The 56,998-nt window shown below is 34.0% G+C and carries 73 protein-coding genes (2 of these 73 only partly in view); 17 read left to right on the top strand and 56 right to left on the bottom strand.

Annotated features, from left to right (window positions below):
• The 26 genes from rpsM to rpsJ all read right to left on the bottom strand — a co-directional run.
• Positions 1-215: the 5' portion of a 30S ribosomal protein S13 gene (gene rpsM / locus KA909_RS08965; protein ID WP_011275142.1), read on the bottom strand. 151 nt of this gene lie to the left of the window's left edge; only the first 215 of its 366 coding nucleotides appear in the window; the start codon lies at positions 213-215; its stop codon lies beyond the left edge, outside the window.
• A 22-nt stretch (positions 216-237) separates the two neighbouring features.
• Positions 238-351 (bottom strand): 50S ribosomal protein L36, encoded by a 114-nt coding sequence (gene rpmJ / locus KA909_RS08960; RefSeq protein WP_001829709.1) that lies wholly within the window; start codon positions 349-351, stop codon positions 238-240.
• 31 nt (positions 352-382) lie between these two features.
• Entirely contained in the window at positions 383-601 is a 219-nt protein-coding gene (gene infA, locus KA909_RS08955) for a translation initiation factor IF-1 (RefSeq protein WP_001829792.1), read from the bottom strand.
• 197 nt (positions 602-798) lie between these two features.
• Complete coding sequence (locus tag KA909_RS08950; RefSeq protein ID WP_053028550.1) at positions 799-1,449, bottom strand: adenylate kinase; 651 nt, start codon at positions 1,447-1,449, stop codon at positions 799-801.
• Positions 1,450-1,467: 18 nt separating this feature from the next.
• Positions 1,468-2,760, bottom strand: a complete 1,293-nt coding sequence (gene secY / locus KA909_RS08945; protein ID WP_053028551.1) for a preprotein translocase subunit SecY — start codon at positions 2,758-2,760, stop codon at positions 1,468-1,470.
• Entirely contained in the window at positions 2,760-3,200 is a 441-nt protein-coding gene (gene rplO, locus KA909_RS08940) for a 50S ribosomal protein L15 (protein ID WP_053028552.1), read from the bottom strand. Before rplO ends, secY begins: the two co-directional genes overlap by 1 nt.
• Before the next feature lie 19 nt (positions 3,201-3,219).
• The gene (rpmD, locus tag KA909_RS08935) at positions 3,220-3,399 is read right to left on the bottom strand and encodes a 50S ribosomal protein L30 (RefSeq protein WP_011275138.1); all 180 of its coding nucleotides are present in this window, start codon (positions 3,397-3,399) and stop codon (positions 3,220-3,222) included.
• A gap of 16 nt (positions 3,400-3,415) precedes the next feature.
• Complete coding sequence (gene rpsE, locus KA909_RS08930; protein ID WP_011275137.1) at positions 3,416-3,916, bottom strand: 30S ribosomal protein S5; 501 nt, start codon at positions 3,914-3,916, stop codon at positions 3,416-3,418.
• 20 nt (positions 3,917-3,936) lie between these two features.
• Positions 3,937-4,299: a 50S ribosomal protein L18 gene (gene rplR / locus KA909_RS08925; protein ID WP_053028553.1), complete on the bottom strand. Its 363-nt coding sequence runs from the start codon at positions 4,297-4,299 to the stop codon at positions 3,937-3,939.
• A 31-nt stretch (positions 4,300-4,330) separates the two neighbouring features.
• Entirely contained in the window at positions 4,331-4,867 is a 537-nt protein-coding gene (rplF, locus tag KA909_RS08920) for a 50S ribosomal protein L6 (protein WP_011275135.1), read from the bottom strand.
• A gap of 24 nt (positions 4,868-4,891) precedes the next feature.
• Entirely contained in the window at positions 4,892-5,290 is a 399-nt protein-coding gene (gene rpsH, locus KA909_RS08915) for a 30S ribosomal protein S8 (protein ID WP_011275134.1), read from the bottom strand.
• Between the two features lie 31 nt (positions 5,291-5,321).
• Positions 5,322-5,507, bottom strand: coding sequence for a type Z 30S ribosomal protein S14 (locus KA909_RS08910; protein WP_001140799.1), 186 nt, complete (start codon positions 5,505-5,507; stop codon positions 5,322-5,324).
• Between the two features lie 23 nt (positions 5,508-5,530).
• Positions 5,531-6,070, bottom strand: coding sequence for a 50S ribosomal protein L5 (gene rplE, locus KA909_RS08905; protein ID WP_011275133.1), 540 nt, complete (start codon positions 6,068-6,070; stop codon positions 5,531-5,533).
• A gap of 25 nt (positions 6,071-6,095) precedes the next feature.
• Positions 6,096-6,413 (bottom strand): 50S ribosomal protein L24, encoded by a 318-nt coding sequence (gene rplX, locus KA909_RS08900; protein ID WP_002448459.1) that lies wholly within the window; start codon positions 6,411-6,413, stop codon positions 6,096-6,098.
• A 35-nt stretch (positions 6,414-6,448) separates the two neighbouring features.
• Positions 6,449-6,817, bottom strand: a complete 369-nt coding sequence (rplN, locus tag KA909_RS08895; RefSeq protein ID WP_002466492.1) for a 50S ribosomal protein L14 — start codon at positions 6,815-6,817, stop codon at positions 6,449-6,451.
• Between the two features lie 31 nt (positions 6,818-6,848).
• Positions 6,849-7,112: a 30S ribosomal protein S17 gene (rpsQ, locus tag KA909_RS08890; protein WP_011275131.1), complete on the bottom strand. Its 264-nt coding sequence runs from the start codon at positions 7,110-7,112 to the stop codon at positions 6,849-6,851.
• Positions 7,113-7,138: 26 nt separating this feature from the next.
• Entirely contained in the window at positions 7,139-7,348 is a 210-nt protein-coding gene (gene rpmC, locus KA909_RS08885) for a 50S ribosomal protein L29 (protein ID WP_011275130.1), read from the bottom strand.
• Positions 7,338-7,772: a 50S ribosomal protein L16 gene (gene rplP / locus KA909_RS08880; protein WP_002432945.1), complete on the bottom strand. Its 435-nt coding sequence runs from the start codon at positions 7,770-7,772 to the stop codon at positions 7,338-7,340. The genes rpmC and rplP overlap by 11 nt, the downstream gene beginning before the upstream one ends.
• Before the next feature lie 2 nt (positions 7,773-7,774).
• Positions 7,775-8,428, bottom strand: coding sequence for a 30S ribosomal protein S3 (rpsC, locus tag KA909_RS08875; RefSeq protein WP_011275129.1), 654 nt, complete (start codon positions 8,426-8,428; stop codon positions 7,775-7,777).
• 23 nt (positions 8,429-8,451) lie between these two features.
• On the bottom strand, positions 8,452-8,805 hold the full coding sequence (rplV, locus tag KA909_RS08870; RefSeq protein ID WP_001829734.1) for a 50S ribosomal protein L22: 354 nt from the start codon (positions 8,803-8,805) through the stop codon (positions 8,452-8,454).
• A gap of 27 nt (positions 8,806-8,832) precedes the next feature.
• Positions 8,833-9,111 (bottom strand): 30S ribosomal protein S19, encoded by a 279-nt coding sequence (rpsS, locus tag KA909_RS08865; protein WP_001829710.1) that lies wholly within the window; start codon positions 9,109-9,111, stop codon positions 8,833-8,835.
• 64 nt (positions 9,112-9,175) lie between these two features.
• Positions 9,176-10,009 (bottom strand): 50S ribosomal protein L2, encoded by an 834-nt coding sequence (gene rplB, locus KA909_RS08860; protein WP_107614134.1) that lies wholly within the window; start codon positions 10,007-10,009, stop codon positions 9,176-9,178.
• Positions 10,010-10,048: 39 nt separating this feature from the next.
• Positions 10,049-10,324, bottom strand: coding sequence for a 50S ribosomal protein L23 (gene rplW / locus KA909_RS08855; protein ID WP_011275127.1), 276 nt, complete (start codon positions 10,322-10,324; stop codon positions 10,049-10,051).
• Positions 10,324-10,947 (bottom strand): 50S ribosomal protein L4, encoded by a 624-nt coding sequence (gene rplD, locus KA909_RS08850; protein ID WP_011275126.1) that lies wholly within the window; start codon positions 10,945-10,947, stop codon positions 10,324-10,326. The genes rplW and rplD overlap by 1 nt, the downstream gene beginning before the upstream one ends.
• 26 nt (positions 10,948-10,973) lie before the next feature.
• On the bottom strand, positions 10,974-11,636 hold the full coding sequence (gene rplC / locus KA909_RS08845; protein ID WP_053028556.1) for a 50S ribosomal protein L3: 663 nt from the start codon (positions 11,634-11,636) through the stop codon (positions 10,974-10,976).
• 27 nt (positions 11,637-11,663) lie between these two features.
• Entirely contained in the window at positions 11,664-11,972 is a 309-nt protein-coding gene (gene rpsJ / locus KA909_RS08840; RefSeq protein WP_210130106.1) for a 30S ribosomal protein S10, read from the bottom strand.
• A 376-nt stretch (positions 11,973-12,348) separates the two neighbouring features.
• On the opposite strand from rpsJ, the gene KA909_RS08835 reads away from it, so the two are divergent.
• Positions 12,349-12,744, top strand: a complete 396-nt coding sequence (locus tag KA909_RS08835; protein ID WP_053028557.1) for a hypothetical protein — start codon at positions 12,349-12,351, stop codon at positions 12,742-12,744.
• Positions 12,745-13,424: 680 nt separating this feature from the next.
• Here KA909_RS08835 and KA909_RS08825 read toward each other — a convergent pair.
• Together KA909_RS08825 and KA909_RS08820 are read right to left on the bottom strand one after the other, a co-directional pair.
• Entirely contained in the window at positions 13,425-14,759 is a 1,335-nt protein-coding gene (locus tag KA909_RS08825; protein WP_193839066.1) for an NCS2 family permease, read from the bottom strand.
• 113 nt (positions 14,760-14,872) lie between these two features.
• Entirely contained in the window at positions 14,873-17,008 is a 2,136-nt protein-coding gene (locus tag KA909_RS08820; RefSeq protein WP_210130105.1) for a DNA topoisomerase III, read from the bottom strand.
• 148 nt (positions 17,009-17,156) lie between these two features.
• Between KA909_RS08820 and KA909_RS08815 the strand changes: the two genes are divergently transcribed.
• The 3 genes from KA909_RS08815 (at position 17,157) to KA909_RS08805 (ending at position 19,903) form a co-directional block, all read left to right on the top strand.
• Positions 17,157-18,029, top strand: coding sequence for a GNAT family N-acetyltransferase (locus KA909_RS08815; RefSeq protein WP_075108006.1), 873 nt, complete (start codon positions 17,157-17,159; stop codon positions 18,027-18,029).
• Between the two features lie 191 nt (positions 18,030-18,220).
• Positions 18,221-19,084, top strand: a complete 864-nt coding sequence (locus KA909_RS08810; protein ID WP_053028561.1) for a GRP family sugar transporter — start codon at positions 18,221-18,223, stop codon at positions 19,082-19,084.
• A 27-nt stretch (positions 19,085-19,111) separates the two neighbouring features.
• Entirely contained in the window at positions 19,112-19,903 is a 792-nt protein-coding gene (locus KA909_RS08805) for a glucose 1-dehydrogenase (RefSeq protein WP_053028562.1), read from the top strand.
• Positions 19,904-19,979: 76 nt separating this feature from the next.
• Here KA909_RS08805 and KA909_RS08800 read toward each other — a convergent pair whose 3' ends face one another.
• Complete coding sequence (locus KA909_RS08800) at positions 19,980-20,888, bottom strand: AEC family transporter (protein ID WP_193839064.1); 909 nt, start codon at positions 20,886-20,888, stop codon at positions 19,980-19,982.
• Between the two features lie 139 nt (positions 20,889-21,027).
• On the opposite strand from KA909_RS08800, the gene KA909_RS08795 reads away from it, so the two are divergent.
• Both KA909_RS08795 and mspA read left to right on the top strand, forming a co-directional pair.
• Positions 21,028-21,195 carry an SE1832 family protein gene (locus KA909_RS08795; protein WP_178377470.1) on the top strand — a complete coding sequence of 56 codons (168 nt, stop codon included), beginning with the start codon at positions 21,028-21,030 and terminating at the stop codon, positions 21,193-21,195.
• A 188-nt stretch (positions 21,196-21,383) separates the two neighbouring features.
• Positions 21,384-21,701 carry a membrane stabilizing protein MspA gene (gene mspA / locus KA909_RS08790; RefSeq protein ID WP_053028564.1) on the top strand — a complete coding sequence of 106 codons (318 nt, stop codon included), beginning with the start codon at positions 21,384-21,386 and terminating at the stop codon, positions 21,699-21,701.
• Between the two features lie 89 nt (positions 21,702-21,790).
• Here mspA and KA909_RS08785 read toward each other — a convergent pair whose 3' ends face one another.
• Entirely contained in the window at positions 21,791-24,973 is a 3,183-nt protein-coding gene (locus KA909_RS08785; protein WP_193839063.1) for an efflux RND transporter permease subunit, read from the bottom strand.
• 129 nt (positions 24,974-25,102) lie between these two features.
• Positions 25,103-26,362 (bottom strand): lipid II:glycine glycyltransferase FemX, encoded by a 1,260-nt coding sequence (locus KA909_RS08780; protein ID WP_193839062.1) that lies wholly within the window; start codon positions 26,360-26,362, stop codon positions 25,103-25,105.
• Positions 26,363-26,524: 162 nt separating this feature from the next.
• Here KA909_RS08780 and KA909_RS13515 point away from each other — a divergent pair, with 162 nt between their 5' ends.
• Positions 26,525-26,776 (top strand): hypothetical protein, encoded by a 252-nt coding sequence (locus KA909_RS13515; RefSeq protein WP_228480664.1) that lies wholly within the window; start codon positions 26,525-26,527, stop codon positions 26,774-26,776.
• Here the strand turns inward: KA909_RS13515 and KA909_RS08775 are convergent.
• Positions 26,773-27,534 carry a VOC family protein gene (locus KA909_RS08775; RefSeq protein ID WP_210130104.1) on the bottom strand — a complete coding sequence of 254 codons (762 nt, stop codon included), beginning with the start codon at positions 27,532-27,534 and terminating at the stop codon, positions 26,773-26,775. The two genes, KA909_RS13515 and KA909_RS08775, sit on opposite strands and share 4 nt — an antisense overlap.
• A 177-nt stretch (positions 27,535-27,711) precedes the next feature.
• Here KA909_RS08775 and KA909_RS08770 point away from each other — a divergent pair, with 177 nt between their 5' ends.
• Together KA909_RS08770 and KA909_RS08765 are read left to right on the top strand one after the other, a co-directional pair.
• Positions 27,712-28,149, top strand: a complete 438-nt coding sequence (locus KA909_RS08770) for a MarR family winged helix-turn-helix transcriptional regulator (RefSeq protein WP_193839060.1) — start codon at positions 27,712-27,714, stop codon at positions 28,147-28,149.
• Positions 28,146-29,351: an MFS transporter gene (locus KA909_RS08765; RefSeq protein WP_193839059.1), complete on the top strand. Its 1,206-nt coding sequence runs from the start codon at positions 28,146-28,148 to the stop codon at positions 29,349-29,351. The genes KA909_RS08770 and KA909_RS08765 overlap by 4 nt, the downstream gene beginning before the upstream one ends.
• A gap of 53 nt (positions 29,352-29,404) precedes the next feature.
• On the opposite strand, the gene KA909_RS08760 is transcribed toward KA909_RS08765, so the two are convergent.
• The 7 genes from KA909_RS08760 to KA909_RS08730 form a co-directional block, all read right to left on the bottom strand.
• A complete protein-coding gene (locus KA909_RS08760; protein ID WP_053028570.1) occupies positions 29,405-29,758 on the bottom strand; it encodes a SarA family transcriptional regulator in 354 nt (117 codons plus the stop codon).
• 309 nt (positions 29,759-30,067) lie between these two features.
• Positions 30,068-31,090, bottom strand: coding sequence for a GTP 3',8-cyclase MoaA (gene moaA, locus KA909_RS08755; protein WP_210130103.1), 1,023 nt, complete (start codon positions 31,088-31,090; stop codon positions 30,068-30,070).
• Positions 31,091-31,103: 13 nt separating this feature from the next.
• Positions 31,104-31,709 (bottom strand): molybdenum cofactor guanylyltransferase MobA, encoded by a 606-nt coding sequence (gene mobA, locus KA909_RS08750; RefSeq protein WP_053028572.1) that lies wholly within the window; start codon positions 31,707-31,709, stop codon positions 31,104-31,106.
• A 6-nt stretch (positions 31,710-31,715) separates the two neighbouring features.
• Positions 31,716-31,949 (bottom strand): molybdopterin converting factor subunit 1, encoded by a 234-nt coding sequence (gene moaD / locus KA909_RS08745; RefSeq protein WP_075108014.1) that lies wholly within the window; start codon positions 31,947-31,949, stop codon positions 31,716-31,718.
• Position 31,950: 1 nt separating this feature from the next.
• Positions 31,951-32,400, bottom strand: coding sequence for a molybdenum cofactor biosynthesis protein MoaE (locus KA909_RS08740; protein WP_053028574.1), 450 nt, complete (start codon positions 32,398-32,400; stop codon positions 31,951-31,953).
• A 6-nt stretch (positions 32,401-32,406) separates the two neighbouring features.
• Positions 32,407-32,877 (bottom strand): molybdopterin-guanine dinucleotide biosynthesis protein B, encoded by a 471-nt coding sequence (mobB, locus tag KA909_RS08735; protein ID WP_070855285.1) that lies wholly within the window; start codon positions 32,875-32,877, stop codon positions 32,407-32,409.
• Entirely contained in the window at positions 32,874-34,133 is a 1,260-nt protein-coding gene (locus KA909_RS08730) for a molybdopterin molybdotransferase MoeA (protein WP_193839058.1), read from the bottom strand. The genes mobB and KA909_RS08730 overlap by 4 nt, the downstream gene beginning before the upstream one ends.
• 62 nt (positions 34,134-34,195) lie before the next feature.
• Between KA909_RS08730 and moaC the strand changes: the two genes are divergently transcribed.
• The gene (gene moaC / locus KA909_RS08725; RefSeq protein ID WP_075108016.1) at positions 34,196-34,678 is read left to right on the top strand and encodes a cyclic pyranopterin monophosphate synthase MoaC; all 483 of its coding nucleotides are present in this window, start codon (positions 34,196-34,198) and stop codon (positions 34,676-34,678) included.
• A gap of 107 nt (positions 34,679-34,785) precedes the next feature.
• Here the strand turns inward: moaC and KA909_RS08720 are convergent, their stop codons facing one another.
• The 5 genes from KA909_RS08720 to modA all read right to left on the bottom strand — a co-directional run bounded on the left by KA909_RS08720 (position 34,786) and on the right by modA (position 38,471).
• The gene (locus tag KA909_RS08720; protein ID WP_075108017.1) at positions 34,786-35,292 is read right to left on the bottom strand and encodes a MogA/MoaB family molybdenum cofactor biosynthesis protein; all 507 of its coding nucleotides are present in this window, start codon (positions 35,290-35,292) and stop codon (positions 34,786-34,788) included.
• An 11-nt stretch (positions 35,293-35,303) separates the two neighbouring features.
• Complete coding sequence (locus KA909_RS08715) at positions 35,304-36,308, bottom strand: ThiF family adenylyltransferase (protein WP_193839057.1); 1,005 nt, start codon at positions 36,306-36,308, stop codon at positions 35,304-35,306.
• 79 nt (positions 36,309-36,387) lie between these two features.
• The gene (locus KA909_RS08710; protein ID WP_075108019.1) at positions 36,388-36,993 is read right to left on the bottom strand and encodes an ATP-binding cassette domain-containing protein; all 606 of its coding nucleotides are present in this window, start codon (positions 36,991-36,993) and stop codon (positions 36,388-36,390) included.
• The gene (modB, locus tag KA909_RS08705) at positions 36,994-37,665 is read right to left on the bottom strand and encodes a molybdate ABC transporter permease subunit (RefSeq protein WP_075108020.1); all 672 of its coding nucleotides are present in this window, start codon (positions 37,663-37,665) and stop codon (positions 36,994-36,996) included.
• An 11-nt stretch (positions 37,666-37,676) separates the two neighbouring features.
• Positions 37,677-38,471: a molybdate ABC transporter substrate-binding protein gene (modA, locus tag KA909_RS08700; protein ID WP_053028582.1), complete on the bottom strand. Its 795-nt coding sequence runs from the start codon at positions 38,469-38,471 to the stop codon at positions 37,677-37,679.
• 201 nt (positions 38,472-38,672) lie between these two features.
• On the opposite strand from modA, the gene fdhD reads away from it, so the two are divergent.
• On the top strand, positions 38,673-39,476 hold the full coding sequence (gene fdhD, locus KA909_RS08695) for a formate dehydrogenase accessory sulfurtransferase FdhD (protein WP_075108022.1): 804 nt from the start codon (positions 38,673-38,675) through the stop codon (positions 39,474-39,476).
• Positions 39,477-39,501: 25 nt separating this feature from the next.
• On the opposite strand, the gene KA909_RS08690 is transcribed toward fdhD, so the two are convergent.
• From KA909_RS08690 to KA909_RS08650, 9 genes are all read right to left on the bottom strand, one after another.
• Positions 39,502-40,266, bottom strand: a complete 765-nt coding sequence (locus KA909_RS08690; RefSeq protein ID WP_193839056.1) for a GNAT family N-acetyltransferase — start codon at positions 40,264-40,266, stop codon at positions 39,502-39,504.
• Between the two features lie 34 nt (positions 40,267-40,300).
• Positions 40,301-40,849 (bottom strand): biotin transporter BioY, encoded by a 549-nt coding sequence (locus tag KA909_RS08685; protein WP_193839055.1) that lies wholly within the window; start codon positions 40,847-40,849, stop codon positions 40,301-40,303.
• Between the two features lie 68 nt (positions 40,850-40,917).
• Positions 40,918-41,880, bottom strand: coding sequence for a nucleoside hydrolase (locus KA909_RS08680; protein WP_210130109.1), 963 nt, complete (start codon positions 41,878-41,880; stop codon positions 40,918-40,920).
• Between the two features lie 510 nt (positions 41,881-42,390).
• Positions 42,391-43,308: an ABC transporter substrate-binding protein gene (locus KA909_RS08675; protein WP_193839054.1), complete on the bottom strand. Its 918-nt coding sequence runs from the start codon at positions 43,306-43,308 to the stop codon at positions 42,391-42,393.
• Between the two features lie 256 nt (positions 43,309-43,564).
• Positions 43,565-44,707, bottom strand: a complete 1,143-nt coding sequence (locus tag KA909_RS08670) for an acyl-CoA dehydrogenase family protein (RefSeq protein WP_193839956.1) — start codon at positions 44,705-44,707, stop codon at positions 43,565-43,567.
• A 159-nt stretch (positions 44,708-44,866) separates the two neighbouring features.
• Positions 44,867-45,211 carry a transcriptional regulator, SarA/Rot family gene (locus KA909_RS08665; protein WP_037549844.1) on the bottom strand — a complete coding sequence of 115 codons (345 nt, stop codon included), beginning with the start codon at positions 45,209-45,211 and terminating at the stop codon, positions 44,867-44,869.
• 469 nt (positions 45,212-45,680) lie between these two features.
• Positions 45,681-46,004: a PH domain-containing protein gene (locus tag KA909_RS08660; RefSeq protein WP_075108029.1), complete on the bottom strand. Its 324-nt coding sequence runs from the start codon at positions 46,002-46,004 to the stop codon at positions 45,681-45,683.
• 29 nt (positions 46,005-46,033) lie between these two features.
• Complete coding sequence (locus KA909_RS08655) at positions 46,034-46,765, bottom strand: transcriptional regulator, SarA/Rot family (RefSeq protein ID WP_075108030.1); 732 nt, start codon at positions 46,763-46,765, stop codon at positions 46,034-46,036.
• A gap of 258 nt (positions 46,766-47,023) precedes the next feature.
• Positions 47,024-47,746: a helix-turn-helix transcriptional regulator gene (locus KA909_RS08650; RefSeq protein ID WP_228480668.1), complete on the bottom strand. Its 723-nt coding sequence runs from the start codon at positions 47,744-47,746 to the stop codon at positions 47,024-47,026.
• 800 nt (positions 47,747-48,546) lie between these two features.
• Between KA909_RS08650 and KA909_RS08645 the strand changes: the two genes are divergently transcribed.
• Positions 48,547-49,311 carry a CHAP domain-containing protein gene (locus KA909_RS08645; RefSeq protein ID WP_053028591.1) on the top strand — a complete coding sequence of 255 codons (765 nt, stop codon included), beginning with the start codon at positions 48,547-48,549 and terminating at the stop codon, positions 49,309-49,311.
• Positions 49,312-49,724: 413 nt separating this feature from the next.
• On the opposite strand, the gene nhaC is transcribed toward KA909_RS08645, so the two are convergent.
• Together nhaC and KA909_RS08635 are read right to left on the bottom strand one after the other, a co-directional pair.
• Positions 49,725-51,131: a Na+/H+ antiporter NhaC gene (nhaC, locus tag KA909_RS08640; protein WP_193839052.1), complete on the bottom strand. Its 1,407-nt coding sequence runs from the start codon at positions 51,129-51,131 to the stop codon at positions 49,725-49,727.
• Between the two features lie 112 nt (positions 51,132-51,243).
• The gene (locus tag KA909_RS08635) at positions 51,244-52,314 is read right to left on the bottom strand and encodes an NAD/NADP-dependent octopine/nopaline dehydrogenase family protein (RefSeq protein ID WP_193839051.1); all 1,071 of its coding nucleotides are present in this window, start codon (positions 52,312-52,314) and stop codon (positions 51,244-51,246) included.
• A 405-nt stretch (positions 52,315-52,719) separates the two neighbouring features.
• On the opposite strand from KA909_RS08635, the gene KA909_RS08630 reads away from it, so the two are divergent.
• The 5 genes from KA909_RS08630 to KA909_RS08610 all read left to right on the top strand — a co-directional run bounded on the left by KA909_RS08630 (position 52,720) and on the right by KA909_RS08610 (position 55,893).
• Positions 52,720-53,148 (top strand): magnetosome magnetite crystal formation protein family, encoded by a 429-nt coding sequence (locus tag KA909_RS08630; protein ID WP_053028594.1) that lies wholly within the window; start codon positions 52,720-52,722, stop codon positions 53,146-53,148.
• Between the two features lie 316 nt (positions 53,149-53,464).
• A complete protein-coding gene (locus KA909_RS08625) occupies positions 53,465-54,064 on the top strand; it encodes a CHAP domain-containing protein (protein ID WP_193839050.1) in 600 nt (199 codons plus the stop codon).
• A gap of 148 nt (positions 54,065-54,212) precedes the next feature.
• Positions 54,213-54,542, top strand: coding sequence for a DMT family transporter (locus KA909_RS08620; RefSeq protein ID WP_075108035.1), 330 nt, complete (start codon positions 54,213-54,215; stop codon positions 54,540-54,542).
• Between the two features lies 1 nt (position 54,543).
• Positions 54,544-54,858, top strand: coding sequence for a DMT family transporter (locus KA909_RS08615; RefSeq protein WP_053028597.1), 315 nt, complete (start codon positions 54,544-54,546; stop codon positions 54,856-54,858).
• Between the two features lie 78 nt (positions 54,859-54,936).
• Positions 54,937-55,893: a 2-hydroxyacid dehydrogenase family protein gene (locus KA909_RS08610; protein ID WP_075108036.1), complete on the top strand. Its 957-nt coding sequence runs from the start codon at positions 54,937-54,939 to the stop codon at positions 55,891-55,893.
• A 97-nt stretch (positions 55,894-55,990) separates the two neighbouring features.
• Here KA909_RS08610 and KA909_RS08605 read toward each other — a convergent pair whose 3' ends face one another.
• Positions 55,991-56,998, bottom strand: partial view of an FAD-dependent monooxygenase gene (locus KA909_RS08605; RefSeq protein WP_193839048.1) — the 3' portion only. It continues 117 nt past the right edge of the window; 1,008 of the gene's 1,125 nt are visible here — the last part of the coding sequence; its start codon lies off the right edge, out of view; the stop codon is at positions 55,991-55,993.

Genomic DNA, 56,998 nt, shown 5'->3' with positions numbered 1-56,998 from the left:
TCACGACGTAAGTCACCTTCAACTTTATAACTGTCAACAACTTCACGAATACGACCTAATTCGTCATCTGTTAAATCTTTTACACGTGTGTCTGCTGATACGTTAGCTTCTTCAACGATTTTTTTAGCTGTTGAAGTACCAATACCATATACATATGTTAATGAAATAACGATACGTTTTTCACGTGGAATATCTACTCCTGCAATACGTGCCATATATATTTACACCTCTCTTTTATTAACCTTGTCTTTGTTTGTGCTTAGGATTGTCACAAATTACCATTACTTTACCTTTACGTTTAATGACTTTACATTTTTCGCAAATTGGTTTAACTGATGGTCTTACTTTCATTTTTATACCTCCCTATATTATGGAGTGACGATTATTTATAACGATAAGTAATTCTACCGCGTGATAAATCATACGGAGACATTTCTACAGTTACTTTGTCGCCAGGTAGAATACGAATATAATTCATTCTAATTTTACCACTCACGTGCGCTAAAATTTCATGACCATTTTCTAATTCTACTTTAAACATAGCATTTGGTAAAGTATCTAATACTGTACCTTCTAATTCAATTACATCTTGTTTCGCCATTGATTAACTTCCCCCTTTTTACAATAGTAAGGTAATCGTCAATAGACAACTTCAACGATACGAATCTAATATAGTGACTAGTTATAATAAGTTTAACAAAATGCGGGAATTATTATCGTCATTCGACACTCAGAAAATTAATTCTTGCCAGAGAAACCTAATCAAATTCACATAAACCTAGACCGTATTAAGTTGATCTATTTTAATTGATCTAAGATATCAATGACATCTTTGGTTACATCGTCAATATCTTTCGCGCCATCAATGTTTTTAAGCACACCTTTTTCATTATAATACTCTAAAATAGGTTTAGACTGCTTAACATTAACGTTTAAACGATTAGATACTGTTTCAGGATTATCATCTTCACGTTGATAAAGTTTTCCACCATCGATATCACAAATACCATCAACCTTTGGAGGATTAAATACAAGATGATAAGTCGTACCACATTTCTCACAGATACGACGACCTGTAAGACGATTCATCAATTCTTCCTCAGGAACTTCGATGTTTATAACCGCATCAATGTTTCTACCAAGCTCAGACATAATTTCATTTAATGCCTCAGCTTGATCGATTGTTCTTGGGAAGCCATCTAATAAGAATCCTTTTTTTGCATCGTCTTCAGATATTCTTTCTTTAACGATACCTACAGTAACTTCATCAGGGACTAATTCTCCACGATCCATGTAAGATTTAGCTTCTTTTCCTAAATCTGTTTCATCTTTAATCGCTTTTCTGAACATGTCACCAGTAGATATATGTGGTATTGGGAATTTCTTAACAATTTCACTCGCTTGAGTACCTTTACCTGCGCCAGGTAAACCCATTAAAATGATATTCATAAATTGCCCTCCTACAAATTATCTACCACCAAAGCCTTTATATTCTTTTTGACTCACTTGAGCTTCAAGTGATTTCATAGTTTCAATTGCTACACCAATTACGATTAATAAGCTTGTACCACCAATTTGAATGGATTGAGGTAAACTCATAAACTTAGTTGCTAGAATTGGTAATATCGCAATGACTGCTAAGAAAATAGAGCCGACAAAAGTTAAGCGATAAAGTACTTTAGTAATATATTTTTTAGTTTGATCGCCAGGTCTGATACCTGGAACGTAACTACCTTGTTTCTTCAAGTTGTCAGCCATTTTTTCAGGATTAACTTGAACAAAGGCATAGAAATACGTAAATGCAATAATTAGAATTACATAAACTATCATGCCGTAAGTGTTTGAAGGGTTAGCATATTCAGATATAGTTTGCGCCCAATCAGCTTTAGGGAAGAACAGTGTTAATGTTCTTGGCAATAAGAAAAATGCCATCGCAAAGATTACTGGAATTACCCCTGCAGAGTTAACTTTTAAAGGTAGATATGTTGCTTGAGATCCTAATCTTTGTGCAGATTGTTTTTTAGCGTATTGGATAGGAATTTTACGTTTTGCTTCTAGTACATAAATCGCACCAATTGTAAGTAAAACTAATCCTACAATTAAGCCAATCACTTTCAACCATGCCAACGTTGTATCATCATTACCAACAAATGCTTGTTGCACAAATTGAATAATTGATGACGGCAATGTTGATAAGATACCTGCAAAGATAATGATAGAAATACCATTACCCACTCCAAATTGAGTGATTTGGTCACCAAGCCAAATTAGAAATGCTGTTCCTGCTGTTAAAACAACGGCAATCAATAAATAACTCATTACAGATTGGTGAATAATTAATTTACCACCTAAATAGTTATTAAATTGGAATGCCATACCAATTGACTGTATAAAAGCCAAAATGATAGCGAAATAACGTGTTACATTGCTAAGCTTTCTTTTACCTACTTCACCTTGTTTCGCCCATTCAGAGAATTTCGGAACAATATCCATTTGTAATAATTGCATTACGATAGATGCAGTGATGTAGGGCATAATGCCCATAGCAAATATTGAAAAGTTCTTTAAGGCTCCGCCACCAAACGTATTAAGAAGAGCGGCGACTCCTTGATCAGAACCTTGTTGTTCAAAAGGCTCAGGGTTAACACCTGGAGCCGGAATGTAAGTTCCTATTTTGAATATGATTAACATTGCTAAGGTAAAGAAAATCTTGTTTCGAACTTCTTTAGTTTTAAAGAAGCTCACAAGCGTTTGAAACATTAGATCACCTCGTGTGCTCCACCTTTTGCATCAATTGCTTCTGCTGCTGAAGCTGAGAATTTGTGAGCTTTCACTGTCAATTTTTTATCAAGTGAGCCGTTACCTAGTACTTTAATACCAGATTTTTCATTCTTAACTACACCAGTTTCAACTAATAAAGCTGGAGTTACTTCAGTACCATCTTCAAATTTATTAAGTTGGTCTAAGTTAACAATAGCATATTCTTTACGATTAATGTTAGTGAAACCACGTTTTGGTAAACGACGGAATAAAGGTAATTGTCCACCTTCAAATCCTGGTCTTACGCCACCACCTGAACGTGCTTTTTGACCTTTTTGTCCGCGACCACTAGTTTTACCATTACCAGAACCAGCACCACGGCCAACACGGTTACGTACACGACGTGAACCTTCAGCTGCTTTTAACTCATGTAATTTCATTATATAGGCACCTCCTTAATTATTTTTCTTCTACTGTCAATAAGTGTCTAACTTTGTTGATTTGCCCACGGATTGCAGGGTTATCTTCAACTACTACTGAACTATTAGTCTTTTTAAGACCTAAAGCTTCAACAGTTTTACGTTGTGTTTCAGGACGACCAATAACACTACGAGTGAGGGTAATTTGTAATTTAGCCATTATCTATTTTCCCTCCTTAATTATATAATTCTTCTACTGATTTGCCGCGTAATTTAGCAACATCTTCAGCATTTTTAAGGTTTTGTAAACCATTGATTGTAGCACGAACCATATTGATTGGTGTGTTAGATCCTAATGATTTACTTAAGATATCAGTGATACCTGCTAATTCTAATACGGCACGAACTGGACCACCAGCGATTACCCCTGTACCAGGTGCAGCTGGTTTCATGAATACGCTACCTGAACCATAACGACCAGTGATAGTGTGAGGAGTAGTTCCTTCAACACGTGGAACAACTACTAAATCTTTTTTAGCTGCTTCGACAGCTTTTTTGATAGCTTCTGGTACCTCTTGAGCTTTACCAGTACCGAAACCTACACGACCATTTTTGTCTCCAACTACTACTAATGCAGTGAAACGGAAACGACGTCCACCTTTAACAACTTTAGCAACACGATTGATTGTTACAACGCGTTCTTCAAATTCTTTCGTTTCTTCTTCTCTACGAGCCATGTATTTGTCCCTCCTTTAAATTAAAATTCTAATCCGCTTTCTCTAGCAGCTTCTGCTAAAGCTTTTACACGACCATGGTATAAATAACCGCCACGATCAAATACGATTTCTTTAATGCCTTTTTCTGATGCTTTTTTAGCAATTGCTTCGCCTACTTTTGTAGATAAATCTACTTTAGAAGCTGATTCGCTTGCGATATCTTTATCTTTTGATGAAGCTTGAGCTAAAGTTACGCCTTTAACATCATCGATAATTTGTGCATAAATGTGTTTGTTTGAACGATATACATTTAAACGTGGTTTTTCAGCTGTACCTGATAATTTAGTACGCACACGAGCATGTCTTTTCAAACGCACTTTGTTTTTATCAATTTTACTGATCATTGTATTACTCCTTTCTTAAGAGAGTTATCTATTATTTACCTGTTTTACCTTCTTTACGGCGAACGTATTCACCTTGGTAACGGATACCTTTTCCTTTGTAAGGTTCTGGAGGTCTTACTGAACGGATGTTAGATGCGATTGCACCAACTTGTTCTTTAGATACACCAGATACTCTAACAGTTGTGTTTTTCTCTACTGCGAAAGTAATGCCATCTTCAGCTTTAATTTCAACAGGGTGAGAGTAACCAACGTTTAATACTAAGTCACTACCTTGCATTTGAGCACGGTAACCTACACCAACAAGCTCAAGAGTTTTTTCGAAACCTTGAGAAACACCTTGTACCATATTATTTAATAAAGCACGAGTTGTACCATGAACTGTTCTATCTTCTTTAGACTCAGTAGGTCTTACAACTTCGATAGTGTTTTCTTCTTGTTTGAAAGTCATTCTTTCGTTAAATGTTCTAGTTAATTCACCTTTAGGACCTTTTACAGTAGCAGTATGACCATCAAAAGTTACTGTAACGTCGCTAGGGATGTCAATAATTTTCTTACCAACACGACTCATGTTATGGCACCTCCTTATTTATTATTACCAAACGTATGCGATAATTTCTCCGCCAACGTTACGTTTTCTTGCTTCTTTGTCAGTGATAACACCTTCAGAAGTTGAAACTAATGCAATACCTAAACCATTTAATACTTTAGGTACTTCGTTTGCTTTAGCATAAACACGTAAACCTGGTTTAGAGATACGTTTTAATCCTGTGATAACACGTTCATTGTTTTGACCATATTTTAAGAATAAACGAATAACACCTTGTTTATCATCTTCAACGTATTCTACGTTTTTAATGAAACCTTCACTTTTTAAGATTTCAGCAATTTGTTTTTTAATGTTAGACGCAGGTAATTCTAATTTCTCGTGACGCACCATGTTTGCGTTTCTTACACGAGTAAGCATATCTGCGATTGGATCTGTCATTGTCATTGATTGTTGCCTCCTTTCAGACTCTTATATATTACCAGCTAGCTTTACGTACGCCAGGGATTTGCCCTTTGTAAGCTAATTCACGGAAACAAATACGGCATAATTTAAATTTACGATATACAGAATGTGGACGACCACAACGTTCACAACGAGTATATTCACGTACTGCATATTTTTGTTTTTTCTGTTGCTTAGCAACCATAGAAGTTTTAGCCACTTAATTAGCCTCCTTTTTAGAGATTATTTACGAAATGGCATACCGAAGTTTGTTAACAATTCACGAGCTTCCTCGTCAGTGTTAGCAGTTGTTACGATAACAATATCCATTCCTCTTACTTTACTTACTTTATCATAGTCGATTTCTGGGAAAATTAATTGTTCTTTAATTCCTAATGTGTAGTTACCACGACCATCGAATGCTGTTTTAGAAACACCTTGGAAGTCACGTACACGAGGTAATGAAACTGCGATTAATTTATCTAAGAATTCATACATTCTTTCTCCGCGAAGTGTAACTTTCGCACCGATTGGCATACCTTCACGTAAACGGAATGTTGCAACTGATTTTTTAGCTTTTGTTACTAATGGTTTTTGACCAGTGATTAATTCTAATTCTTCTACAGCGTTATCTAACACTTTAGAGTTTTGAACTGCATCACCTACACCCATATTTACAACGATTTTTTCGATTTTTGGTACTTCCATTACAGAACTATAGTTGAATTTTTTAACTAAGTTTTCAGTAACTTCAGTATTGTATCTTTCTTTTAAACGGTTCAAAGTGGATCCTCCTTTCAACTAGTTATTAATTATTAGATTTGATTTCTTCGCCAGATTTTTTAGCGATACGAACTTTTTTACCATCAACAAATTTGTAACCGACACGTGTAGGTTCGTTTGTTTTAGGGTCTAATAATTGTACGTTAGAAACATGGATTGCTGCCTCTGTTTCTAAGATTCCACCTTCAGGATTTAATTGAGTTGGTTTTTGGTGTTTTTTAATTACGTTAACACCTTCCACAACGACACGGTCTTTTTTAGGTTCAGTAGCGATTACTTTACCTTCTTTACCTTTGTCTTTACCTGCGATAACTTTTACGTTGTCACCTTTTTTGATATGCATGTGGGCACCTCCTTAAATGATTTGGTTTTTATAAATTAAAGTACTTCTGGTGCTAATGAAACGATTTTCATGAAGTTGCCTTCACGTAATTCACGAGCAACAGGACCAAAGATACGAGTACCACGTGGGCCTTTGTCATCACGAATAATGACACATGCATTTTCATCAAACTTAATATAAGAACCATCATTACGACGAACGCCTGATTTAGTTCTAACGACAACAGCTTTGACTACGTCACCTTTTTTAACAACGCCACCTGGTGTTGCATTTTTAACAGTACATACGATAACATCGCCGATGTTCGCTGTTTTGCGACCAGATCCACCTAATACTTTAATTGTAAGAACTTCACGAGCACCAGAGTTGTCTGCTACTTTTAAACGAGTTTCTTGTTGGATCATTAGTTAAACCTCCCTTATCTCTAATCTTGTATTAAATAATTACTGACTCTTCAACAATTTCTACTAAACGAAAACGTTTTGATGCTGATAAAGGACGAGTTTCTTGAATTTTAACAATGTCTCCTAATTTAGCTGAATTGTTTTCATCATGAGTTTTGTATTTTTTAGAGTATTTTACACGTTTACCGTATAATTTGTGTGTTTTGTAAGTTTCAACTAATACAGTGATAGTTTTGTCCATTTTATCTGAAACAACTTTACCTACATAAACTTTACGATCGTTTCTTTCACTCACTTTTGTAACCTCCTCTTTCGAATGTTTTATTGATTAGCTTTACTTTCTTCGATTTCTCTTTCACGAGCAACAGTTTTTAGACGTGCAATCGTTTTTCTAACTGTACGAATACGTGCAGTTTCCTCTAATTGACCTGTAGCTAACTGAAAGCGTAGGTTAAAAAGCTCTTCTTTTGAAGATTTGATTTGTTCTTCGATTTCTGAAGTGGTTAAGTCTCTAATTTCCTTAGCTTTCATTTGTTTCACCACCCAATTCTTCACGTTTTACAAACTTAGTTTTTACTGGAAGTTTGTGACTTGCTAAACGTAATGCTTCACGAGCAACTTCTTCTGATACGCCTGCAACCTCGAATAAAATTCTACCTGGTTTTACAACAGCGATCCAGCCTTCAACGGCACCTTTACCAGCACCCATACGTACTTCTAAAGGTTTTTTAGTATATGGTGTATGAGGGAAGATTTTAATCCAAACTTTCCCGCCACGTTTCATGTAACGTGTCATAGCAATACGAGCAGATTCGATTTGACGAGAAGTGATCCAAGATGTTGTAGTAGCTTGTAATCCATACTCACCAAATGTTACATAGTTACCGCCTTTAGAACGACCAGTTGTTTTAGGACGATGTTGACGACGATATTTAACACGTTTTGGTAGTAACATTATTATTTTCCTCCTTCACTAGTATTCTTAGTAGGAAGAACTTCACCACGATAAATCCATACTTTAACACCTAATTTACCGTAAGTAGTGTCTGCTTCAGCATGTGCATAATCGATGTCAGCACGTAAAGTATGAAGTGGAACAGTTCCTTCTGAATATTGTTCAGCACGAGCAATGTCAGCTCCGCCTAAACGACCTGATACTTGAGTTTTGATACCTTTAGCACCAAGTTTCATAGCTCTTGAAATAGCTTGTTTTTGTACACGACGGAATGAAGCACGGTTTTCTAATTGACGTGCAATATTCTCAGCAACTAAACGAGCATCGATATCAATTTTCTTGATTTCGATAACGTTGATGTGTACTTTTTTATCAGTTAAGTTGTTTAATTTATTACGAAGTTTTTCAATTTCTGATCCGCCTTTACCAATTACCATACCTGGTTTACCAGTGTGAATGGCAATGTTAATACGGTTAGCAGCACGTTCGATTTCAACGTGAGAAACTGATGCTTCTTTTAATTCGTTATCAATGAATTTACGGATTCTTAAATCTTCGTGTAATAGTGAAGCGAAATCTTTTTCAGCATACCATTTTGCTTCCCAGTCACGGATGATACCGACACGAAGTCCGATAGGATTAATTTTTTGACCCACAGTGTTCCCTCCTTAAATAGTTATTAAGCTTCTTTAGCTTCTTCTTTACCGTCACTTACGACGATTGTAATGTGGCTTGTACGTTTATTGATAGCACTTGCACGACCTTGTGCACGTGGACGGAAACGTTTTAAAGTTGGTCCTTCATTTGCATATGCTTCTTTAACTACTAATTCATCAGTGTTCATGTCATAGTTATGTTCAGCATTTGCTAAAGCGGACATTAATACTTTTTCAATTACTGGTGATGAAGCTTTGTTAGTTAATTTTAAAATAGCAATAGCTTCTCCAGCATTTTTACCTCTAATTAAGTCAAGAACTAATCTTACTTTACGAGGTGCGATTCTGATTGTTCTAGCAACCGCTTTTGCTTCCATTAGGATTTCCTCCTCTACTTCTATTTATTATCTTCTAGTTTTTTTATCGTCTGCAGCATGTCCTTTAAATGTACGAGTTGGAGCAAATTCACCTAATTTGTGACCTACCATATCTTCAGTTACATAAACAGGTACATGTTTACGACCATCGTATACTGCAAAAGTATGACCGATGAAATTTGGGAAAATTGTAGAACGACGAGACCATGTTTTGATTACTTGTTTCTTTTCACTTCCGTCTTGAGCTTCTACTTTTTTCATTAAATGATCATCGACGAAAGGTCCTTTTTTAATACTACGAGCCATTTGGGCGCCTCCCTTCTTATTGTGTGCGTGCAGCAATTAAGCCGCACACCCAAATAAGTTGTTATTATTTTTTCTTACGTCCACGAACGATAAGTTTGTCTGATGATTTTTTACCACGACGAGTTTTCTTACCAAGTGTTGGTTTACCCCATGGTGACATTGGAGATGGTCTACCGATTGGAGCACGACCTTCACCACCACCGTGTGGGTGATCGTTAGGGTTCATTACTGAACCACGAACTGTTGGACGGATACCTTTCCATCTAGAACGTCCAGCTTTACCAACATTAACTAATTCATGTTGTAAGTTACCAACTTGTCCAATTGTAGCACGGCAAGTTGATAAGATCATACGAACTTCACCAGAACGTAATCTGATTAATACGTATTTACCTTCTTTACCAAGTACTTGTGAACTTGCACCCGCTGAACGAGCTAATTGTCCACCTTTACCAGGTTTTAATTCGATATTGTGAATTACAGTACCAACAGGAATGTTTTGTAAAGGTAATGCGTTACCAACTTTAATGTCAGCATCTACACCACTTTCAACTACTTGGCCTACTTGTAATCCTTTTGGAGCAATAATATAACGTTTTTCACCATCAGCATATACTAATAAAGCAATGTTAGCTGAACGGTTTGGATCATATTGGATTGAATCAACTTTTGCAGTGATTCCATCTTTGTTACGTTTGAAATCGATAACACGGTATTGACGTTTGTGTCCTCCACCATGGTGACGAACTGTCAATTTACCTTGGTTGTTACGACCCGCTTTTTTCGGTAGCGGTTGTAATAATGACTTTTCAGGAGTTGATTTCGTGATTTCAGCGAAATCTAAACTAGTCATATTACGACGACCATTTGTAATTGGCTTATATTTTTTAAGAGCCATTGTCGCTTACCTCCTTAATGGTAACTTTTATTTTATTGTTTAGTTGAATAAGTCAATTGAACCTTCTTTTAAAGTAACAATCGCTTTTCTTCTTTTGTTTGTATAGCCTTGGTAACGGCCCATACGTTTTTTCTTAGGTTTGTAGTTGATGATGTTTACATTTGCAACTTTAACGTCGAAAATTTCTTCAACTGCAATTTTAACTTGTGTTTTATTAGCACGAGTATCTACGTCAAAAGTGTATTTATCTTCAGCCATTGCTTCAGAAGATTTTTCAGTGATTACGGGGCGCTTAAGAACATCTCTTGCTTCCATTATCCGAGCACCTCCTCAACTTTTTTCGCAGCTGATTCAGTAATAATAACACTGTCAGCGCTAGTGATATCTAATACGTTTAATCCTTGAGCAGTACTAACTTGTACGCCAGGGATGTTACGTGCAGATAATTCAACGTTTACATCTTCGCTATCAGTAACTACTAACACTTTTTTAGGTTGTTCAAGTGTAGTTAATACGTTTTTGAATTCTTTTGTTTTTGGAGCTTCAAAACCAAAATTATCAACGATAGTGAAGTTATTTTCTTTCACTTTGAAAGATAATGCAGAACGTAATGCTAAACGACGCATTTTCTTAGGCATTTTGTATGCATAACTTCTTGGTGTTGGACCGAATACGATACCACCACCACGCCATTGTGGGGCACGAATAGTACCTTGACGTGCACGTCCTGTACCTTTTTGTCTCCATGGTTTACGTCCGCCACCACGTACAGCAGAACGATTTTTAACTGCGTGAGTTCCTTGTCGTAATGAAGCACGTTGTAAATTAATTGCTTCGAAAAGAACACTGTTATTTGGTTCAATAGCGAATACTGAATCGCTTAATTCAACAGAACCTGATTTAGATCCGTCTACTTTTAAAACATCATAATTAGCCATTATGCTTTTCCTCCTTTCGCTACTTATTATTTATTACCTTTTTTGATTGAAGTTTGGATTTCTAAGAAACCTTTTTTAGGTCCAGGTACGTTACCTTTTACTAAAATTACGTTGTTATCTGTATCAACTTGAACTACTTCTAAGTTTTGAACAGTAACTGTGTTTCCACCCATACGTCCAGGCATTTTTTGGCCTTTGAATACTCTTGATGCATCTGAAGCCATACCTACTGAACCTGGTGCTCTGTGGAAATGAGAACCGTGAGCCATTGGTCCACGTGCTTGACCATGACGTTTAATTGCACCTTGGAAACCTTTACCTTTTGAAGTTCCAGTTACATCAATAATGTCTCCAGCTTCAAAAGTATCTACTGTGACTTCTTGACCTACTTCGTATTCATCAACATTAACGTTTCTGAATTCACGAATGAAGCGCTTAGGTGCTGTGCCCGCTTTCTTAGCGTGACCTTCAGCTGGTTTATTTGCATATTTATTTGATTTAGCATCTTTTTTATATGCTTTTTTGTCTTCAAAACCTACTTGGATAGCATTGTAGCCATCTACTTCTTCAGTTTTCTTTTGTAATACTACGTTTTGACTTGCTTCTACTACTGTTACTGGGATTAATTCACCGTTTTCTCCGAATACTTGTGTCATCCCAATTTTTCTTCCTAAGATTCCTTTGGTCATCGAAAGTCCACCTCCTAAAATTTTCTATTATAATTTAATTTCGATGTCTACACCAGATGGTAAGTTTAATCCCATTAGGGCATCAACTGTTTTTGGTGTTGGGTTAACAATATCGATTAAACGTTTATGTGTACGTTGTTCGAATTGTTCACGTGAATCTTTGTTAACATGCACCGCACGGATAATTGTGTAAACTGATTTTTCAGTTGGTAACGGAATCGGTCCAGAAACTTCTGCACCAGAACGTTTTGCAGTTTCAACAATTTTCTCTGCTGATTGATCAATCACACGGTGATCGTAAGCTTTTAATCTGATTCTGATTTTTTGTTTTGCCATAATTTTCCCTCCTTATTCGTCTACATTTAAGTGATAGACTTCTCCACGAAAACTATCTCACACAACGCCATGGCAAAGCGGCCGGGTGTGTCAGTAACCTTTCGCTTCATCGCTTTCATCAAGTCCAACATTAGATATGTTACAGGAAAAACATTGATAAATCAAGGCTTTTCTATAACTTTTTGTACTTTGTCTAACACATACCTAAGTATTGTACTTTAAATAGATGAGGACATCAACCATTTTAGGTAAATTTTTTCCCTTTTTTTGTTTTTACTTTATAATATAGGTAATTGTTGTTATGAATTTTGATTTCTTCTATTTGATAGTAGAAATTTGAATTTGTTTCTTTTATTTACATCCGGAGGTGAATGTTTTGAAGAAAGGTACTAAAACTGCGCTTGCAATTATTAGCGTCGTCTTATTAATTTGTGAATTTTTCTATGGTATACCATTTCTAGGCGGAAGCTTTATTTTAGGCTTCGGTTGGCAACCCTTATTAGTTAATGCCTTTTTATATCTTATAGTAGCTCTTATTCTATTAATAGATACTCAAAATGCTATTAAGCCAATGTCTATCATTCCTATTATAGGTATTGTTGGTTCTTTTATCGCATTTATTCCTATTATTGGTATGTTTGTCCATTGGATTCTATTCTTCCTAATGGTTTTCTTTATTTTCGTTGTTTTAAACGCACCTAATTACGTTCGTAATAAAGATGCTAAAGTCGTTTACACACAATATAAAGATGATCAATCCAAAAAATGGTAATTTAAAACAATCTTAGATTAGCTGTGAAGAGATCTATGACGGTAGATTTCTTCACAGCTATTTTTATATAGGCATGGATATCAAACGATATCAATCTAGTAACACTCACTATAGGGATACAATTAATAAACGGGAAGTAAAAAAGCTAGACCATTATTATTTTGGATAGTGATGAGTATTATTTAGAGTTAACGTAACTACGATAATCATGTCGCCGACTATTATTATAAACTAAAAAAGCAGCCTAATGAGTAATCTCAAAAGACTGCCGTCATCGCTTGTATAAATCGACTATTAAAAACGATTCATTATCTGGTAATGAATCAAAGATCGTACGATTATCAAATGTTCCCACATTAGCCAAACGTACAACCAACTACAATTTAACACCTTATTCAAAAAATTAAAATTGAACGGTTTAGTTAAGTAATGCTTATTTTATTTGTAACTGCTTGACTAATCGTAGGAAAGGAGTGGGACGGATTCTTTTAATTTCATCGTCCGCCCCTAGCTTGCTTAACTTGTAGAATTAAATAATGAATTTCTCTTTGCTGGGCCCCGCCCGCAAGGATGACTAGAACTGAAAAAGCTTAATTTAAGCGCCTTCTCAGTTCAGTCAACTACTATTAATTTGCAAAGTAGCATTATCTTATTATATTGTTACAGCCCTTTATGACGATTTAGCCGTGTACAAAGATGAAGTATAGAATGAATAGTACCATTAAGAAATACATAATTGGATGTACTTCTTTATGTTTTTTTGTAATGATCATTGTAATTGGATAGAATATGAATCCACAAGCAATACCAGTTGCAATTGAATATGATAGTGGCATCATAATAATTGTTATAAATGCTGGCACTGCGACTTCAAATTTCTTCCAGTTAATTTCTGCAAAATTCGCAGCCATTAAAATACCAACCACTACTAATGCAGGTGTTGTTACTGCACTTGTAACAATTTCAATTAACGGACTGAAGAATAATGCTAACAAGAAACAGAATCCAGTTACTATACTTGCAAACCCTGTTCTTGCTCCAACCGCTACACCTGACGTTGATTCGATGTAAGACGTTGTAGTTGTTGTACCAAAGATCGCGCCCACAATAGTTGCGAGTGAATCGGCAAATAACGCTCTACCTGCTCTAGGTAATTTGTTTTCCTTCATAATACCCGCTTGAGTTGCTACAGCCACCAATGTTCCTGCAGTATCGAAAAAGTCTATAAAGAAGAATGTTAAAATAACAATTAAAAATTGAATCGTAAATAATTGGCCTGGATCTTTAAATGCTTCAAAGGCTGCACCAAATGTTGGTGTAATGCTAGGTATTTTACCTACTATGCCTGAAGGTGTATGTATTAGTCCTGTTATCATTCCAACGATAGCAGTTATAATCATACCAATAAAAATTGAGCCTGGTACTTTTCTAGCGTATAAAATAATTGTTATCGCGATACCAAAGATTGCCAATAAAACAGGACCTTTAGTTAAATGTCCTAATGTAACTAATGTAGAATCATTTTTTACAATGATACCAGCACTTTGTAAACCTACAAAAGTAATAAATAATCCAATCCCAGCAGATACTGCCATTTTCATTTGATACGGAATAGCATTAATAATTATCTCTCGAAGACCGGTTGCAGTTAGAATTGCAAAGAATATTCCCGAGAATAATACCCCTGTTAAACCTATTTGCCAAGGGATACCCATCGTTAATACTACCGTAAATGCGAAGAATGCATTAAGTCCCATACCTGGTGCAAGTGCGATTGGATATTTCGCAATCAGTCCCATAAATAAAGAACCCACAAATGCTGCTAAAGCTGTTGCTACAAAAATAGCGCCTTGATCCATTGTCATGTCGCCTGATACGCCTTTAACACCTGCTAAACTTAATACTTGAGGATTTACAGCTAAAATGTATGCCATTGATAAGAAAGTTGTAATACCACCGATGATCTCTTTCTTATAGTTAGTATCATACTCGTCGAATTGAAAGTATTTTTTCACGGCTTTAAACTCCTTTAATTGAAATACTTTAATATTTTAATATTACTTGTCGAAAAACACAATACTAAAAACGAACTTTTTCGACATTTAACTTAATTAAGTTCGATTTTAAACTATAATTTTAGATTTTTCAGTGCATCTTTAAACGGGTTATTCTCAAGTGACTCCTCTTTATTCATATATTTTTTCATTTCTTTTTTAGATACTTTGCCACTCGTTTTATTTTTGAACCTTTTATCCATTTGTTCTTGCGTTTCTGTATGACCACAAACACATCGATATACTGCATCCTTTCCCCTACCAAATAATGTCATTTTCTTTTTACAATTTGGACAACGTGCATTGGTTTTACGCTGTACGTTCTTTTTAGTTTTGCAAGCAGGATCTTGGCACACTAACATTTGTCCATTTTTAGTTTTAACTTTAATCATAAATTTTCCACAGGTAGGACATTCTGTTGTCGTTAAATTGTCATGCTTGTATTTTTGCTCACTGTTTTTAATATTATTTACAATAGCTTGCGTAAATGACTTCATTTCGTCAATAAAGCGTCGTGAATTATACTGACCTTTTTCAATTTGCATTAACTTCTCTTCCCACTCAGCCGTCAACAATGGAGATGTTAATTCTTGTGGCGCAAGTTCTAGAATTTGTTTTCCTTTAGGTGTAACTTTAATCTTGCCATCTCTAGATTCAATGGCATTGATATTAAAAAGCTTCTCGATGATATCAGCACGCGTCGCAACTGTGCCAATCCCACCAGTTTGCTTCAATGTATTAGCGTGTTTATTTTCTTTAAGTTGAATATAGTTTTGCGGATTCTCCATCGCTTTTAACAGTGAACCTTCATTAAAGTATTCTGGAGGCGTTGTTTCATGTTCATTAACCTTGATATTGTTTAGATAATAACTTTCACCCTTTTTAAAAGAAGCACCCTTAACCACATCATTATTACTCATTTTAAGTGCTTTGTAGCCTAATTGACGGGTAATCTTTTCATTTAAAACAAATGTATGTTTACCAACGCTAACATTTACTTTAATTGCTTCATATTCATGTGGCGACATTAACGATTCCAAGAATCTTTCAGCCACCATCATATATATCTTGCTTTCTCTATTGCTTAAACGTTCCATATCAGGACGTACTTCAGTTGGAATAATCGCGTGATGATCTGATACTTTTTGATTATTAAAAATACGCATTTTACGTGAGTATGATTGTCCTATTAGGGGCCTTACTTGTGCTTTATAATCAGTAGCTAGCAATGCTTGTAATCGTTCTTTAATCGTATCAACCATATCATCAGTTAAATAATTAGAATCTGTACGTGGATATGTGAGTACTTTATGACGCTCATATAAATTTTGAATGGTATTAAATGTTTCTTTAGGTCCCATTTTGTATCGTTGATATGCTTCTTGTTGCAAATCCGTTAAATTATAAAGTGGTTTTGGATAACTTTTTTTGAGTTTCTTATCAACGCTGTCAACGCTACCTTCAGCATGTTTGACTTCATTTGCAATTTGCATGACATCTTCTTTAGTCATATGATGACGATCCGTTGCTAATTGGAAGGTTAATCCAGCTATTTCACTAGACAACGTATAATATTTCTTAGGCTTAAAATGATTAATTGCTTGTTGCCTAGCATTGACCAATTGTATCGTTGGCGTTTGAACGCGACCTAATGATAATTGCGCATCATATTTTGTTGTAAGTGCACGTGTAGCATTGATACCTACAATCCAATCCGCTTCACTTCTAGCTAATGCTGCTTCATAAAGATGTTGGAATTGTCGACCATCTTTCAAATTTTTAAAACCATCACGTATTGCTTTCTTAGTTACAGAACTAATCCACAAACGTTTAATTGGCTTTTTATTATGAACTTTATCTAATATGAGACGTGCTACAAGTTCCCCTTCTCTTCCAGCATCAGTTGCGATGACAATATCTTTAACATTCTTATCTAATATAAGTGATTTCACAGTTTTAAATTGTTTACTCGTCTTACCAATGACGACCGTATGCATTTGTTTAGGAATAATAGGTAAATCTTCAAGTTTCCATTCTTTAAATGCTTTATCATAATGTTCAGGTTGCGCGTTAGTAACTAAATGTCCTAACGCCCATGTAACAATATAACGCTCATTTTCAATATAACCATTGCGTTTCCCTTTTATATTCATAGCTTCAGCAATATCTCTAGCTACGGATGGCTTCTCAGCTAAAATTAATGATTTCATAGAACTTTCCTTTCGATAAAAGATCTCTCAGTTAATGTTTTTGATAATAATACAATTGTAACACGATAGACAATAGTCCAAACTTTCAATTACTAATAAATAAATTTATAATTAATTTAACAAATTGATATTGAAATGGAGGTACGCTATGGACATTATTAAAGTAAGCAACCTGAACCAAATCATATCTTTTATTAATTCATCATCAGACAAAATTGCGTCTTATATATATAAACTTCATTCGTCTAATGATGATGTAGAACAGTTGCTCAATGCATCTATCAATACGACAGGTGTTTTCTGTTTAATAGAAGATGACTCAATTGTCGCACTCATCACTGGAATATTATATGAAGAAGATAAGTACAAAGTTATTGGACCATTCGTTAAAACAGATTTTGATTTTACAGAGGCACATTTTATTTCTTTATTTTCGGCATTAAGAGATGAACAATCTGCTAATGCAACATTTAACTTCTCTTATAATGATTGCACACAAAATTCAAAACCTTTAATGAAGACGATTCATGCAAATTATAACTTTACGGATTATTACTTAAACGTCTATCAATCACTTAATGAACCAGATGCTGAAATGAACATCATTGAATATCAGCCGGGATTTCAACGTGCTTTTAGTAAATTACATGCGCAGACATTTAGGCATAATGCTTTAACACCAAAAGAAATTGTAAATACTTTAGATGAATATAATCGTTTATTCCTATTTGTAAGTGAAGGCTTACTTAAAGGTTATCTTTATTTACAAATCGATAGTCAATCTTCGCTAGCTGAAATAAGATATTTTAGTTCACATACTGATTATCGTCTAAAAGGGATCGCATTTGATTTACTATCGTACGCAATACATTATGCCTTTGAACACTATGCAGTGAATAAAGTTTATTTTAAAATACGAAGTAAAAATGCTGCCTTAGTTGAACGATTTAATGAATTAGGTTTTGAAATTGAAAGTGAATATACTAAATACAAAATTGATCCAAGTCAATTACATCATTAAGCTTATATGAAAGCATAGGAAAGAACGAAATTTCTAAATGAAATCACTGTTCCTTTCCTATGCTTTTTATTTTCAATACGATTGTATTTGAGCGTTTACATTTTAAAATGAATATTTTTCAGATAAAATGTTCACGAGTGTTATAGGAAGGAAGCACTTTTAAGTAATTAAATAAGGAGAGTGTCAGTATAATGCAGTTTATAGATATACTTATCGCATTATTACCAGCCCTATTTTGGGGGAGTGTTGTTTTAATTAATGTCTATGTAGGTGGCGGTCCCTACAACCAAATTAGAGGTACGACATTAGGTGCACTAATTGTCGGTTTCATATTACTCTTAATTGGTAAAGCAGAATTTGATAATTTAACAGTCATTATCGTTGGCTTAATTTCAGGTGCGTTATGGGCATTTGGACAAGGTAACCAATTACGTTCAATCAGTTTAATCGGTGTTTCTAAAACAATGCCAATATCAACTGGTATGCAATTAGTTGGTACGACATTATTTAGTGCTATTTTTCTTGGTGAATGGAGTACCGGTGTTCAAGTCACGCTAGGAATTATCGCAATGATTCTATTAGTTACAGGTATCGCATTAACCTCATTACGTGGTAAGAATGAGGGTCAATCCAATGATCCAGAATTTAAGAAAGCAATGTTAATACTTATCATTTCAACAGTGGGTTATGTTGGATATGTCGTAATTGCCGATATCTTTGGTGTCAGTGGTACGGATGCATTATTCTTCCAATCAATTGGTATGGCTATTGGTGGTTTCTTACTATCAATGAAACATGAAACCAATATTAAATCTACTGCGCTTAACTTAATCCCTGGTGTTGTATGGGCTGTAGGTAACTTATTCATGTTCTATTCACAACCTAAAGTTGGTGTTGCAACAAGTTTCTCATTATCACAATTACTTGTTATCGTATCAACATTAGGCGGTATTTTCTTATTAGGCGAGAAAAAAGACAAACGTCAAATGATTGGTATTTGGTCTGGTATCGTTCTAATTGTCATTGCCGCATTTATACTAGGAAATCTTAAATAGTTTGATTAATACTAAGGAGGAGTCAGATTGTTTTCAGATTTAGAAGGCAAAGTTATTATTATAACTGGTGCAGGAAGTGGCATTGGTAAATCGTTTGCTGAGAATTTTGGTAAAGCAAAAGCAAAAGTCGTTTTAAATTATCGCTCAAATCGTCATTTAGACGAAATTGAAGCAGTCAAGCAGATCATTCATGATGCTGGTGGACAAGCCATTGCAGTTCAAGCGGATATAGCCGTTGAAGAAGAGGTACAACAATTAGTACAAGCTGCGGTTAATGAATTTGGTACGTTAGACATTATGATTAATAATGCTGGCTTTGAAAAACCAATTCCATCACATAAAATGTCAGTTGAAGAATGGCAAAAAGTGATAGACATTAATTTGACTGGGGCCTTTATAGGATCTAGAGAAGCTGTTAATCAGTTCTTAAAAGAAGATAAAAAAGGTATTATCATCAATACATCAAGTGTACATGATACTATACCTTGGCCTAACTATGTTAACTATGCTGCTAGTAAAGGCGGTTTGAAATTAATGATGGAAACAATGTCGATGGAATATGCACAACACGGTATTCGTATCAATAATATTTCTCCAGGTGCAATCGTTACTGAACATACTAAGGAAAAATTTTCTGATCCAGATACACGCGCAGAAACATTGGAAATGATTCCAGCTAAAGAAATAGGTGAAGCACAAGATGTTGCTAATGTTGCTTTATTCTTAGCTTCAGATTTAGCTAAATATATACATGGAACTACAATTTACGTTGATGGTGGTATGACGAACTACCCTGCCTTCATGGGTGGTAAAGGTTAAGTTTTATGTGCTAATCATAAAAAGCAAGCAATTCTAAAAAAGAATTGCTTGCTTTTTTCATATTTATATTACTTTATTATACAAATAGTGCCTGATAAATATAAAGAATGATAATACTTATAACGATTGAAATATTCGTTACCATACCGACTAAAGGTAACGTTTTATATTTAAATTGAATAGAATATGGAATAATCGCTACACCTACAGGTAGTAGCCAAGCAATAAGCAATGTCGTCTTAATCATTTCATCTGAAACAGGTAATAAGAAATGAACGAGTAGTCCGGCTATTAAGCCTAAACCATAATGTGCTAATAAATATTTAATCGCAATGGGCAAGAAATGACGTTCTATCTTGAAGTTAAGCATAACACCTAATAAAATCATTGAAAGTGGCATGTTCGCTTTAGAGATAATTGTGAAAAAATCAATTGACACCTTTGGTAAATGAATATTTAGCATATTCAAAGTAAACATAATGATATATGTGACAAGCGGAACGGATGTAATAAGTTTCTTACCTAGATATTTAAAATCGAACTGATCTCCGCCTTGACTAAAATAGCTACCAACAAAATAAGTTACGCCAAACATAATAATTGCGCCACCTATATCAGCCATACCAAAATAAATCATACCGTTCTTTGGCCAGATTGTATCAACAAGCGGATAAGCAAATAATCCAATGTTAAGTGATGCGGTCATCATCCCTACTGTACCTTTAATATGGTTATTATGTCTGTTAAATAGCCATAAAACAGTTATCTTAGCAAGCACACCATATGCAATCATCATGATAGGTAATATTGAAAATGAAAAATCTAATGATGCACTGTTAAGATTAACAATAACTAAAGAAGGTAGTGTGACATTAAGTACTAGCGTTGATAACACTTGACTATCTGCTGCTTTCAAAAAGTTTATACGTTTCAATAGATATCCTAGCGCGATTAAAAGAATGATCATTATAAACTGCTCTGTCACGGTAGTTCCTTCCTTCTACTAAAACATTTTATTACAGTTAAATACTTTAACATAATTTACATCATTTTTAGAAGTGTCTTGTTTCATGCTATAATTCAATGTGATTATTAAATTTTGATGTTAAAGGGGTTTAAGACTAATGGATTTAGAATCACAATTAGATGAATTAAAATATGATTATGTTCGATTACAAAATGACCTCGAAAAGCGAGAATCTCTAAATCAAACGATAGATCCTCTCGTTAAGCAATTAGAAGACATCGAATTACAAATTGCTGACATACGTGCTAAATTACGTCAGAAATAACGATTGTCTTGATTTAGACCAATTTAGGATTAATTTGTTGCCCTAGCGCTTTCTGTAGTAATCATCTAAACTAAGAATAGTCATACTTGGGCACCTTTCCAATCCATTAAGTAATTGCCAATTTGTAATAAATTGTATATTATTTTCAGACAAATAATATAAGTTGTAATTAGAAAGGAAGACAACAGGTGAAACTCTACTTATTATTATTACCCGTTTTATATCTCATTGTTAGTTATATAAGTATTTTCAAAATGCATTCTATATTTATTCGTATTTTACGCATTATCATGGGTGTGTTATTACTATTTGTATTAGCCTTAACAACACTACAATTTCCAGCTGAAAACTGGTGGGTCTTTGTTGTATTAGCCCTACTTGTCGGTAATGTTGAAGTAACTGCATTCAAAGCTTTAAAACATGATGCTAAAGCTGTTTCAATTCTGAATATCCTATCAGTTATTTTATTTGTAATTTATATCATTTTAATTTTTGTAATGTACTAAACCATTCTTTATAAGATTAAAAGAAGCCTAAGGCATCAATCAATGTCTTAGGCTTCTTTTTACATATTAGCAGTAGTTGGCTATATGTTTTATTTACGTGTTATTTTATTTTTTAAAGTGAAGAGGATTTCATAGATGACAGGTACTACAATTAAAGTAAGCAGTGTAGACGAAATTAATCCTCCAATGACAGTTGCTGCCATACCTTTTGATATTAATATTGAGCTGTCTTGACCAAATAATAGTGGTAACAATGCACCAATAGTGGCAATGGCTGTCATCAGAATTGGTCTAATACGCGTACTTCCCGCTTCTAGCAATGCTTCTTTCATAGACATACCTTCTTGCTCATTTGTAATCACACGATCTATTAACACAATGGCATTGGTTACAACGATACCTATTAACATTAACATACCTATTAAACTTGGCACCGAAATAGTTTCACCCGTAATGAGTAATGCTAATACGACACCGATAACTGTAAATGGTAGTGAGAACAGTATTGTGAATGGCGCTAAGCCACCTTTAAATGTGATAACTAATACGAGATAAACAATTACGATAGCTACTAGCATCGCAAATGCCAATTGACTTATTGCTTGATTAATATCATCTGTTGCACCACCAACGTTGATTTTAACGTTATCTGGTTTGTCTATATTATTAATTTTATTCATGACTTTACTTGAAACGCCACCAACGTCAGAATCTGTGATTTTACCAGATACTGTTGTTGCATAATCTCCGTCTTCTTGAACGAGTTTACTTGGTGTTGTTGTACGCTCAAGGTTCGCGATTTCTTTCAGTTGAACTGTTTCACCAGTTGGTGATTTTAATTCCATATTATTCAATTTATCTTTAGACCAATCTGTCTGTTTGTTTTGTTTAACTTTGACGTCTACCTTATTACCATTTTCTTTAACAGTGGTAATCGTTTTTTCTGGTAAATTCTCATTTAAATTCAATGCTAGTTGACCAGCTGAGATACCTTTTTCAGTTGCTTTATTTTGATCAACTTTAATTTCATATTGATCATACGTTTGCGATAAATCTGATTTTACATTAGTTATACCGCTAACAGATTTCATTTCTTTCTCTACTTTGGCAACGGTATCTTTGATTGCATTCGTTGAAGGTCCTTTTACAGTGACTTCAACCGAATCATTTCCAGAACCAGTACCCATGTCTTGATTTTTCCATTCACCAGGTTGATTCATCTTAGATAAATGTGAAATCACTTTATCAGGTTCTTCTTCAAAGTTAGGTGTGTCTTTATCATATTCAACCATAATCGCCATACTATTCGTGCTACCAGTTGGATCTGCAGGCGAAGGTCCTCCCACAGAATATTGCACAGTTTTCACTTTATCTTTCGATTGCAAATAGGCTTGCGCTTGTTTTGCATGATTTAGCACAGCTTTTTCAGTTTCACCAGGTTTAGGTGTATAAGTTACAGCTAGGAATTTATCATCACCAGTCGAAATATAGCTTGTACCTAATTTTGAGCCACCTAGTGCAATGCTTCCAATTAGGATAACGACACTAATAATTAAAACAATCCACTTATGATTTAAAGACCAGCCAAGGATTTTACGGTAGCCCTTACTTATGACGCCACGATTTTCTTCATTTTGACTACTCGAATGCGCCTTTAACTTAATTCCTTTTTTGAAAAATGTAGAAGCTAATGCAGGTACCACAGTAATAGATACAAGTAATGATGCTAACAAACTAAAGGCGATTGCTAAAGCGAAAGGTCTAAACATTTCACCTACTGAGCCTGATACAAATGCAAGTGGTAAGAATACGATTATCGTAACGATTGTAGAAGATAAAATAGGTTTAAAAACTTCTCTCGTTGCACTGATTACTAAATTGTCTCCAGACAATGCTTCTTTTGGATCTGACAATCGTCGATAAATATTTTCAACAACAACGATTGAGTCATCTATCACACGACCAATTGCGATTGTTAATGCACCTAGCGTCAAAATATTTAAAGATACATCGCTTAATTTTAATGCAATGAGTGCGATTAAAATAGAAAGTGGAATAGAAACTATTGATATAGCCGTTGTTCTAATATTTCTCAAGAATAATAAGATAACAATAATTGCAACAATAGTTCCTAATGCTGCTTTTTCAACCATAGTATAAAGTGAATCTTCGATTGGCTTAGCAGTATCCATAGTCTTAGTCGCTTTAATGTCATCATTGTTTTTCACAAAGTCATCAATTTTCTTTTGTGCATCTTTAGCAACTTGAACCGTATTAGCATCTTGTGCCTTCATAATTTGGACATTGACCGCATCTTTCCCGTTCGTCTTAGAAATTGATTCACGTTCATCTCCAACAGTAATATTTGCTAAGTCACTTAACGGTACGCTTGGCATTTCACCACTAGACGCTTGAGATTGATTGTTCATTTGAGATTGAGCGCTTGACGATGATGCGCTATCTCCAGTACTACGCATCTCATTACCGGATTGGTCATCACTACTACTTGCCTGGCTTTGACCGCTTATTGTTAATGGGATTTCTAAGTTTTTAAGGGCATTGACGGATTTAAATTGACCATCAACGACGATTGATTTTTCATTTTTACCAAATTGAAATAATCCTAGAGGTGTTTCCCGTGTTGCTGTTTTAATGTAATTCTCTACGTCATCAGCTGTTAATCCAGCTTCATCTAGTTTATTTTGTTTAAATTTTAATGTTACTTGTCTTGTAGTTTGACCATTAAGTTGCGCATTTTGTACGCCATCAACGGTTTGTAATTTAGGGATAAGTTGTGTATTGATTTCTTTTGTCGTCGCTTTGAGGTCATTATTTTTATTGGTAAATGAATACGCTACGATTGGGAATGCATCCATAGAATTTCGTGTTAATTCTGGTTCACTTACACCGTCTTTGAAGTCTAACTTATCTATTTCTTTCTTTAAGACTTCTTCAGCTTTATCCATATCCGTATCATTGTCATATTCAACGGTTACTATAGAGGCATTTTGTATTGACTGTGTTTTTACACTTTTTACATATGCGAGTGAGCGCACTTGGTCATCAATTTTGGAACTGATCTCATCTTGGGTTGTTTGAGGTGTCGCACCCGGCATTGTGGTTTGTACAGATATGACTGGATTTTCAACATCTGGCAGTAACTCGAGTTTTAATTTAGCACTAGCATATACACCTCCTAGAATAACTAATACAACCATCAAGAATATTGCAAATTTATTTCCTAACGAGAACGTTAGCATTTTCTTAATCACTTATGGTTTTCCCCCATTCTTATATCTTAAAAAATCATCCATGTTAGCCATCCCTATTATCCTAAAAAAATCTGAACGTCACAATGTTAGTTGTGTTATCGTTCAGATTAAATTCTAATAATAAATAAACTATTTACCTTTTAATTTACGAGAAATTTTAATTTTAGCTTTAGTTAAACGTGGTTTAACTTGTTCAATTAATTGATAAAGTGGTTGATTTAATACATAATCAAATTCACCTATTTTTTCACTTAGATACGTACCCCATACACGTTTAAACGCCCAAAGACCATAATGTTCAGAATCTTTATCTGGGTTATTATCCGTTCCTCCAAAGTCATAAGTTGTCGCACCATGTGCACGTGCATATTTCATCATTTCAAATTGCATATGGTGGTTCGGTAAGACGTCTCGATAATCATTTGATGACGCACCATATAAATAATATGATTTTGAGCCAGCAAACATCAATAAAGCACCTGATAAATAAACACCTTCAGGATGTTTTGCTAATAAACCATTCATGTCTTCTTTTCTTTCTAATGCCTTCTGAATTTTAGCTTCGACATCATTGAGTTTATTCTGCGTCTTTTTATCTTGCTTTCTTTCATATTTGTCTTGTAATTGTGCTTTTTCGTTGTCCAGTTCTTGAAGTTCTTTATGAATGTCCTCTAAGACAGGCTTTGGTTCCAACTTAACAAGGAATAATTCAGCATCTCCATCTTCATGCAGAGAGTCATAAATATTTTGGAAATAACTTATATCTCTTGTTAAAAAGCCATCACGTTCTCCTGTTACCTTCATTAATTCCGCAAAAGTTTTAAGTCCTTCACGATTTGAACGTTCTACTTTCGTACCTCGTTTTAAAGCAAGACGTACTTTTGAACGATTTCGTCGATCAAAACTTTGGATTATTTCTTCATCTGTTTTATCGATTGGCGTAATCATTGTCATTCGTGGTTGAATGTAGTCTTTAGATAAACCTTCTTTAAACCCTTTATGTTTAAATCCTAATGCATTTAAATTTTTAAGTGCATCTATACCTTTATCGACTTCAACATCTGGATCAATTTTAATAGCATAGGCTTTTTCTGCTTTAGCTACTTTTTTAGTTTCGGCTAATAACTGTTCCAAGGCAGCTTTATCACTATAATCTGTTACGAATCCACGAGAAACATAACATAGCGTGAATGGTAGTTTAGGTATCTTCTTAAATAGTAATTGACCTACACCTTTAATTTCACCATCTTCGCCCACTGCCACACGCTTTGAATACCATCCTGTTAGTCGTTTTGTTTCTGCCCATTTCGTTAGTTGCAGCAAATCGCCATTAGGATGAGCTTTCACAAACGCATCATGCTCTTGGTTAGTGATATTCATCTTTTCCATGCTATAAAAACTCCTTTTTCTTTACATTAATTATAATTATACAATGTCATGATTTGAGTGTCGACAAACTCGCCGTCCGATTCAAATATTATTTCATGAATTTAAATTTTTGATATACTGTATAGACTTAAAATACTAATTTTTCTTAAAAAGAGGGTTATTATGCGAAATTTAATATTAATACTATTTATTATTTTAAACTTCATAGCTATTGTTGTTACGATGACTCAACCTTTAACTATTTCAAATTTTAGTTTAAGAGTAATGTTCGTTGGATTGTCGTTTGTACTCACTATCTTTTTCTTATTATTACAAACGTCAAAAATAACTGTATACCTCAGTATACTCTCTTTAATACTTACAATCGTGCACATCGTATTGATTGCGCATAGTACTTATATTTACCTATATTAATCTTCTGGTTCAAAGCGATATTTAGCACCTTTTGTAATAATTGAGTACGGTGCAGTCGTTTCGCTATCTTTAAATACGACTGTATTATACCCCGACGTTTTCGCATCTTGTATACGGTATATAATGTGATCTGTCGTTAATTGTACATCCGTGTAATGATTGCCTTCTTCAAGAATGGTCATATCAAACCATTTTTGCCATTTTGAAAGTGTTTTTGCACGCTTTTCACTATCTATAATAATTTTGTCGATTTTGAATTGTTTTTGAAAAAGCGGTTCTAATTTCTGATTGTGTTTAACTTCTTTTTCTGCCCATTCAATAAAGAATGGCGGTTTTACCATGTAATCAGGATCTGCAATGTACAGTAGTTTCCATCTTACTTTGTCACCTTTTTTATTCTCTCTATGCATATCTATAGGTCCAATTGTTTCAATACCACGACCTTCTAATGTTTGCTTCAATTGTTCTATATTTGAGGTTCTTAAAGCAATTGTCTTAAAACCTTGTTGGAAGTGGTCTTGAACAATTTTAGTCGCAAATGCAACGCGACCCTCTTCTGTTTTTGACTCTTTAGTTAGTTTCTCTTTGTCTTCTACATCTATCAATTCAATATAATTTTCATTTATATAAGATAAACGATTAAATGTTCCAAATTTATGATGTTTACCACCCGAGCTAATTTTTAAGATTTCCCCTGGATATTTAAAGTTCTTAAGGTTATCAACATAATGAATAATATGGTCAAATCTTAGTTCCATTGATCGTATTCCCCTTTAATTATTCGACTTGCATCTATCTTATCAAACTTCTTATCTGATTACTTCTTTTATTTATACAACTTATTAATAAAGTATTGCAATTTTTTTAAATACGTCATATAATAATTTTTGTTTCAAAAATAGTTAGCAAAGCTAACTTGTTGAAAGGAGTATATTATGTTAGCAAATGAATTCTTCAATAGTTTCATCGGTTTATATCGCCCATATATTAAACGGACGCAACCGATACTCGACCGATTCGATTTACACCCTGGACAATGGTTAATATTAAGAGATATTGCCAGTACTTCTCCAACGACACTAGTTCATATCTCTAAACGTCGTTTTATTGAGAAACCTACGACACGTAAGATTATTAAAATTTTGTCTGAGAAAGAATTGTTAGGTATAAAACCAAGTAAGCAAGATAAACGTGAGAAATTATTAAGTCTCTCTGATAAAGGTCAGGCACTATACGAAGAAGTTTATCGTGAGATTCTACCAGTTCAACAAGCGCTTATTAAACATGCTGGATTATCAAAGGAAGATCTTGAAAGTGTCATAACAGTAATGAATAAGCTTCATCTTGCGTTGGCAGAGGAGGAAGCAGAATGAAACAAAACATAAATGCAAAACAACCCATCTTCACGAAGAGTTTTACGGTTAATTTCTCAATCAACTTTTTCGTGTATTTATGTATGTATCTTTTATTAGTCATTATTGCTGACTATAGTAAGACAACTTATCATGCATCGGATAGTCTAGCCGGACTCGTAGTAGGATTGTTTATTATCGGTTCTTTAATAGGAAGATTTGGTACTGGTAAATATGTTAATAAATTTGGCCCTAAAAAAATATTAATCACTGGATTACTATTACTTCTTATTACACAATTACTGTATTTTATACCCGGATCAATTACATTTTTAATGTTCGTACGTTTAATAAATGGCATTGCAACAGCTATTGCGACTACAGCAACTGGCACGATAGCTGCACATGTCACACCAGTCGAACGTAAGAGTGAAGGTATTAGCTTATTTTCTCTCAGTTTAGTACTTGGAACAGCTATAGGTCCTTTCTTTGGCATCTTATTATTAAAATCATTTTCTATCAATTTATTATTTACGATATGTGTCGTGTTAGGCCTTATTAGTTTAATTATTTCTTTATTTATTAAAATTGATTTCGATGCCGTTCATAATAAAACGGATGCTAAAGTAGCTCAAGCGTCTGGTTTCAACATTCACAACTTTATTGCTAAAGAAGCAGTACCTGTATCTATTGTTATGATGGTTATTGCATTAAACTATGCTTCCATACTCACTTTCCTAAAATTCTTTGCAGAGCAACGTCATTTATTAGAAGCATCCAGTTATTTCTTTATTTGTTATGCCATCGCTTCTTTAATTACACGTCCAATTGCAGGACGTATGATTGATGCACGTACTGAAAATGTTGTTGTTTATCCAGCATTTATCGCACTAATCATTACCTTTGTCTTATTAGTATTCAGTTATAGTGGCTGGATGTTATTACTTGCTGGTGTCTTTCTAGGTATTGGTTATGGCAATTTATCGTCATCAATGCAAGCAATCGCTATTAAAGTGTCACCTACGAGTAAATATGGTATCGCAACATCAACCTACTTTATTGGTTTAGATATCGGCATTGGATTCGGACCATCTTTATTAGGCTTATTTACAGGTTTCATTAGCTATACAGAAGTTTATATTATTATGGCTATTGTAGCTGCACTTAGCATTGCACTTTACTTTTTTGTACATGGTAGAAAAGTCAAAATGCAATATCAATAAATATAAAGCGCTAGGAAATCATTAAAACATTTCCTAGCGCTTATTATAATCTATTAATTAGCAATACTAATTGCTTCGATTTCAGATTTCATTTTATCTAATAATTTTTGTTGTGTAGCATTGAAGAAATAAAAAACTTGTCGCTCATCTGTTTCAGAGCGTAATTTAGAAATCAATTCTTTCTTATAAATTTTACGTATAATCACGTCAATTTTGCTTGTATCCCATAACATTTCAAAATGCAATGTATCGCGTAATTCTTTACCGCTAATTTTTTTACCTTCATAAACTTTAAATAAAACTACAAATTCCTCAATGGAAATTTTATACGATGATTTTAACCAATGTTTTAATTGGCTTAATTCTCTCTCTGCTGCAATAAAGCGTTGTACTTTTTCTGTTGCCATAATTAAAGACCTCCAATGTTGATTCTAAGATGTAGTTATTGCTTTAAAAAATTAATTTTCCTTAACAAAATTATATAACACATACACAATTTAATCTATTACAAATTTTATTTGTTTTCTGATTAGTGTTTAATACAAAATCAGTTATACATATACTCAGTGCTATTATGACATTCCTATACTTTAATCATAGGTATTCTATTAAATAATGATTTACTTTAAATGTAATCTGTTAAGTGAATTTATATTCTAAAAGAACGGGAGCGAGACAGAATTCTTTTTAAATTCTGCGCCACTCCCGTTCTTAATTTAACCACCAATGTAGTTCATATTAATTTTCTTGCGTTGACGATTTTTAACTGTTTGTTCTGTACGTTCATCTGAATATCGATCGTCACGAATGTTCCATAAGATTATTAATTGTTCTCTTAATTCATCATCCGTCACACCTGAACGAATAAATGATTTAATATCAAAGCCTTCAACAGTACTAAATAGACAACCATAAAATTTACCATCCGATGATAAACGTGCTCTCGTACATGTAGAACAAAATGAAGCTGAGACACTTGTGATTAAACCAAATTGAGCACCATTATCTTTATGTCTATAGTACTTTGCGACTTCCCCAAAATATTTAGGAGGGACTGGTTCAATATCAAAATGCGCTTCAATCATATCTAGCATTTCATTTTTGGTCACAACTTTACTGAAGTCCCAACCATTATCATTACCAACATCCATGAACTCGATAAATCTTATTTCGATATCTTTATCTTTAAAGTAATCGACCATTGGGATGATTTGATCATCGTTTACACCTTTTTGGATTACAACGTTTACCTTAACATGGAAACCAATAGATACTGCATAATCAATTTGATCTAGAATAGTAGTTGCTTTAATATTACGATTATTGATGGCTTGGAACACTTCATTATCTATAGCATCTAAGCTAACATTAATACGTCTTAAGCCCGCATCATATAATTTTTGACCATGCTTTTTCAACAAGAGTCCATTCGTCGTCATACCGATATCTTCAATACCATCAATGTTGTTCAACTCAGCAATTAATTGATATAAATTGCGTCTAAGCAATGGTTCCCCACCTGTTATACGTAATTTTTTCACGCCAAGCTCTGCATAAACACGCGCAATTCTCACCATCTCTTCAAACGTTAATAACTCATCTTTAGGTAGGAACACGTAGTCATCACCGAAGATTTCCTTAGGCATACAATAATCACATCTAAAATTGCAACGATCAGTTACAGAAATACGTAAATCGCGAATAGGTCGACCTAATTTATCTTTGATTTGTGCAACCATACATGGACCCTCCTTAATGATTTATCTGATGTTTCAATGTGGCTAAATCTTCTTGATAATTAATATTCTTATACCAATATTCAGGTGATTGTATGCTTGTAACATCTATACATTCTGTCGTCACTTGATTATATACGTGTCGTAAGCTAAAATCATCTGAATCTAAAGCTTCTTTCATAACGTCTATACAATTTGGGTGATAAAATGCAATGGTTGGTATGACACGTCCATTTTCTGAATATGCAGCAATATCAATTTGATCTTCGATTAGTTTAGAAACTAAAAACTGATACAATGCACTGATGGCCTTACCAGTTACCATCGGCGTATCAACAGATATGACAAAGAATAACTCCTCATCATTGTATTGCTCCATTACAGTATATATACCAGCAAGTGGCCCTTTATCTTTATTTTTAGTGTCATCTATAATAACATGATCATGTTTAAATTGATCAGCTAATTGATCATTCGTGCTAATAATGATGTCATTAAACATATTTGTTTCTTGTAATGTTTGAACAATTCGTTGATAAAATAATTGTCCATCTATTTCAGCAAACGCTTTAGCCGTACCAAAGCGTTCTGAATGACCACCTGCTAAAATAATAGCTTTCATTTCCTGTTAACCCCCACTTACTGGTGGAATCAATGCAACTGTATCTGTTGGTTGAATGATATCCTCTTCTTGTACAAATTCTTCGTTTACTGCAACCTGAAATTTTTTAGATTGAATTGAGGGATGTCTCTCAAACAATCTTTGTTTAAAATTATCAACATCAATTGTTTCATTAATATCAAGTATTTCACTATCAGTTTGCAAAATTTCTTTTATTTCAGCGAAGTATAATACCTTCACACTAGTCCTCTCCTTTAGTTGCAAGGTCGTGGCTACCTCTTTGATGGCCCTGCCATTCTGCACCATCTTCCCATATTTCTTTTTTCCAGATTGGAACAATTTCTTTAATACGCTCTATCGCATACTCATTCGCACGATATGCATCTTTACGATGTGGTGATGATACTGCAATTAATACTGCAATATCTGAAATTTGGAGCGGCCCAATTCGGTGAACAATGGTGGTAATTGTCCCTGGCCAACGTTCTTGAATTTCATCACCAATTTGCGCTAATTTCTTCTCTGCCATAGGAACATACGCTTCGTATTCTAAGTATTCCGTTTTAATGCCTTTGGTCCACTCTCTTACATGCCCTGTAAAGACCACTACAGCACCTTGGTGTTCATTTATAGTAAATGTTCGATACTGTTCCGTTTGTATAGGTTCAGTAACGATTTCAAATTGCTTCATTTAGTGTCAATTCCTTTGCTCTATCCATTGTAATAGCCAATTATCATAATGTGATAATGCTTGTATATCTTGAACATGGTAACAATATTTAACACATGTCAATTGCTTTAGCTGTTCTAGTTCTTCAGTTGTTCGATAAACAATTACTTTATCATAATGTTCATCTTTATATCCTTCAACCAAAATGATATTACAATCAATTGTAACAGATTGGTCAATCATTTGAGTAAGATTTTGTTTATATGCACGCGTGACCGTTTGTTGATAGTGTTCACCTTGCACAATGCTTTGATCTGCTCCAGCATTAAAGTGTTTCATATGATCTACATGATCCTCTTGAAGCGTGATATCATCGCCAATGTGACCATGATGTTTGATTGTTGCTACAGTGTAACCATGAGATTTTAAAAATTGTATCGTATGTTGCATCAATGTTGTTTTTCCTGAATTTTTAAAGCCTACGATTTGCAAAATCATAAGGTCATTTCCGTCTCAAAAACATTAGATTCAGTTAAAATAACATTTACTGTATGTCCAGCTTTAAATCCTCTTGTTCCCCCTGGCAACATAATCATTGCATTACTATGTGCAATTGCCACTACTGCTCCTGATTTATTAAACCCTGATGGTACTACAGTCGCACCGCTTTGTGAGAAATTAGCAGTTGCTCGAATAAAACGTGTAAATGGATTAGCTTTCGTAAAATCTTCCATTAATGTCGCTTTAACAACCTGAGGGTAATATGCAGTTGCGCCCATCATATGCTGAACAGCTGGTTTCACAAATAATTCAAAACCGGTAAAGCAAGCAGATGGGTTGCCTGACAAGCCAAATAAATATTGTCCATTAGCCACAGCTACCGTTGTTACACTACCAGGTCGCATTGCAACTTTGTTAAATAATACTTTAGCATTAACTGCTTTATAAATTTCTGGTAGGTAGTCAAAGTCTCCAACAGAAACACCGCCAGTTGTTATAACAATATCGTGTTTAGACATAGCATCTTTAACTACAGCAATACTACTTTCTAAATCATCTTGTTGGATTTTGTATGCTTCCACGTTTAAGCCAATCTTCTCTGATAATGCTTTAATCATTGGACCATTTGAGTTGCGGATTTTTCCTGGTTGTAAGTCATCGTTCACATCTAATAGTTCACTACCTGTTGCAATGACAGCAATGCTAGGGCGACGTGTAACTGGCACTTTAGTATAACCATACGTTGCTAATACGGCTATTGCACCGGGGTTAATGACTTGTCCCTTTTTCAAAACAATATCTCCAGTTGTCGTTTCTTCACCTTTAAGCGATACATTCTCATTTGCTTCAAATGATTTACGTATCGTGAAGGTATCCCCGTCTTCAACTGTTTGTTCAAACATCACTACTGCATCGGCGCCTTCTGGAATTTGTGCACCCGTCATAATACGCACCGCTTCGTTTTGACCAAGTGTTTTACTTGAAACTGAACCTGCACCTATATTGTCAATTACTTTAAATTGTTTGCGGTTTTCTGAATATGCACCTGCAGAGTCTTCACTGCGTATCGCAAACCCATCATAAGGTGATTTATTAAAACGAGGTATATCATAAGTCGCAACAATATCCTCTGCTAAAATATATCCTAAACTCTCATCTAAATTCACTTCAATTTGATTCAAATATATCTCTTGTTGGACAACACGATGTATTGCTTCTTTCACTGGTATAGGATTTCTTTTTTCAACTGCCATTGATTTCATCTCCAATTTATAATTTAAAATCATGATATACTATCCCTATCAGGAGGGTTAATATGTCAAAATTCACTCATATTAATGAACAAGGTAATGCTAAAATGGTTGATGTTTCAAATAAAGCTGTTACGAAGCGTACTGCACAAGCCCATTCTAGCATTACTGTTAATGAAACAATCTATAAACAAATAATTGATAATACTAATAAGAAAGGTAACGTATTAAATACGGCCCAAATTGCTGGTATTATGGCCGCCAAGAACACATCAACAATAATACCTATGTGCCACCCCTTACCTTTAACTGGCATTGATGTTCAATTTGATTGGCAAACGAATGACAACATGACTTATACATTAAATATCACTGCGATTGTCTCCACAACAGGAAAGACTGGTGTGGAAATGGAGGCATTAACTGCCGCATCAGCGACTGCACTAACCGTTTATGATATGACGAAGGCAGTAGACAAAGGCATGATCATCGGTGAAACGTATCTTGAATCAAAATCAGGTGGCAAATCAGGTGATTATCGTCGATAAGCTATTCTAAGCACATATACTATGTTCAATTTAAATAATAAAGTCATGGATGCAAAACTTCAATTAGGGAAACCTATCATTTAAGTTTAAATCCATGACTATTTTTTTTATTTATTCAATTCATGCAACATATGATTTAATTCTGGCTTAATTAACTTTTCAATAGCTAATTTCACAGCGCCAGTTGATCCAGGTAAACTGAAAATCAATTTATTTTGGACTGTACCAGCAACCGCTCTTGATAATAATGCTTTTGTGCCCACATCTTCTGCGTAACTTAAATATCTAAATAATTCTCCAAATCCCTCTATTTCTTTATCAAAGATGGGTTTAACTGCTTCAATCGTAACATCTCTTTGCGCAATACCAGTACCGCCTGTTGTAATAATGACATCAATATCAGTTGCCAACCATTGTTTGATTTGAGAATAAATCGCTTCTTTATCATCTTTGACAATCGCATAATGTGACTTTGCGACTTCAACATTAATGTCTTGAATTAAAGTTTGAACAAGTTGACCACCTTTATCTGTTTCTTTATCTCTAGTATCTGAAACTGTCAAAACTGCACAATGAATCGTTCTGTCTACTTTCGCATGATCATGTTGATGCATTAAATTCACTCCTATCCGAATAATTGATTAATTAAATGAATGGCATCTGACGTTTTTGTTGTGCCATGTATAAGCATCCGTCCACCTTCAAAACTAACAATTCGATGCCCTTTATATTCAAACATTATCATATATTTGTTTTCTCTATAATTAAGTTGATGTTGTTTGAGAAACTCTCGCACCATTTCCTGGGTAATATTATCATTATCATATTGTACTGTATCTCTACCACATAATGTTGCATATAATGTATGTTGTTGATTTAAATAAGGAAATGATGGATTTGAACCACACGTTGGACATTCATTTCTGAACATACGACTAAAGCCAAATGTATAATGTTGTCCTTCCCATATATCCCCGTATGTTAATTTACTAGGCACTGATTGTTCAGTTAATAATTTAAGGGCATCTCGCAATTGAAAGCTCGTTGTCATTGTGACTGCAGGTTGTATAACACCGACTGTATCACACGTTAAATTAATTGCTGGGAGTTGTGGCATTAAACAGTTGAAACATGGTGTCTGTCCGGGTATAAATGCAGCTTCTATATAAGTGCTTTGTACGACACCACCATAAATCCAAGGTATTTTCTCTTTATAAGCAAAGTCATTGATTAATTGTCTTGTCTCAAAATTATCCGTAGCATCAATGATTAAATCTACATGCTGTGCATGTTTATCTAAAAAATAATAATCAACATGCGTAATGAACGTATTGAGTGCTAGATCTTGACGCAATGCTTTTAAATGACGTTCAGCCGCGACGACCTTAGGAAGCATTTTATTAGCATCCTCTTCCGTAAATAATGTTTGACGCTGTAAATTACTAAATTCAATATAGTCTCTATCCACAATTGTAAGTGTGTTTATTCCTGCACGAACGAGTCCCTCAGCAACATGTGTTCCCAATGCGCCCATACCAATAATAAGTACATGCTTTTGACTGATTTTATTTTGTCCGTTAGCTCCTATTCCTTTAAACAAAGTTTGTCTCGAATAACGTTCCCTCGTCATTTTTATTGCCCTCTCTAGTTAAGATCCATTTCTATCATTATAACGAACAAAGCACCTCTTTTACAAAGAGGCGCTTTTATTACCCTATTTTTATGATTTTATCCGCTAAAACTTCGGCTTCAAAATTAGAATGTGTAACAAAGATAATAGGTATCTTCCATTCTTTAAAAATACGTTTGATTAACTTGATTCCCTCGTCTCTTGTCGCATCATCTAAACTTGAAAAGGGCTCATCTAATAAAATTAAATCTGGCTTCGTACTTAATGTACGTGCTAATGCAACACGTTGAGATTCGCCTCCTGAAAGCGTCGCTGGATATTGCGCGCTTAAATGATGAATATTTAGGCGATCCATTAAGTCATCTATGTGAACAGATGGTTTAGCCATAAAAGTGATATTCTTATTCACTGTCATGTTCGGAAATAATTGGTAATCTTGAAATAAATAACCAATATGACGCTCTTGGATTTTCACGTTCACTTTATGTTCAGTATCAGTGATAAGTCTATCATTTATTTTAATATATGCTTTATCCGGTTTTCTTAAACCTGCTATCATATTCAATACTGTCGTTTTACCTATACCTGAAGGTCCTCGTATTGCATAAATTTTAGGGACAGTATCATGAATGTTAATATCAATCAACGTCTTCTTTAATTGATATTGTAGCTTTAACTCTAACATCTAATCTACCTCCCTATACTTATCTTTATTAGCAAAATTCAATATACCAATTACAGTAATTGAAAATGCGACTAACACAAGCACCCATAACCAAGCTTGGTTTTCTCTACCTTGTTCCACTAAAAAGTATATCTCAAGTGGTAACGTGTTCGTTTTATTTGGTATGTAACCTGCAACCATTAATGTTGCACCAAATTCTCCAATTGCACGAGCAAAACTCATCATAATCCCAGCGATGATTGAACGTTTAGATAACGGTAAAATTAAGCGATAGAATATTTTATTTTCACTTGCCCCCATGGTACGAGCAGTATTTAACATTTTAGGGTTAATACTTCTAAATCCTTGAATCGTGTGTTGATACATTAACGGAAAACTAACAATGACAGATGCAATTACTGCACCTGTCATTGTGAATACTACTGGAAGATGTAGTACCTCTTCAAAAAATTGTCCTACAATACTTCTAGGAGAAAATATAATGAGTAAGATAAACCCTAGCACCGTTGGCGGTAGAACAATGGGTAATAATATAAAACTTTCAAGGAGTTTAGTAAGATGCCCTTTTCCCTTATAAAGCAATCGACATATAAAAATACCTAGTACTGTTACAATAATCGTACTTATGACGGCTACTTGAATCGATATCCAAAAAGGTGTTAATTCAGGCATTCTTCAACCTCCTAAACTTCGAAATGATACTCTTTTAAGATATCTTTCGCTTTGTCAGATTTTAAGAAGTCCATCCACTCTTTCGCAAGTTTTTTATCTGAAGTTGCACCTGCTTCATAAGTGATTGGTTTTTTAAGTTCTGCTTCTTTAATTTCATTTACTTTATCTGTTTTTTTGTTGTCAGTATATAAATCTGTTTCATAAACAAAGCCCATTTCGGCATTGCCTTTTTCAACATAATTTAATACTTGTTTAACGTCTTTGGCATAAACTAAATGATCTTTAACGTCATTATATAAACCTTGATCTTCTAAATATTGTTTCGCATATTTACCAGCTGGAACTGTTTTAACTTCACCAATTGCTAATTTTTCATTATCTTCTAAATCTTTAACTGATGTTTTGTCGCTATTTTTATCTCCAACTAAGACAAGCTTATTATGTGCATATTTGTATGTATCGTGTGCTTTGTCTTTATCTTTTAGCATATCAACATCTTTAGTGTTCGCAGACATGAAAACGTCAGCTGGTGCGCCTTTTTCAATTTGTTGTCTTAATGCGCCAGAACCACCATAGTTAAAGCTTACATCAACATTTTTGTGATCCTTTTTAAATTCTTTCTCTAATGCTTTACTTACATCACCTAAGCTAGCTGCTGCCGAAATTTGTAATTCTTGTTTGTTGTCACTATCTTTTTTGCTTGAGTCAGATGATTTATTTCCACTATCATTGCTACCAGAATTTGAACATCCTGCTAAAATAATAACTAATGTAGCAATAACTGCCATGAAATGTTTAAGTTTCATTTCACAAACCCCACCTTTTATACCACTTATTATACGCTTATTTATAACTTTTAAAAGGTATAAAATGATAAATTTCACCTAATTTTCACATTATTAAATATATTTAATATACTATCAATTATTTATATGTAATTTAAATCTTTTCAAATAATGTTCAAAAGTTTTAATATAGAGTTATATATGCCTAAAGGAGAAATAAAAATGGATAAAGATGTATTACAAGGGCAATCTATCCTCCGCTATGAAGACGGGCAACTCATCAATACAACAGATAGCTATGTTACAGAATTTCCATTGACAATTATTGTTAATGGCACAGAATTTGCTACAGTCATTTGTAGTCCAACACATATGGAAGAACTTGTAGTGGGATTTTTAGCTTCTGAGGGAGCTATTTATAAAAAAGAAGAAATACGCGCTTTGCAAATAGATGATAGTAAAGGTTTCGCACATGTAGAGTTAACTAAAGATTTAGGCGACCGTTTTGAGTATTCAACTAAACGTATGATTGCATCATGCTGTGGAAAAAGTAGAGAATTTTACTTTCACAATGATGCAGCTATCGCTAAAACCTCAATGTCTAAAATCACATTAACGCCAAAACAAGTGCTCAATATGATGACTGGGCTACAATCTGCAAGTACATTGTTTAAACAAACAGGTGGGTTGCACAATGCTGCCATTAGTGATGGTGATGAATTTTTTGAACATAGACAAGATATCGGCCGTCACAATGCGCTCGATAAACTTTATGGATTTTGTCTTGAAAGACGTATACCTGTCAGAAATAAGGTACTTATTTTTAGTGGGCGTATTTCATCGGAAATATTATTAAAGGCGGCTAAAATAGGTGTAGGCGTCATTTTATCCAAATCTGCACCTACTACGTTAGCGATTACGTTAGCTAATGATTTAAATATAACTGCAATTGGTTTTATTAGAGATGGCAACTTTAATGTTTATAGTCATCCAGAACGTATTAAAGCCACTGACACATTGGATTAATCTTCCAAATGCGTCAGTGGCCTTTTTATTTTACATCTTCTTTGATGATATGATACACAAAGCTTTGGTACGTATAACCTTGTTTCGTGTACATATCTTTGGCTGTATCTTCTCCATCAGCTACGAGTATAACTGGACGTTCGTTTGCTATGCTACCTATATGTGCTTGTAAAGTTGATCCAATACCCTGTCTTCGATAGTTTTCCATAACACCAAAACTATCAATTTCGATGGTTTCCTCAGTTTCAATCACATCAACAGTACCTACAGGTGCTTTGTCAACGTATGCTATTAGTCGGCATATGTTATCTTTTTTATGCTGAATTGTCCGTCTCGTGTCATTGACACTCTCAATCGCAAACGGTTTACCATAAGGCAAGGCAAATGAATAATAAATATTCAAATAATCTTCCATATTGCTTTCATTTACTTCTTCAATCACAACATCTTTTCGACTAGGTAAGCGTGTTAATTCATTACCTTCTATAATATAGAATTCAAGTAAACCTAGTTGAAATCCTTCCTTTTCAATTGCATTTTTCCATACTTCTTCCAACCTCTCATTCTCTGGAAAAGTAAACGCTAAATGATTCGAATGCTGTTTCTCATGCAATTCATACTGTTTAGTCATATCTTTATGCCACTGTTCTATAGTTGGCATTTCTTTATACACCCACTTATTTGTATCATATTTCAATGGTTGTGAAGGTGTTAAGTAAATCATTATTCGTTCATCTTCATGATATAGATGCCCCTCTTGAGCAATGTTTCGGATTGATATATTTGACATCACTACATCCACCTGCCTCGTTCATTTGTTAGACTTATTGTATCAAACTTTTGAAGCGTGAATGATTTAAAAGTGTTACGCCAATTAAACTCGCAATGATGGCTTTAATGATATCTCCTGGCATAAAAGTAAATGACAATAAGAAGGCTTTACTTACTGGAATATGTATAATGAAGCCCATAATAATTGTACCGACGATATCTAAAAATAACACACCAATTATTAATGTAGTAACAAATAATACGGCAAAATTGATTTTATTAAAATATTGATCTCTTACAGAACCAATACCAAACGCAACAACCGGATATAAGAATAAGAATCCTGCTGATGGTCCTGCAAATACGCCAATTCCTCCACGTCCACCTGAAAGAACTGGTAAACCTGCAGCTGCTAATAGTAAAAAGACAATGACACTGAGTGTCCCATATTTTTTACCTAATATCATACCTGCTAAAAATATACCAATATTTTGTAATACGATAGGTACTGGCATAATCGGAAGCGGAATTCCCGGAACCAATCCTAAAACACAAATAATCGCTGTCATTAAAGCTGTGTAAACTAAATTTCTTGTATTCATGTTGTATCCTCCTTCTACGAAGATGATTATACCACTAATGTAAACTTTATAAAATAAAAAGTTTACATTTATGAAGGAGAATCTACTTTTTTTGCTAACTGCGTAATGTATTTAAAGAAGTCATCATGATTTACACTCGTAACAACTTGGACAGGACGACCTTTTTCTGTCACATATGTACGCCCTTGACTTGGTCCTTGATGTTCAACATCAACATGCTTTGTTATTGATTGAACCAATTCAGGATTACCAACATAAGCAGTGGTTAGGACATCCCATAAAAAGTAAGTTGAATTAGTTATAAAATGTGTTAAAGGTGGGACTGCCGCATAACTAACACCTAGAAAATCAACGCCCGAATAATGACGTTCGTTTGCCCACATTTGTCGAATATCTAATGTTAATGGCACTTGATTCGTGCTTTCTAAAGCCACCATATCTATAGCAATGTCACTATCAAATACTACTTTTACCGCCTCTGGATCCCAAAATGCGTTCCATTCAGCTGTACCATCATGTTCTGGCTCTTCCACATTGCCTTTTTCAAGAAAAGTCCCTCCCATCCATACTAATTTAGCAATATTCTTCTGAATGCTTGGGTCAATCGTAAGTGCTTTAGCCAAATCTGTTAATGGTCCCGTAAACAATAGTGTTATCTTTTCTGTTGACTCGCTCAATACGCGTATAATATCCTCATACGCTTCTAGGTTGCTCATGCCAGATTGTTGATTCGTCGTTTGTTCATTCAATATCGGCAATGCATCCATAAAGAATGCATGCATTCTCCACTCTTTCGGAAATGGATTGGCACCACGTTCATATGATGGCGCAACTTGTAATGATGCATTAGAAAAACGATTAATAATTTTACATGAAGCACTAACAGACGGTTCTAAATAACAATCTGCTCCTATTGTACTTACTCCAACTAAATCAATATCTTCCATTTGTAACAATAAAAATAAAGATATTAAATCATCTACACCACCATCGTGGTTAAAATATACTTTAGTCAAAGTGATTCCTCCCATTATTATGTAAATAGAAAATAAAGCGGAACGGAAATGATATTTTCCCAAAAATTTATTTTGTTGTTCCACTCTCAACTTGCTTAGCTTGTATACTTTCTTGATGAAATACTATTTGCTAAGCCCCACCGACAAGGTTGACTAAAATTAAAAGAAGCTTGTTGCAAGTGCACTGTTATGTTAGTCAACGACTGTCAATATATATTTATAGGGAGTGGACAGAATTCTTTTAAATTCGTCGTCCACTCCCAGCTTGCTTTGCTTTTAGAATTTCTTGATGAAATTCTCTTTGTTGGGGCCCCGACCCCAACTTGCTTTGCTTGTAGAATTTCTTAGTGAAATCCTCTTTGTTGGGGCCCCACCCGCAAGGATGACTAGAACTGAGAAAAGCTTGATTAAAGCGCCTTCTCAGTTCAGTCAGCTACTGCGAATTTGCTAAATAGCTTCATTATATTATTTTTGTCCCAGGCTTTTAAAATATCATAAAAAATTGATCGTCGTCTCTATATTCTATTATTTACTAGCTTCAATTAATTTGTCTTTTAAATCTTTTCGCATAAAGTCAAGTGTGTAAGGATCATTATACCAATATGTTTCAGCCTTAACTTCAATCACGTTTCCATTTTTAACTGCTGGCAAGTTTTTCCAGATGTTTGTTGTCTCATAACTTGGTTTAGATTTACCTTCTCCTGTTGAGACGATATAGTCACCAGCTACGTCTTCAATTTTTTCTTGACTGACTTCAGCCCAACCTTCTTTTTTAACTAAATCTTGTTGGCCTTTAGGCATATTCAAACCAAATGCTTGATATAATACTTCTCCACCACGACCCCAGTTGTCGCCGTAAGTGTAAACTTTCTTGTCAAATTCATCTAAGATAGAAACTGTTGCGTCTTTACCAATTGCATCTTTGATTTCTTTGCCATCTTTTTCAGTTTGTTTCTTCCATTTTTCTTCCCATTTTTTAACTTCGTCTTCTTTACCCATAATCTTACCTAACATTTCTTGTTGTTCAAGGTATTTGTGTTTGCCATAATCAACAACAATCGTTGGTGCGATTTTTTCATATTTTTTGATATTTTTATCTGTAGAGTAAACAATAATTAAATCCGGTTTTTGCTTAGCCACTTTTTCAACGTCAGCTTCACCAATTTTTGTTGTATCTTTAAATTTCTCTTTTAAAATTGGGCTTTGATCAACTTGATTGTTAACCGCAACAATGTGCGCGCCTAATTTATGTAAACCACCTGCAAATGTAGGTGCAACGACAGCAATACGTTTAGGATCTTTAGGAATATCTATCGTCTTTCCACTATCTAATTTATATGATTTTGTTTCTTCTTTTGAATCAGATTTACCCGAACCACCGTTATTACCACATGCAGCTAAAACGATGATTAGAACAAGTAATGGTAAAATTAATTTCTTCATAACATCCTCCTGTTGAAAACGATTATCAATTTCAACAAAATTATATCCTACAATGCAACGTTTTACAATAAAATTTTAAATTATTTGTAAAATCAAAAAAGAGTGGAACACAATTTTTCGAAATTATTGTTCCACTCCCCCGCAAAGCTCATCACTACTGAGAAAAGCTTGATTTAAGCATCTTCTCTATTCAATAAGCTACTACGTCATCATATTATTTTTGCCCGTCCACTTATCCTTACCTTGTTTACACTATTTAAAATAAATTGCACACAGATTTAGCTATGTTAGTATAAGCGGCATCCTCCATAGGTGGATTGTGTAATCCAGCTCTCATATCACGGTAATAACGTTGCAATGGTCGTTCCATTTCAAGACTCTTCGCGCCAACGATTCTCATCGCTAAATCAACTACTTCCAACCCTTGATTCATTACTAGCACTTTACTCGCAGATGTTTCATTCCATAACTTAGGTTGATTTTCTAGGTGATTATAGCCTTTAGCAGTACTCCATAAGAAATGTCGAGCTGATAATAATAGTGACTCCATTTTACCAATATTTTGTTGTACAGTTGGCAAGTGACTAATCGTACCTTCTATACTATTTGGGCCATACGTTGTTGCGAAATTGATTGCATAATCTCGTGCCGCCTGTGCAATGCCTAAATAAGTGCTAGGAATGTGTAATATCCATCCATTCGGTTGCGGTTTTCGTTTTGACTCAACAAAAAAGTCATTGGGTACCCACACATCATTCAATACTAAATCGTGACTTTCTGTTGCTCTCATACCTACCATATTCCAATTATCGGCAATTTCTAAGCCATTAGTGGCTCTAGGCACTAAGAAAAATCCTACTTCTTGCAAGTCATCGACATAAGCTGCGACAATATAGTGTGTCAACGCTTTGCTCATTGATGTGAACGTTTTAACACCATTTAATAGGTAGCCTTCATCTTGCTTAACTGCATGCGTTGCAGGTCTGCCACCACGAGTAGGGCTACCTGTATCCGCTTCACTTACTGCTCTATTGACTAAAGCACCATTTTTAATTTCTTTAGCAAAACGATCCAGCATATCTTGATTCCACATTGATTGTTCATATATTTGTCCTATGACACTTAAATGCCAACCGATTGATAACGCCGTTGCACCATCAATTGCTCCTAAATATGTTTGTAACACAACCATATCTTCAATAGTCGCGCCTTCACCACCATATTCAACGGGTAACGTAAGTATGCTATATCCTTCTTGCACTAACCATTCAATATTTTCAAATGGGAATCTCGATTGTTTATCATTTTCTGCTGCTCTTTTTTTAAAAGTTTCTTCAATCGATTGAAACTTTTGTATCCATTTTCTTTGAATATCTGTGTTAATCAGAACTGAATTGATCAATTATATCACCTGTTCATTGTCATTGTTATTTAAACCTAGTTTATCACTCAACATTTTAAAATGAAAGTTAACCACGTTCAGATAGCAATATAAAAAGACTTAAGTCAGAGAGATTGAATATCTCAATGCTTAAGTCTTCTCATGAATAAACATGAATTACTTGATGTACTTTTCTAATTCAGCAATCAGTTTATTAATCTTGTCTCGTTGTTCATCTGTTACATAAACAATAACTATTCTTTCATCTTGTATGCTACGCTTTTTTGAAAGTAACTGTAAATCTTTTAACTTTTGTAATGCTTTAGTTAAGTAATAAGGTTTAAACTCTGAATACGTTGCAATTTCCTTCGAAGTTATTTCATTTGTTTTACTTCTTGCAATATAATTTAAAATATAAACCTCTTCATAATTTAAATTATATTTCTTTTTAGTGTCTTTGAAGAACTTTTTAACTTGAAATGTTGCGTTAACTAAATCATTGATGTCTTTAATTTGTCCCATATCCTAAACCACTCCTCTGATGTACGTCTTGTTGCTACAAGGTTCATGTCTACTATTTATTACTTACCAAACATTTCTTATGCTATAAAATTTATTTTATAACATTTAAGTATAATATTTCAATATTTTTATGAAATTAAAATGATATTATATATCAATAACACGTTCCATCAATTAAATTACACATAATCAATTTGTCTTAATTGCTATTTAATAGAATATAAAAAAGGAGTGCGACAGAATTCTTTTTGAATTCAATGTCCCACTCTCCTAACAAGGATGATTCGCGCTGAACACAGCTTCTTTAAATCGTTGTCTCAGTTCAGTCAGCTACGATATATTTGCAATGTCGCTTTGTTATATTAATTTTTATTTCGTTCTTTCTATACATTAAAGACTTAATCTAACTGAAAAAATGGTTAATAACTGTTGTTCTATCCCTTAATTCTCTATTACTGCCATTTTATCGTTATTTAATTTTAGCATTCACATAATCAACAAACGGTTGAATCTCTTTTGTTTGAATTTGTTTCATTGGTACTTTCCCAATGTTAAAAGTAAACACTAAGTCTTTACCATCAAATTCAATTGCTTCTATTTCATTGTATGGAATATTTCTATAATAGAATTGTCCATTCATATCTACATTCATAATTAATCTTTCAGAGGTAGCAATAAACGCACCTTCAAACTCACTTTGTCCTTGAACGTTATACTCAATTATCCCTAGTACAGAAGGCCCTTTAGACTCTGTTGGGAACAAATCATCGGGATTCACATTATCTAAAATCATGCATTCATTCTCCTTACCTATTATGTTTATTAAATCAATCTCATTTCCTCTTGGAATTTATTGTAACATTTAACAAATATTTGATAGGTTTCATATGCTCGTGATTCAATAAATTTTACGTTTACAATTCGTTCATCTATTGAATTACGATATTTCTCTAAATACCCTTTATGATAAAGTTCATTAATAACTGCATTTATACATATTAAGTATCGATAAGACATAGATTGAATCTCTTTTAATGAAATGACTTGCCGATTCGAAATGAACGCTCCTAATAAAATCAGTTCATCTAAACTCAGATTAAATTCCTTCGCTAACATTTGGACTTTATATCGTGCATCAAAAATAGTGATGACATATTTCAATGAATTGTAATGGGTACTTTCTATTATACATGCAAAGTTTTTCAATTTTACCATTTCATTAATTTCAGAAAACATCGTATTGAGTTTATCCTGACAGTTTGTTGATGGGAGAAATAATAAGCGTCTTTGATCATTATTATCACGCAATTTAATAATCCATCCCAAATGGTATAAGTGCTCTAAATGATGTCTTAGTTGTCTTTTTGAAATAGATTGATACGTAATTAATTCATCTATATAAATACCTTGATGATGAACATGATAATAATTAATGACTTCATTTAATGTTTTTAATTGTTCAAACTTTAATTGGTAGCTGTACTTTAGCACCTCACCTACCGCCTTCATAAAAACCAGATAAAACAATAATGTTTCTAACTTATGCTTATCCATCATACCTATCACCTCATGACACAATCTTTAGATTGGGCTATCGAAAGCATCTACGGCAAATCGCTTAACCGTATAAAATGATTAAGATTACTTTGAACATAGCAATGATATACCACTATTCCTACCCAACCTTTGCAAAGATAGACATTTACATGACTCTTTCAATAAAACAACATCATCTTTATATTTTGTGAATCAGTAGGTCGTACTAACGAATACACAATCATAACAGTGATTGATTACTTCTGATAGGTTATTTTAACTGTAATGCGCTTTGGCTTCAGCAATTAATAACTGGGTTGTTTCATCAAACGGTATTTCTGATTGATTCAATGATTGGTATTGATGTGACTGATTTTTAGTTCGAATTTGACCAGGTGTGTTACCATACCTTTTATTAAATAAAGCGATAAAATGCGGGAGATGATTGAACCCATGCTTGAACGCAATGTCTTGAATCAAATGATTACTTATTAAGATGTCTATTAAACATAATTTTAATCTAACATCATTTATATATTGCGTTATATTACGATAAGGTGTGTGATATTTGATAACTTTACTTAATTCTTTAGCTGACATATTAAGTGCATTCGCCATGTCCTGACGACTAATCTTAGTACTGTGATGTTCAATAACATACTCATGTACCTTATCAACTAAAGCATTTTCTAATTTATAATGAACACGTTGTTTTCTTTGCAAATATCCTAATTCTACACATAAATGTTTAACAAGCTTATCTTTGATTTGTAATTTGTGCGGTTGTCTACTTTCAAATTCCAGTATATTTAGAATAAATGGTTCTATTTGTCTTCTTTCTATAGAAGAAAATTTATAGCCATTTGACTTAATATAATCATCAGCAAACTTCAAATAATCTTTGAATGCTATTTCAATGTTTGCGACGATCGCACCATCTTCGCTTTCAATCGAGTAAATATCATTAAGCATCACAAATAATAAATCTCTTTCTTGCATCTGAAATCTCTCTAAATTTAAATTTACTCGTCCTGACCCTTTCAGCCAATAGATTAATTTAATATTCGATTCCTTTTGCTTACTTATCTTTATATCTTTTAAAAGTTTTACCGAAAAGTTATCAATCATACGTACGTCCTCTCACTTTATAATATATAAAGACATGACATAAACAGAAATAATAAATTATCCCCCATAACTCTAATAACTATTGCTGCATCATTAACGTTTCTCTAATTTAACGCATTTAATCGAATGTCTATCTTCATATATAATTGTATGTTTTATTTCGGTATTATCAGTAGCAAACTTTTAACCAATTATATCATTTTATTATCTTATATAACGATTTTTATATCCTAAATGATTTTTATAATATCAAACATTATAAATTCCTTTAACACGCCTGCAAGAGAGTAATAATACAATTAAATTAAAAGATGATTCAGATACTTATTGTAAAAACAATACAAAAATAATGAATTCTATTAATTTTATATCAAATTTATTTTTGCTGTTACTTTACAAAAATGTTACAGAGAAATGAGTATCTTTTTCATATATTTTTTAAAACGTTGCTATAACAGCGTTTTTTAATATTACAAAAAATTACTTATTGTATTTATCTCAACACTATTTATTAGCAAAAAATTACAAAATGATAACAACGCACACAAAATGATTTTTTTCTGATAAAGTATGTCTTGTCGTTAAGAAACTTATTAAAAACTGGACTTAAGGGTCATCAAATGACTATTAAATATAAAATATTAATTTAATTCTCAGGAGGAAATTTTACAATGAAAAAAATCGCTACAGCTACAATCGCTACTGCAGGAGTTGCAACAATCGCTATCGCTGGACATGGTCATGAGGCACATGCAGCTGAACAAGGCTACAATCCAAATGATCCAACTTCATACAGCTACTCTTACACTATCGACCAACAAGGTAACTATCATTACACTTGGAAAGGTAACTGGAGCCCAAATCAAGTAAATCACTCTAGTCAATCAAATTATTCAAACTACAACTATTCTTATAACTACAATAATTACAATAACTATAACAACTATAACTACAATTACTATGGTAATAACACACAATCATATAGTTCAAACACACAACAAACTGGTGGTTTAGGTGCAAGCTACTCAACTTCAGATCGTAACATTAAAGTAACTACAACTACTGCGCCATCATCACAATCAAATGGTGTGTCAATTTCAAGAGCTTCAAGTTCAGGTAGTAACTTATACACTGCTGGTCAATGTACATACTATGTATTTGATAGAGTAGGCGGTAAAATCGGTTCTACTTGGGGCAATGCTAATAACTGGGCAAGCGCTGCAGCTGCATCAGGTTACACTGTAAACAATTCACCATCAGCTGGTGCTATTTTACAAACTTCTCAAGGTGCTTACGGTCACGTAGCATATGTTGAAAGCGTTGGTAGTGACGGTTCAGTTACTGTATCAGAAATGAACTACGGTCACGGTGCTGGTGTTGTTACTTCACGTACTATCTCAGCTAGCCAAGCTGCTGCATACAACTACATTCACTAATTTTATGTATAACGAATAAATTAAGGTCAGTAAATGAATTTCTTAAAATACATTTACTGACCTTTTTAATGTGCACAAGTTTAATAATATTGTGAACTGTTGGATATATAATTGAGCGTATTAAAAAAGATTGGAAAGTAACACTTCATACTTTCCAATCTTAATGTATGTCCAACAAATTCATTCTTTCTTGCTTTGTTATATCTTTTACTATAATGGTGCTAATAATAAATTCGTTTGTCATCGTTCATGAATCCAATTCTCGCTACAAAAATTGAACCCACTACTATGAAATATTTTGAGGATATTTACAGTTAAAACTTTAATGCATTAGATATCATCGCTACAAAAATATCTATGTAATGTTTTAACATACTTGAATATATCCTTTTGACAAATGATTAAACATATTTTTACGAATTTTTTACATAACTTTTGTTGTTTAATTTACGAATACCAAGTCCTGAAAATCCATAAACAATAGCTAGAATTGCACATAAGTAACACGGCACTGTCCAAATAAAGAATTGATCTACGGATACACCCAATTGTTGTGTGTAATAAATTCCTGAAGTTCCCCAAGGTATTAACGGCAATACCATCGTACTAGAATCTTCTAATGTTCTTGATAAATTAGTTTTATCCAAATCCATTTCGACAAACATATCTTTCATTAAGACACCCACCATGATAATGACTATAGATGCTACACCAGCAGCAAAAACTAACATTAAGCAACATACCACTGTTATTAAAATTAACGTACCCACTGATTTTACACCTTTAGATACTGTATTTAACATGACATCTAAACATCCTGATGTCTCTACAATACCTGCGAAAGCATAGCCACAGAAAATTGTAACAAGTATTTCTGTCATACTCATCATGCCACCTTGTTCTAATAACGACGTCGCATTGTTAGAGAGATTGGTATGACCAGTCATTGCAGGTGTAAAACCGTTAAACATAGCTTTAAATCCATCAACCATAATAAAGTGATGATTTAATGTACCTACAATAACAGCACTCAAACTAGATGCTAACATAGAGGGTACTGTGGATACTCGACACACTAAGCAAATAATGATAACTAACAAAGGTATCCACACCCATATATTAATATGATATATACCATCAAGTTCATTTAATAATTGATGTATTTGCTTTGTATTGACTGCACCTTTTGAATTTAATCCTGCAAAGAACCATACGATTAACCCTATCATTGATGCCGGTATGGTCGTCCACATCATTGCCCTAATGTGAGAAAAGATATTCACCTTAGTGACTAAGGCAGCCAAGTTGGTCGTATCTGATAATGGTGACATTTTATCACCAAAAACTGCACCTGCAATAATAGCACCTGCTGCCATACCTAAGTCGATATTCAGCTGATGTGCAATAGATATCAAAGCAATACCCGCAGTAGACGCAGAGCCCCATGCTGTCCCTGTGGCTAAACTACAAATTGCTGAAATGATAAATGCAGAAACTAAAAAATAATGTGGATTTAAAAATTTCAAACCGTAATAAATTAAAGCTGGTACAGTTCCAGAATACATCCAACTACCAACAATAATGCCTACAGCTAAGATGATAAATATTGCAGGCATAGCCGTTGTTAGCCTTCGAGTAATGCCTTCTTCCAAATCTTCCCACTTTAATCCTACACGCCAAGCAATTAAAGCAGCATAGGCAGAAGATATAAGTAATAGCACTTGAATTGGAATATTAAATTTTATAAATCCGATTGTTACGACAAGAACCATAACGACGATTGTAGATATTGCTTCCCAGAACGATGGCTGTCTTTTCATACACATTCCTCGTTTCTATTAGATTAATGACCTCTTTTCACAGCTAGATGTTTATTTGAATGATTACTTAAATATTAAATATGCATGTATACATCGTTTATTCAACTTTTCATTATTCTAAACCGAGTTTTTCTAAACCAAGTTCTTCAACTTTAAGACCTTCTTCGAAAAAGTCACGTTCTAAAATTGTAGACGCAATCATGATAACCGCATCGATATTGGGTGTCTCAACATCGATTGCTCGTCCTAGACTTGACCATAGCACTAAGCCATATGCGATATCTTCTGTTAAGTAACGATTTTGAACTGAATTAGGTCCAGGAATTTGAGAGAAAACAGGACTCGTATTAAAGAGTCGATTTAATGGTTCATCTTCATCTTTACGCTCTAAATATCCTCTTTGTATACGTGCCTCTTTCGCTGTTAAAAGTTCAAACCCTAATTTACGACCTAACGTTAAACGTTCTAATTCAATCGCATGTAATAATCTGACAGTGTGTTTCGTGATTCCTTCCTTATACAAGGCAAATGAATCTGCATAATCGATTCGACCTACATTTAATAATGTTGGCCCAGGATGTACTTCTGGATTTCCGTTTTCTAAATTTGTCTTCCATAAGTTTTCTTCTTTAACCAGGTATGGATAAACTTGACTCACTTTTTCAAAGCTGTCACTAAGTTCTTTCTTATTATAAGTAGAGAAGAACACCTTACGTACATTGAGTGATAAATCTACTCGTGCTGCTTCAAAGTCTACACGCGTACCGTACGTTAGCGTATTAGCTTCAGCAAACTTAGGCTGAACCTCGATATGTCTATCTTCAAGTACATTAATAAAACGGATTGAAGCCATCGCTGCTGCAATATTAAAGAAGATCAGTTGATCATTCGTCACGTGCTCAGCCATTATTTCCGCATAGTATTCAATATAAGATGAAGGAATAATCACTTGAACAAGTTCAGCGTCTTTCAAGACATATTCAATGTCATCACTGATTTCAGTAAACGGTACAAATGATTCGGCACCTTCATTGTTAAAATCAAAGCCACCCTTTTCTAATGCATGATCAAACTTTTTAATAGATGAATTTCGACAGTATAATTTCACATCATGGCCTTGATTTACCATATCTACTGCCGCTGTTACTGCACCATTACCTGATCCTACTACTGCTATTTTCATAATTATAACTTCCTTTCAAACTATCTTATTGTCTCTCATTTTGATTAAAAATAAAGGGAGCAGGTTAGAAATCTACATCGCTTCACTAGATTTCTATATAACCTTGAAAAGACAGTCCAAAATAACTGTCTGTTTCCAAGTCCCGCTCCCGGGCAAAGTTGGCTAGAATAAAAATAAACTAAAGCCATCATCATTTTTATTCAGTCAGCTACTGCCAAATCATTCATATGAATCATTACTAAAAAAATTAGTACTTAATTTTATACAACGCTAAACTATATCCTATTTTTTAAAAATTAAACACACTAAATTAATTTAAATTAATTTTAAAATTAACTAATCATTTTAAAGTAACTTTGTTATATTAATAGTGATACATGATTATAAGTTGAAAGGAGTATTATTATGTCAGAATATGATAATCAATCACACAACTCTCCGATTCAGAGGGATAATGAGCAAGATGCGCGTTTAATGGCAATGTTGGTCTTCTTATTAGGCTTTTTTACTTCTATTATTGGTCCGATTATTATTTGGGCTATTAAACGTAATGAATCACAATTAGTTGATAAAGCTGGAAAAAATTACTTTAACATGCTCATTTCATATTTCATTTGGAGTGCTGTCATTGGAATTTGTATTGTTCCCTTATTCTTCATATATGCCGTTAATAATGAAGCGGTTATCATTATCGTAACAATATTAATCTTTATTCTTTCTATCTTGCTATTTGTGCTTTCTATTTTATATTTCGTATTCCACATCGTTGCTTGTGTGAAATATTTTAGTGGAAAAGCGTATGTTGTTCCATTATCAATTCGTTTCTTTAAATAAATAGCGTAACAACTAATGTTACAAATGCCTGTAACATAAATCATATATTAACATTATCAAAATATAAGAATAATGTAGTATACATGCATATTCCAAGCATTATTACATTACGTAACCTTGAGCACCCCTTTATTACGGAGTTGTTCAAGGTTTTTGTATTTCATTTACGAAAACGTAACAATGCACATAACGCGTTTGGAATCTGTTAAAGTATGATTTGTCGTTGGGAGCGACTAAAAAATCAAATCGAAGTCTATTCAACATATCGCTAACTAAACCTATTGTTGAATATCATATTTTGGGAGGACTTTTTACTATGAAAAAAATCATTACAATTTCAACTTTAACAGCAGGCATTGGTGTATCAGCATTAGGATTAAATGCTAACCATGCGGATGCTGCGGAATATAATCACAATCCAGCACCACAACACAATCAATTCGGTGGCGGTTATCAACAACCTCAATTTAACCAACAATCATTTAACTATAATCAAAGCACTACTTCATCTTCAATAACTGACGGAAGTACGTCATCTAGTAGTTCTTCAACAACGACGACGTCATCAACACAAACAACTTCTTCAACATCAGGTAATTTATATACAGCTGGCCAATGTACGTGGTATGTTTATGACAGAGTTGGTGGCAACATTGGGAGTACTTGGGGAAATGCGAATAATTGGGCTAGTGCAGCTTCAGCAGCTGGCTATACGGTAAATCAAACACCTGAAAAAGGCGCAATTCTACAAACATCTGAAGGTACTTATGGCCATGTTGCTTACGTGGAGAGCGTAAATAGTGATGGTTCTATAACTGTTTCAGAAATGAATTATACTGGCGGACCATTTGTCAAAGATACGCGTACCATTTCAGCAAGCCAAGCAAGTGCTTATAACTATATCCACTTATCATAATTTCTATATATAATGATCAGTTAAAAGCGTATGCCTCGTTAATTAAACATTAACAGCATACGCTTTTTTAAGTTTCTCAAATTGAATTTAAATCAACGATTTGAGAGAATGAGCATATTAGTCTTTTATAGATAAGGAGTGTTAGGTTATGCAATGGCTTAAAGTCATTTTTGCTGGTCTGATTGAAGTGGTTTGGGTAATAGGATTAAGTAATGCGCATAATTTCGTTACTTGGCTATTCACTTTAATCTTTATTGCATTAAGCTTCTATTTAATGATTTCCGCTTCTCGACATCTACCTGTTGGGACCGTTTATGCGGTGTTTGTAGGCATAGGAGCTGCTGGTACAGTGATTGCTGACATGCTTTTCTTTGGTCAACCATTTACGATTACGAAACTGGGCTTGTTACTACTATTGTTAATAGGAATTATAGGCCTCAAATTATCAACGAACGACACGCCTCAGGGAGGTATGTAATATGTCATGGCTATATTTACTCATTGCGGGATTACTAGAGGTACTTGGTGTCATTTGGTTAAATCAATTTGCACGTTCAAAACAAAAAATTTATATTATTTTGATGGCAGTGACATTCATTTTTAGTTTTAGTACTTTAAAACTGGCAATGGCAACCATTCCAATGGGAACTGCTTACGCTATCTGGACAGGTATTGGTACTGCTGGAGGCGCTATTGTAGGAATGATATTTTATAGAGAATCAACACATTTTAGCCGTATATTCTTCATTTTCTTAATACTTTTCTCTGTAATTGGCCTCAAAATAATTCAATAAAATGAAATGAATTACATTTGTATACGTTTTCTTCTTTTATTATACTTAAGGAGAAAACAATGTTAAGGAGTGAGTATCATGGAAAAAGTTTATATCGCTGGCGCAATTCCTGAAGTAGGATTAAATTTACTTAAAGAACACTTTGAAGTTGAAATGTATGAGGGTGAGGGCATCATTGACAAGGAAACGCTAAAAGAAGGCGTCAAAGATGCTACTGCACTGATAAGTATCCTTTCAACGAATGTGGATCAAGAAGTAATTGATAGCGCAACGAACTTAAAAATCATTGCAAACTATGGTGCTGGATTTAATAACATCGATATTAAATACGCACGTGAAAAAGATATTGATGTTACAAATACACCTAAAGCATCAACTGCATCAACTGCTGAATTAACATTTGGCCTTGTTTTAGCCGTTGCACGTCGTATAGTAGAAGGTGATAAATTATCTCGTACTAAAGGTTTTGACGGTTGGGCACCTTTATTCTTCAGAGGTCGTGAAGTATCAGGTAAAACAATTGGTATTATTGGTCTAGGAGAAATTGGTAGTGCAGTAGCTAAACGCGCGAAAGCTTTTGATATGGATGTCTTATATACTGGTCCACATCAAAAGAAAGAAAAAGAACGCGAAATTGGCGCGAAATACGTAGATTTAAATACATTACTTGAAAATGCAGACTTCATCACGATTAATGCTGCCTATAATCCAGATTTACATCATATGATTGATACTGAGCAATTCAAACGAATGAAGTCAACAGCCTATTTAATTAATGCAGGTCGTGGCCCTATTGTAAACGAAGAGGCTTTAGTAAAAGCTTTAGAAGAAAAAGAAATCGAGGGCGCTGCATTAGATGTTTATGAATTTGAACCTGACATTACGGACGGATTAAAATCACTTGATAATGTCGTTATCACACCACACATTGGTAATGCAACATTCGAAGCTAGAGATATGATGTCTAAAATCGTTGCAAATGATACAATCAAAAAATTAAGTGGCGACACACCTCAATTTATAGTTAATAAGTAATCTAAAATATGAAAAAAGACGGAAACTGAAAGGTCATGGCTAAGTGTATTCGTACTCACTTAAGCATGTACAATGACTTCAGTATCCGTCTTATTTTTTATTTACTTTTCGCTTTGTATAAGAATTTAGTTTGTCTACTTAATAAACGTTTAGGTGTTCGCTTCATTACACTATTGCGTAATGAGATGGCTAATGTGTTATCTTTTTGAGCTATTTTACCAATCTTTCTTGAACGTTTAATGACTTTAGTAGTATGTTTAACCCTTAACTTATCATAGCGTTTTAACGCTTTGTCCAAATCGTATTCAGCTAAGCAATTGGCTAATACAATTGCATCCTCCATTGCTTGCCCTGCACCTTGCCCCATATTAGGTGTTGTTGCATGTGCTGCATCTCCTAACAATAGTATCCGTTGGTTTACAAATGATTTGATTGGTTTCATATCATATAAATCATGTTTCAGAATACCTGTTTCGCTCTGTTTATCTAAAATATGGCGTACGGGTTCTGGATAATTATTGAAATATGCTTGAAGATGTGGTTTTTCAAATGATTGATATTTTGAATCCTTTTCAGACGCATTAATTGTGATAAACCAATACGCTTGATTATTGATTAGTGGGACAATACCTACGCGACCACGTTTTCCCCAATATTCATTAGCTGTATCTGTATTTTGTAGATTCGCATCATCCACTAAGCCACGAAAACACGTATACCCTTGATAAAGTAGCTTGGCATTCGGATGAACGGCTTGTCTAACAACAGAATGAATACCATCTGCACCTATACATAAATCAAAACGCTGACTTGCATGGTTAGAGAAGTGAATTAGCACTTGTTGATCAACATTATCAACTTTAATGACATCATAATCAGTATAAATACATTGAGGATTGACATAAGACTCTATGAGTTCTATTAATGTTTGTCGTGCTAAAGTAACATTTAATGTGTTTTCTTTTAATTTTACAGTAGATAAACTGTTTCCTTTGTCATCAAGGACATTCATCGCTGATAAGTTTAGACCCGCATTTTTGATGCCTTTAGCTAAGTCATGTTTTCCTAATTTCTTAATGACATTATCACCAATGCCTATCCCTGC

It is taken from the genome of Staphylococcus sp. GDX8P54P, assembly GCF_017893165.1.
In the GTDB taxonomy this organism is placed as follows: Bacteria; Bacillota; Bacilli; order Staphylococcales; family Staphylococcaceae; genus Staphylococcus; species Staphylococcus borealis.
Note: the sequence above shows the minus strand (reverse complement) of the source record. Positions and strands in the feature narration are given on the sequence as shown.

Bases quoted from the DNA above. Each gene is read 5' to 3' on its own strand.
- rpmJ (WP_001829709.1), bottom strand. From the start codon at position 351: ATGAAAGTAAGACCATCAGTTAAACCAATTTGCGAAAAATGTAAAGTC.
- rplV (WP_001829734.1), bottom strand. From the start codon at position 8,805: ATGGAAGCAAAAGCGGTTGCTAGAACAATCAGAATCGCACCTCGTAAA.
- rpsE (WP_011275137.1), bottom strand. From the start codon at position 3,916: ATGGCTCGTAGAGAAGAAGAAACGAAAGAATTTGAAGAACGCGTTGTA.
- KA909_RS08710 (WP_075108019.1), bottom strand. From the start codon at position 36,993: ATGTTAGAGTTAAAGCTACAATATCAATTAAAGAAGACGTTGATTGAT.
- secY (WP_053028551.1), bottom strand. From the start codon at position 2,760: ATGTTTCAAACGCTTGTGAGCTTCTTTAAAACTAAAGAAGTTCGAAAC.
- modA (WP_053028582.1), bottom strand. From the start codon at position 38,471: ATGAAACTTAAACATTTCATGGCAGTTATTGCTACATTAGTTATTATT.
- rplO (WP_053028552.1), bottom strand. From the start codon at position 3,200: ATGAAATTACATGAGTTAAAAGCAGCTGAAGGTTCACGTCGTGTACGT.
- rplX (WP_002448459.1), bottom strand. From the start codon at position 6,413: ATGCATATCAAAAAAGGTGACAACGTAAAAGTTATCGCAGGTAAAGAC.
- KA909_RS08660 (WP_075108029.1), bottom strand. From the start codon at position 46,004: ATGATTTTAGATAATGTGAATCCCGATGATTTGTTCCCAACAGAGTCT.
- KA909_RS08740 (WP_053028574.1), bottom strand. From the start codon at position 32,400: ATGAAGCAATTTGAAATCGTTACTGAACCTATACAAACGGAACAGTAT.
- KA909_RS08720 (WP_075108017.1), bottom strand. From the start codon at position 35,292: ATGCATCAACATGATCATGCGAAAGTAGACAGAACGATTCATTGTGCA.
- KA909_RS13515 (WP_228480664.1), top strand. From the start codon at position 26,525: ATGCGAAATTTAATATTAATACTATTTATTATTTTAAACTTCATAGCT.
- KA909_RS08635 (WP_193839051.1), bottom strand. From the start codon at position 52,314: ATGAAAATAGCAGTAGTAGGATCAGGTAATGGTGCAGTAACAGCGGCA.
- rplD (WP_011275126.1), bottom strand. From the start codon at position 10,947: ATGGCTAATTATGATGTTTTAAAAGTAGACGGATCTAAATCAGGTTCT.
- rplR (WP_053028553.1), bottom strand. From the start codon at position 4,299: ATGATCAGTAAAATTGATAAAAACAAAGTGCGTTTGAAAAGACATGCT.
- KA909_RS08655 (WP_075108030.1), bottom strand. From the start codon at position 46,765: ATGGATAAGCATAAGTTAGAAACATTATTGTTTTATCTGGTTTTTATG.
- KA909_RS08715 (WP_193839057.1), bottom strand. From the start codon at position 36,308: ATGACGAGGGAACGTTATTCGAGACAAACTTTGTTTAAAGGAATAGGA.
- KA909_RS08810 (WP_053028561.1), top strand. From the start codon at position 18,221: ATGCAGTTTATAGATATACTTATCGCATTATTACCAGCCCTATTTTGG.
- rpmD (WP_011275138.1), bottom strand. From the start codon at position 3,399: ATGGCTAAATTACAAATTACCCTCACTCGTAGTGTTATTGGTCGTCCT.
- rplC (WP_053028556.1), bottom strand. From the start codon at position 11,636: ATGACCAAAGGAATCTTAGGAAGAAAAATTGGGATGACACAAGTATTC.
- KA909_RS08680 (WP_210130109.1), bottom strand. From the start codon at position 41,880: ATGGGAGGAATCACTTTGACTAAAGTATATTTTAACCACGATGGTGGT.
- KA909_RS08645 (WP_053028591.1), top strand. From the start codon at position 48,547: ATGAAAAAAATCGCTACAGCTACAATCGCTACTGCAGGAGTTGCAACA.
- KA909_RS08950 (WP_053028550.1), bottom strand. From the start codon at position 1,449: ATGAATATCATTTTAATGGGTTTACCTGGCGCAGGTAAAGGTACTCAA.
- KA909_RS08620 (WP_075108035.1), top strand. From the start codon at position 54,213: ATGCAATGGCTTAAAGTCATTTTTGCTGGTCTGATTGAAGTGGTTTGG.
- KA909_RS08820 (WP_210130105.1), bottom strand. From the start codon at position 17,008: ATGAAATCATTAATTTTAGCTGAGAAGCCATCCGTAGCTAGAGATATT.
- KA909_RS08665 (WP_037549844.1), bottom strand. From the start codon at position 45,211: ATGGGACAAATTAAAGACATCAATGATTTAGTTAACGCAACATTTCAA.
- KA909_RS08770 (WP_193839060.1), top strand. From the start codon at position 27,712: ATGTTAGCAAATGAATTCTTCAATAGTTTCATCGGTTTATATCGCCCA.
- rpmC (WP_011275130.1), bottom strand. From the start codon at position 7,348: ATGAAAGCTAAGGAAATTAGAGACTTAACCACTTCAGAAATCGAAGAA.
- KA909_RS08760 (WP_053028570.1), bottom strand. From the start codon at position 29,758: ATGGCAACAGAAAAAGTACAACGCTTTATTGCAGCAGAGAGAGAATTA.
- KA909_RS08690 (WP_193839056.1), bottom strand. From the start codon at position 40,266: ATGTCAAATATATCAATCCGAAACATTGCTCAAGAGGGGCATCTATAT.
- rplN (WP_002466492.1), bottom strand. From the start codon at position 6,817: ATGATCCAACAAGAAACTCGTTTAAAAGTAGCAGACAACTCTGGTGCT.
- KA909_RS08650 (WP_228480668.1), bottom strand. From the start codon at position 47,746: ATGCAAGAAAGAGATTTATTATTTGTGATGCTTAATGATATTTACTCG.
- moaA (WP_210130103.1), bottom strand. From the start codon at position 31,090: ATGGTTGCACAAATCAAAGATAAATTAGGTCGACCTATTCGCGATTTA.
- modB (WP_075108020.1), bottom strand. From the start codon at position 37,665: ATGCCTGAATTAACACCTTTTTGGATATCGATTCAAGTAGCCGTCATA.
- KA909_RS08775 (WP_210130104.1), bottom strand. From the start codon at position 27,534: ATGGAACTAAGATTTGACCATATTATTCATTATGTTGATAACCTTAAG.
- KA909_RS08780 (WP_193839062.1), bottom strand. From the start codon at position 26,362: ATGGAAAAGATGAATATCACTAACCAAGAGCATGATGCGTTTGTGAAA.
- KA909_RS08630 (WP_053028594.1), top strand. From the start codon at position 52,720: ATGTCAGAATATGATAATCAATCACACAACTCTCCGATTCAGAGGGAT.
- rplP (WP_002432945.1), bottom strand. From the start codon at position 7,772: ATGTTACTACCAAAACGTGTTAAATATCGTCGTCAACATCGTCCTAAA.
- KA909_RS08730 (WP_193839058.1), bottom strand. From the start codon at position 34,133: ATGGCAGTTGAAAAAAGAAATCCTATACCAGTGAAAGAAGCAATACAT.
- fdhD (WP_075108022.1), top strand. From the start codon at position 38,673: ATGGATAAAGATGTATTACAAGGGCAATCTATCCTCCGCTATGAAGAC.
- KA909_RS08685 (WP_193839055.1), bottom strand. From the start codon at position 40,849: ATGAATACAAGAAATTTAGTTTACACAGCTTTAATGACAGCGATTATT.
- rplB (WP_107614134.1), bottom strand. From the start codon at position 10,009: ATGGCTCTTAAAAAATATAAGCCAATTACAAATGGTCGTCGTAATATG.
- KA909_RS08675 (WP_193839054.1), bottom strand. From the start codon at position 43,308: ATGAAGAAATTAATTTTACCATTACTTGTTCTAATCATCGTTTTAGCT.
- rplW (WP_011275127.1), bottom strand. From the start codon at position 10,324: ATGGAAGCAAGAGATGTTCTTAAGCGCCCCGTAATCACTGAAAAATCT.
- KA909_RS08765 (WP_193839059.1), top strand. From the start codon at position 28,146: ATGAAACAAAACATAAATGCAAAACAACCCATCTTCACGAAGAGTTTT.
- KA909_RS08610 (WP_075108036.1), top strand. From the start codon at position 54,937: ATGGAAAAAGTTTATATCGCTGGCGCAATTCCTGAAGTAGGATTAAAT.
- rpsH (WP_011275134.1), bottom strand. From the start codon at position 5,290: ATGACAATGACAGATCCAATCGCAGATATGCTTACTCGTGTAAGAAAC.
- rpsJ (WP_210130106.1), bottom strand. From the start codon at position 11,972: ATGGCAAAACAAAAAATCAGAATCAGATTAAAAGCTTACGATCACCGT.
- nhaC (WP_193839052.1), bottom strand. From the start codon at position 51,131: ATGAAAAGACAGCCATCGTTCTGGGAAGCAATATCTACAATCGTCGTT.
- mobA (WP_053028572.1), bottom strand. From the start codon at position 31,709: ATGAAAGCTATTATTTTAGCAGGTGGTCATTCAGAACGCTTTGGTACG.
- moaC (WP_075108016.1), top strand. From the start codon at position 34,196: ATGTCAAAATTCACTCATATTAATGAACAAGGTAATGCTAAAATGGTT.
- KA909_RS08625 (WP_193839050.1), top strand. From the start codon at position 53,465: ATGAAAAAAATCATTACAATTTCAACTTTAACAGCAGGCATTGGTGTA.
- KA909_RS08615 (WP_053028597.1), top strand. From the start codon at position 54,544: ATGTCATGGCTATATTTACTCATTGCGGGATTACTAGAGGTACTTGGT.
- rplF (WP_011275135.1), bottom strand. From the start codon at position 4,867: ATGAGTCGTGTTGGTAAGAAAATTATTGACATCCCTAGCGACGTTACA.
- KA909_RS08795 (WP_178377470.1), top strand. From the start codon at position 21,028: ATGGATTTAGAATCACAATTAGATGAATTAAAATATGATTATGTTCGA.
- infA (WP_001829792.1), bottom strand. From the start codon at position 601: ATGGCGAAACAAGATGTAATTGAATTAGAAGGTACAGTATTAGATACT.
- KA909_RS08815 (WP_075108006.1), top strand. From the start codon at position 17,157: ATGGACATTATTAAAGTAAGCAACCTGAACCAAATCATATCTTTTATT.
- mobB (WP_070855285.1), bottom strand. From the start codon at position 32,877: ATGATTTTGCAAATCGTAGGCTTTAAAAATTCAGGAAAAACAACATTG.
- rpsS (WP_001829710.1), bottom strand. From the start codon at position 9,111: ATGGCTCGTAGTATTAAAAAAGGACCTTTCGTCGATGATCATTTAATG.